Origin of the sequence: Acinetobacter sp. BIGb0102 (genome assembly GCF_003815055.1) — a bacterium.
GTDB lineage: Bacteria > Pseudomonadota > Gammaproteobacteria > Pseudomonadales > Moraxellaceae > Acinetobacter > Acinetobacter vivianii.
In genome coordinates this window covers 1-57671 of sequence record NZ_RKQE01000004.1, presented here as the reverse complement: position 1 = coordinate 57671, position 57671 = coordinate 1, and the positions used below count along the sequence as shown (strand labels likewise).

Annotated in this window: 58 protein-coding genes (1 of these 58 running past the window's edge); 31 read left to right on the top strand and 27 right to left on the bottom strand. The window is 43.2% G+C overall.

Annotated elements, in window-relative coordinates; genetic code table 11:
- Positions 1–280 carry the beginning of a TetR/AcrR family transcriptional regulator gene (locus EC846_RS02185; RefSeq protein ID WP_004776413.1) on the bottom strand. 344 nt of this gene lie to the left of the window's left edge, so 280 of the gene's 624 nt are visible here — the first part of the coding sequence; it begins with the start codon at positions 278–280; the stop codon falls past the left edge of the window.
- Positions 281–431: 151 nt separating this feature from the next.
- Here EC846_RS02185 and EC846_RS02180 point away from each other — a divergent pair, with 151 nt between their 5' ends.
- The 6 genes from EC846_RS02180 (at position 432) to EC846_RS02155 (ending at position 8120) form a co-directional block, all read left to right on the top strand.
- Positions 432–1532: an efflux RND transporter periplasmic adaptor subunit gene (locus EC846_RS02180; RefSeq protein ID WP_123773974.1), complete on the top strand. Its 1101-nt coding sequence runs from the start codon at positions 432–434 to the stop codon at positions 1530–1532.
- Between the two features lie 2 nt (positions 1533–1534).
- Positions 1535–4654 (top strand): efflux RND transporter permease subunit, encoded by a 3120-nt coding sequence (locus tag EC846_RS02175; RefSeq protein ID WP_123773972.1) that lies wholly within the window; start codon positions 1535–1537, stop codon positions 4652–4654.
- 141 nt (positions 4655–4795) lie between these two features.
- Positions 4796–5173 carry a hypothetical protein gene (locus EC846_RS02170; RefSeq protein ID WP_004776408.1) on the top strand — a complete coding sequence of 126 codons (378 nt, stop codon included), beginning with the start codon at positions 4796–4798 and terminating at the stop codon, positions 5171–5173.
- 146 nt (positions 5174–5319) lie between these two features.
- Positions 5320–6435, top strand: coding sequence for a molecular chaperone DnaJ (gene dnaJ, locus EC846_RS02165; RefSeq protein WP_005260301.1), 1116 nt, complete (start codon positions 5320–5322; stop codon positions 6433–6435).
- Positions 6436–6551: 116 nt separating this feature from the next.
- Complete coding sequence (gene dapB / locus EC846_RS02160) at positions 6552–7373, top strand: 4-hydroxy-tetrahydrodipicolinate reductase (protein ID WP_123773970.1); 822 nt, start codon at positions 6552–6554, stop codon at positions 7371–7373.
- 96 nt (positions 7374–7469) lie between these two features.
- Entirely contained in the window at positions 7470–8120 is a 651-nt protein-coding gene (locus EC846_RS02155) for an START domain-containing protein (protein WP_005260300.1), read from the top strand.
- A 38-nt stretch (positions 8121–8158) separates the two neighbouring features.
- Here EC846_RS02155 and EC846_RS02150 read toward each other — a convergent pair whose 3' ends face one another.
- Both EC846_RS02150 and dkgB read right to left on the bottom strand, forming a co-directional pair.
- On the bottom strand, positions 8159–9346 hold the full coding sequence (locus EC846_RS02150) for an MFS transporter (protein ID WP_123773968.1): 1188 nt from the start codon (positions 9344–9346) through the stop codon (positions 8159–8161).
- 1 nt (position 9347) lies between these two features.
- Entirely contained in the window at positions 9348–10154 is an 807-nt protein-coding gene (dkgB, locus tag EC846_RS02145) for a 2,5-didehydrogluconate reductase DkgB (RefSeq protein ID WP_123773966.1), read from the bottom strand.
- A gap of 136 nt (positions 10155–10290) precedes the next feature.
- On the opposite strand from dkgB, the gene EC846_RS02140 reads away from it, so the two are divergent.
- On the top strand, positions 10291–11193 hold the full coding sequence (locus tag EC846_RS02140; protein ID WP_004776401.1) for a LysR substrate-binding domain-containing protein: 903 nt from the start codon (positions 10291–10293) through the stop codon (positions 11191–11193).
- Here the strand turns inward: EC846_RS02140 and EC846_RS02135 are convergent.
- Positions 11141–11551: a hypothetical protein gene (locus EC846_RS02135; protein ID WP_123773964.1), complete on the bottom strand. Its 411-nt coding sequence runs from the start codon at positions 11549–11551 to the stop codon at positions 11141–11143. The two genes, EC846_RS02140 and EC846_RS02135, sit on opposite strands and share 53 nt — an antisense overlap.
- A gap of 90 nt (positions 11552–11641) precedes the next feature.
- Here EC846_RS02135 and EC846_RS02130 point away from each other — a divergent pair, with 90 nt between their 5' ends.
- On the top strand, positions 11642–13057 hold the full coding sequence (locus EC846_RS02130) for a PLP-dependent aminotransferase family protein (protein WP_069577580.1): 1416 nt from the start codon (positions 11642–11644) through the stop codon (positions 13055–13057).
- On the opposite strand, the gene ahr is transcribed toward EC846_RS02130, so the two are convergent.
- The 7 genes from ahr to EC846_RS02095 form a co-directional block, all read right to left on the bottom strand.
- Positions 13054–14079 (bottom strand): NADPH-dependent aldehyde reductase Ahr, encoded by a 1026-nt coding sequence (gene ahr, locus EC846_RS02125; protein ID WP_005260296.1) that lies wholly within the window; start codon positions 14077–14079, stop codon positions 13054–13056. The genes EC846_RS02130 and ahr overlap by 4 nt on opposite strands.
- A gap of 39 nt (positions 14080–14118) precedes the next feature.
- Entirely contained in the window at positions 14119–14673 is a 555-nt protein-coding gene (locus EC846_RS02120) for a DNA-3-methyladenine glycosylase I (RefSeq protein WP_123773963.1), read from the bottom strand.
- 35 nt (positions 14674–14708) lie between these two features.
- Positions 14709–14954 (bottom strand): hypothetical protein, encoded by a 246-nt coding sequence (locus EC846_RS02115; RefSeq protein WP_004776396.1) that lies wholly within the window; start codon positions 14952–14954, stop codon positions 14709–14711.
- A gap of 9 nt (positions 14955–14963) precedes the next feature.
- Positions 14964–15500: a M23 family metallopeptidase gene (locus EC846_RS02110; protein ID WP_123773961.1), complete on the bottom strand. Its 537-nt coding sequence runs from the start codon at positions 15498–15500 to the stop codon at positions 14964–14966.
- A 39-nt stretch (positions 15501–15539) separates the two neighbouring features.
- On the bottom strand, positions 15540–16577 hold the full coding sequence (gene mutY, locus EC846_RS02105) for an A/G-specific adenine glycosylase (protein WP_123773959.1): 1038 nt from the start codon (positions 16575–16577) through the stop codon (positions 15540–15542).
- A 227-nt stretch (positions 16578–16804) separates the two neighbouring features.
- On the bottom strand, positions 16805–17542 hold the full coding sequence (locus tag EC846_RS02100; RefSeq protein ID WP_123773957.1) for a dienelactone hydrolase family protein: 738 nt from the start codon (positions 17540–17542) through the stop codon (positions 16805–16807).
- A gap of 162 nt (positions 17543–17704) precedes the next feature.
- On the bottom strand, positions 17705–17863 hold the full coding sequence (locus tag EC846_RS02095; protein ID WP_004776391.1) for a DUF1328 domain-containing protein: 159 nt from the start codon (positions 17861–17863) through the stop codon (positions 17705–17707).
- A 185-nt stretch (positions 17864–18048) separates the two neighbouring features.
- Between EC846_RS02095 and EC846_RS02090 the strand changes: the two genes are divergently transcribed.
- The 7 genes from EC846_RS02090 (at position 18049) to EC846_RS02060 (ending at position 27892) form a co-directional block, all read left to right on the top strand.
- On the top strand, positions 18049–18501 hold the full coding sequence (locus EC846_RS02090; protein ID WP_123773955.1) for a YcgN family cysteine cluster protein: 453 nt from the start codon (positions 18049–18051) through the stop codon (positions 18499–18501).
- A 110-nt stretch (positions 18502–18611) separates the two neighbouring features.
- Complete coding sequence (locus EC846_RS02085) at positions 18612–19775, top strand: PQQ-dependent sugar dehydrogenase (RefSeq protein WP_123773954.1); 1164 nt, start codon at positions 18612–18614, stop codon at positions 19773–19775.
- A gap of 25 nt (positions 19776–19800) precedes the next feature.
- On the top strand, positions 19801–20988 hold the full coding sequence (ampC, locus tag EC846_RS02080) for a class C beta-lactamase (protein WP_123773952.1): 1188 nt from the start codon (positions 19801–19803) through the stop codon (positions 20986–20988).
- Between the two features lie 83 nt (positions 20989–21071).
- Positions 21072–22343 (top strand): replication-associated recombination protein A, encoded by a 1272-nt coding sequence (locus EC846_RS02075; RefSeq protein WP_123774000.1) that lies wholly within the window; start codon positions 21072–21074, stop codon positions 22341–22343.
- 147 nt (positions 22344–22490) lie between these two features.
- The gene (locus EC846_RS02070) at positions 22491–24749 is read left to right on the top strand and encodes an ATP-binding cassette domain-containing protein (RefSeq protein ID WP_123773951.1); all 2259 of its coding nucleotides are present in this window, start codon (positions 22491–22493) and stop codon (positions 24747–24749) included.
- A gap of 143 nt (positions 24750–24892) precedes the next feature.
- Positions 24893–26011, top strand: a complete 1119-nt coding sequence (locus tag EC846_RS02065) for an acyltransferase family protein (RefSeq protein WP_123773949.1) — start codon at positions 24893–24895, stop codon at positions 26009–26011.
- Positions 26012–26152: 141 nt separating this feature from the next.
- Positions 26153–27892, top strand: a complete 1740-nt coding sequence (locus tag EC846_RS02060; RefSeq protein WP_123773948.1) for an amidohydrolase — start codon at positions 26153–26155, stop codon at positions 27890–27892.
- Between the two features lie 55 nt (positions 27893–27947).
- On the opposite strand, the gene purC is transcribed toward EC846_RS02060, so the two are convergent.
- From purC to dapA, 3 genes are read right to left on the bottom strand one after another with little or no spacing between them, the layout of a single operon-like run.
- A complete protein-coding gene (gene purC, locus EC846_RS02055; protein WP_005260273.1) occupies positions 27948–28667 on the bottom strand; it encodes a phosphoribosylaminoimidazolesuccinocarboxamide synthase in 720 nt (239 codons plus the stop codon).
- Positions 28668–28702: 35 nt separating this feature from the next.
- Positions 28703–29305: a lipoprotein-34 precursor (NlpB) gene (locus tag EC846_RS02050; protein ID WP_123773998.1), complete on the bottom strand. Its 603-nt coding sequence runs from the start codon at positions 29303–29305 to the stop codon at positions 28703–28705.
- Positions 29306–29320: 15 nt separating this feature from the next.
- Entirely contained in the window at positions 29321–30214 is an 894-nt protein-coding gene (gene dapA / locus EC846_RS02045; protein ID WP_123773947.1) for a 4-hydroxy-tetrahydrodipicolinate synthase, read from the bottom strand.
- Between the two features lie 292 nt (positions 30215–30506).
- Here dapA and pncA point away from each other — a divergent pair, with 292 nt between their 5' ends.
- From pncA to EC846_RS02030, 3 genes are all read left to right on the top strand, one after another.
- On the top strand, positions 30507–31139 hold the full coding sequence (gene pncA / locus EC846_RS02040; protein ID WP_123773996.1) for a bifunctional nicotinamidase/pyrazinamidase: 633 nt from the start codon (positions 30507–30509) through the stop codon (positions 31137–31139).
- Positions 31140–31230: 91 nt separating this feature from the next.
- A complete protein-coding gene (locus EC846_RS02035; RefSeq protein WP_004776369.1) occupies positions 31231–31695 on the top strand; it encodes an Lrp/AsnC family transcriptional regulator in 465 nt (154 codons plus the stop codon).
- Positions 31696–31908: 213 nt separating this feature from the next.
- A complete protein-coding gene (locus tag EC846_RS02030; RefSeq protein WP_004776366.1) occupies positions 31909–32547 on the top strand; it encodes a YitT family protein in 639 nt (212 codons plus the stop codon).
- Between the two features lie 83 nt (positions 32548–32630).
- Here EC846_RS02030 and glmS read toward each other — a convergent pair whose 3' ends face one another.
- From glmS to EC846_RS01990, 8 genes are all read right to left on the bottom strand, one after another.
- The gene (gene glmS, locus EC846_RS02025) at positions 32631–34469 is read right to left on the bottom strand and encodes a glutamine--fructose-6-phosphate transaminase (isomerizing) (RefSeq protein ID WP_123773946.1); all 1839 of its coding nucleotides are present in this window, start codon (positions 34467–34469) and stop codon (positions 32631–32633) included.
- 12 nt (positions 34470–34481) lie between these two features.
- Positions 34482–35846 (bottom strand): bifunctional UDP-N-acetylglucosamine diphosphorylase/glucosamine-1-phosphate N-acetyltransferase GlmU, encoded by a 1365-nt coding sequence (glmU, locus tag EC846_RS02020; RefSeq protein WP_123773944.1) that lies wholly within the window; start codon positions 35844–35846, stop codon positions 34482–34484.
- A 20-nt stretch (positions 35847–35866) separates the two neighbouring features.
- Entirely contained in the window at positions 35867–36388 is a 522-nt protein-coding gene (locus EC846_RS02015; RefSeq protein WP_069577635.1) for a phosphatidylglycerophosphatase A, read from the bottom strand.
- Positions 36366–37283, bottom strand: a complete 918-nt coding sequence (gene thiL / locus EC846_RS02010; protein ID WP_123773942.1) for a thiamine-phosphate kinase — start codon at positions 37281–37283, stop codon at positions 36366–36368. The genes EC846_RS02015 and thiL overlap by 23 nt, the downstream gene beginning before the upstream one ends.
- 15 nt (positions 37284–37298) lie before the next feature.
- Positions 37299–37748, bottom strand: coding sequence for a transcription antitermination factor NusB (gene nusB, locus EC846_RS02005; protein WP_004657014.1), 450 nt, complete (start codon positions 37746–37748; stop codon positions 37299–37301).
- A gap of 3 nt (positions 37749–37751) precedes the next feature.
- Positions 37752–38222: a 6,7-dimethyl-8-ribityllumazine synthase gene (gene ribE, locus EC846_RS02000; protein WP_004659764.1), complete on the bottom strand. Its 471-nt coding sequence runs from the start codon at positions 38220–38222 to the stop codon at positions 37752–37754.
- Positions 38223–38233: 11 nt separating this feature from the next.
- Positions 38234–39355 (bottom strand): bifunctional 3,4-dihydroxy-2-butanone-4-phosphate synthase/GTP cyclohydrolase II, encoded by a 1122-nt coding sequence (gene ribBA / locus EC846_RS01995; RefSeq protein ID WP_123773940.1) that lies wholly within the window; start codon positions 39353–39355, stop codon positions 38234–38236.
- A gap of 249 nt (positions 39356–39604) precedes the next feature.
- The gene (locus tag EC846_RS01990) at positions 39605–40897 is read right to left on the bottom strand and encodes a hypothetical protein (protein WP_171258949.1); all 1293 of its coding nucleotides are present in this window, start codon (positions 40895–40897) and stop codon (positions 39605–39607) included.
- A 68-nt stretch (positions 40898–40965) separates the two neighbouring features.
- On the opposite strand from EC846_RS01990, the gene serB reads away from it, so the two are divergent.
- The 3 genes from serB (at position 40966) to EC846_RS01975 (ending at position 43556) form a co-directional block, all read left to right on the top strand.
- A complete protein-coding gene (gene serB / locus EC846_RS01985; protein WP_047429908.1) occupies positions 40966–42186 on the top strand; it encodes a phosphoserine phosphatase SerB in 1221 nt (406 codons plus the stop codon).
- A gap of 406 nt (positions 42187–42592) precedes the next feature.
- Positions 42593–42928, top strand: a complete 336-nt coding sequence (aciT, locus tag EC846_RS01980; RefSeq protein WP_004776351.1) for a ciprofloxacin tolerance protein AciT — start codon at positions 42593–42595, stop codon at positions 42926–42928.
- A gap of 148 nt (positions 42929–43076) precedes the next feature.
- Positions 43077–43556 carry a hypothetical protein gene (locus EC846_RS01975; protein ID WP_004776350.1) on the top strand — a complete coding sequence of 160 codons (480 nt, stop codon included), beginning with the start codon at positions 43077–43079 and terminating at the stop codon, positions 43554–43556.
- Between the two features lie 49 nt (positions 43557–43605).
- Here the strand turns inward: EC846_RS01975 and dtd are convergent, their stop codons facing one another.
- The gene (gene dtd, locus EC846_RS01970; RefSeq protein ID WP_123773938.1) at positions 43606–44046 is read right to left on the bottom strand and encodes a D-aminoacyl-tRNA deacylase; all 441 of its coding nucleotides are present in this window, start codon (positions 44044–44046) and stop codon (positions 43606–43608) included.
- A gap of 197 nt (positions 44047–44243) precedes the next feature.
- Here dtd and EC846_RS01965 point away from each other — a divergent pair, with 197 nt between their 5' ends.
- The 5 genes from EC846_RS01965 to asd all read left to right on the top strand — a co-directional run bounded on the left by EC846_RS01965 (position 44244) and on the right by asd (position 49810).
- Complete coding sequence (locus EC846_RS01965) at positions 44244–45767, top strand: catalase (RefSeq protein ID WP_123773936.1); 1524 nt, start codon at positions 44244–44246, stop codon at positions 45765–45767.
- 127 nt (positions 45768–45894) lie between these two features.
- Positions 45895–46380 carry an ankyrin repeat domain-containing protein gene (locus EC846_RS01960; RefSeq protein WP_123773934.1) on the top strand — a complete coding sequence of 162 codons (486 nt, stop codon included), beginning with the start codon at positions 45895–45897 and terminating at the stop codon, positions 46378–46380.
- A gap of 140 nt (positions 46381–46520) precedes the next feature.
- Complete coding sequence (gene pncB, locus EC846_RS01955) at positions 46521–47732, top strand: nicotinate phosphoribosyltransferase (RefSeq protein WP_123773932.1); 1212 nt, start codon at positions 46521–46523, stop codon at positions 47730–47732.
- Between the two features lie 381 nt (positions 47733–48113).
- Positions 48114–48962, top strand: coding sequence for a sulfurtransferase (locus EC846_RS01945; RefSeq protein WP_123773930.1), 849 nt, complete (start codon positions 48114–48116; stop codon positions 48960–48962).
- Positions 48959–49810, top strand: a complete 852-nt coding sequence (asd, locus tag EC846_RS01940) for an archaetidylserine decarboxylase (protein WP_123773928.1) — start codon at positions 48959–48961, stop codon at positions 49808–49810. Before EC846_RS01945 ends, asd begins: the two co-directional genes overlap by 4 nt.
- 84 nt (positions 49811–49894) lie before the next feature.
- On the opposite strand, the gene EC846_RS01935 is transcribed toward asd, so the two are convergent.
- The gene (locus EC846_RS01935) at positions 49895–50656 is read right to left on the bottom strand and encodes an AraC family transcriptional regulator (protein ID WP_171409966.1); all 762 of its coding nucleotides are present in this window, start codon (positions 50654–50656) and stop codon (positions 49895–49897) included.
- Between the two features lie 95 nt (positions 50657–50751).
- On the opposite strand from EC846_RS01935, the gene EC846_RS01930 reads away from it, so the two are divergent.
- Entirely contained in the window at positions 50752–51885 is a 1134-nt protein-coding gene (locus EC846_RS01930; protein ID WP_123773924.1) for a multidrug effflux MFS transporter, read from the top strand.
- A 58-nt stretch (positions 51886–51943) separates the two neighbouring features.
- Positions 51944–52840 (top strand): LysR family transcriptional regulator, encoded by an 897-nt coding sequence (locus tag EC846_RS01925; protein ID WP_123773922.1) that lies wholly within the window; start codon positions 51944–51946, stop codon positions 52838–52840.
- Here the strand turns inward: EC846_RS01925 and EC846_RS01920 are convergent.
- Positions 52821–53426, bottom strand: a complete 606-nt coding sequence (locus tag EC846_RS01920) for a LysE family translocator (RefSeq protein WP_123773920.1) — start codon at positions 53424–53426, stop codon at positions 52821–52823. The two genes, EC846_RS01925 and EC846_RS01920, sit on opposite strands and share 20 nt — an antisense overlap.
- Before the next feature lie 204 nt (positions 53427–53630).
- Here EC846_RS01920 and EC846_RS01915 point away from each other — a divergent pair, with 204 nt between their 5' ends.
- A complete protein-coding gene (locus tag EC846_RS01915; RefSeq protein WP_123773918.1) occupies positions 53631–54440 on the top strand; it encodes a PhzF family phenazine biosynthesis protein in 810 nt (269 codons plus the stop codon).
- Positions 54441–54686: 246 nt separating this feature from the next.
- Here the strand turns inward: EC846_RS01915 and EC846_RS01910 are convergent, their stop codons facing one another.
- Entirely contained in the window at positions 54687–55592 is a 906-nt protein-coding gene (locus EC846_RS01910) for a LysR family transcriptional regulator (RefSeq protein ID WP_123773917.1), read from the bottom strand.
- 93 nt (positions 55593–55685) lie between these two features.
- Here EC846_RS01910 and EC846_RS18540 point away from each other — a divergent pair, with 93 nt between their 5' ends.
- The gene (locus EC846_RS18540; RefSeq protein WP_265936685.1) at positions 55686–55814 is read left to right on the top strand and encodes a hypothetical protein; all 129 of its coding nucleotides are present in this window, start codon (positions 55686–55688) and stop codon (positions 55812–55814) included.
- A gap of 264 nt (positions 55815–56078) precedes the next feature.
- Here the strand turns inward: EC846_RS18540 and EC846_RS01905 are convergent, their stop codons facing one another.
- On the bottom strand, positions 56079–56972 hold the full coding sequence (locus EC846_RS01905) for a LysR family transcriptional regulator (RefSeq protein WP_047429945.1): 894 nt from the start codon (positions 56970–56972) through the stop codon (positions 56079–56081).
- 94 nt (positions 56973–57066) lie between these two features.
- Here EC846_RS01905 and EC846_RS01900 point away from each other — a divergent pair, with 94 nt between their 5' ends.
- A complete protein-coding gene (locus EC846_RS01900; protein ID WP_123773915.1) occupies positions 57067–57519 on the top strand; it encodes a PACE efflux transporter in 453 nt (150 codons plus the stop codon).
- Positions 57520–57671: the final 152 nt, after the last annotated feature.

The following is a 57671-nucleotide window of genomic DNA, read 5'->3' as shown; positions in this document are numbered from 1 at the left end:
GGCACATGAGAAGCAAGGCCTGTTTAAAATCAGAGTCCGCCGTCAGTTCAAACTGTTTGGCCCGAATCGATTCTTCGCAGCTTTCTTGAATCGCACACATGAACAGATTGTTTTTGTCTTGAAAGTGGTTGTACACCGTAAGTTTAGTGACGCCTGCTTCTTTGGCGATCTGATTCATGTTGGTGGCGTGGTAACCCATTTTTAAAAAAATAGATTTTGCGGCCTGTAAAATTTTGGCTCTTTTCTCTAAATCTTTAGGGCGACCACTATGGATTTGCACGTTATCTTTCTCTTTTAATCAATTTAAAAATCAGAAGGGTAGATTTATTTTTTAATTAATGTACCTATGAGTATATTAATTAAAAAATAAACAATCTATGATAATGCTCATATCACGCCTTAAAAATCAATTTGAATAAGAGCGCAAACAGATGAAGCAGATCAATCGTATCATATTGGGGTTCGTCATTGTCAGTAGTGTCGTCCTCAGCGCCTGCCAGAAAGAGGTGCCCAAGACTGAGGAAATTCCTTATGTCATGGTGGCTCAGCCGAGTGGCAACCATGTTGAGCAAAAAAGCTATGCAGGGGATGTGCAGGCGAAACAGCAAACAGCTTTGGCCTTCCGTGTCGGAGGACAGATCACCGAACGTTATGTCGATGTCGGGGATCGGGTCAAAGTTGGACAGGTGCTGGCGAAGCTGGATGTAAAAGATGCGCAATTGCAAATGAATGCGGCCAAGGCACAGTTACAAAGTGCGCAGGCTGCTGCAAAAATTGCCGCAGAAGAATATCAGCGTTATCAGCAGCTATTACCGGTCAATGCGGTCAGCCGTTCGCAATTTGATGCCGTCAAAAATCAGTATGAATCTGCACAGGCAAGCTTACAGCAAGCCCGTTCTAATTATGAAGTATCGTCCAATCAAACGGGTTATAACCAGCTTATCTCAAATAAGAATGGGGTGATTACCCAGCGTCAGATCGAGATTGGACAGGTGATTGCGACAGGACAGGCGGCTTACCAGCTAGCCATTGATGGTGAACGCGAAGTGGTGTTTGGTGTGCCTGAACAGGCGGTCAGCACCATTAAAGTAGGACAGCCAGCATGGGTTACCTTGTGGTCGCAACCTGAGGCACGTTTTGCTGCCAAAGTGCGTGAGGTTTCTCCAGCAGCGGATCAGTCTCGAACCTTTACAGTGAAGGTGTCTTTGCTGGAAGGGCAGTCCAGTATTCAATTGGGTCAAAGTGCTCGCGTCTTCTTCGTTGCACAAGACAATAATGTATTGAGTGTGCCTTTATCCAGTGTTACTGCCAATGATCAGCAAGCCTACGTCTGGGTGGTGAATGCCAATCAAACCATTCGTAAAGTGCCTGTGACTTTAGGGACTTATGGTCGTGACAGTGTACCCGTCCTTTCAGGCTTAAAAGCGACCGACTGGGTCGTGGTGGGTGGTGTGCATTTGTTACGGGACCAGCAAAAAATTCATCCCGTTGATCGTGATAATCGCGACATTCGTGTCAAAACGGGAGGTTAAACATGAAATTTAACCTCTCAGAATGGGCACTCAAAAATAAGGGCATTATCCTTTATTTTATGCTGCTGCTCGGCATCGTTGGGATAATGTCCTATTCCAAACTTTCGCAAAGTGAAGATCCGCCATTTACCTTTAAAGTGATGGTGGTACAGACCTATTGGCCGGGGGCAACCGCAAAAGAAGTCTCAACGCTGGTGACGGATCGAATTGAAAAGGAGTTGATGACCACAGGGCAGTATGACCGCATCATGGCCTATTCACGTCCAGGTGAGTCCTTGGTGACTTTTGTGGCTAAAGACAGTTTACCGTCCAGTGCCATTCCAGACGTCTGGTATAACGTGCGCAAAAAGGTCAATGATATCCGAACCCAATTGCCAAGCGGTGTACAAGGGCCTTTCTTTAATGATGAATTTGGAGATACTTTCGGCAACATCTATGTACTGACGGGCAAAGACTTTGACTATGCGGTAATGAAAGAATATGCCGACCGTTTGCAACTGCAATTGCAACGGGTCAAAGATGTCAGCAAGGTTAATCTGGTGGGACTACAAGACCAGAAAATCTGGATTGAATTGTCCAATACCAAGGCAGTGCAATTAGGTGTGCCTGTCACCGCGATACAGGAAGCTATTCAGAAGCAAAACGATATGGCGGGTGCGGGTTTCTTTGAAACAGGGACTGACCGTATTCAAATTCGGGTCAGTGGACATTTACATAGTGTCGATGACCTGAAAAAAATGCCGTTACTGGTCGGTGACAGAACCATTCAACTGGGTGATGTTGCCGAGGTCTATCGCGGTTTTAGCGAACCTGCACAGCCACGCATGCGTTTTATGGGTGAGAACGGGATTGGGATTGCGGTCTCGATGCGTAAAGGTGGTGACATCATTGCGCTAGGTAAAAATCTCGAAACCGAATTTAACCGTCTGCAAAAAAGCTTACCTTTGGGCATGAAACTGCAAAAAGTGTCAGATCAACCTGTGGCGGTACAACGCAGTATTCAGGAGTTTTTAAAAGTTCTCGCGGAAGCGGTGATTATCGTTTTATTGGTGAGCTTTTTCTCGCTGGGTTTCCGTACTGGCTTGGTGGTGGCACTTTCTATTCCACTGGTTTTAGCCATGACCTTTGCAGGCATGAACCTGTTCGATGTGGGACTTCATAAGATTTCACTGGGCGCATTGATTCTGGCGCTCGGGTTGCTGGTCGATGATGCGATTATCGCGGTTGAAATGATGGCGATTAAGATGGAGCAGGGCTACAGTCGACTCAAAGCAGCAGGTTTTGCATGGCAAACCACAGCCTTCCCGATGCTGACAGGTACCCTGATTACGGCAGCAGGTTTTTTGCCGATCGCAACTGCCCAATCTGGAACAGGGGAATATACCCGTTCTATTTTTCAGGTGGTGACCATTGCCTTAATCGTGTCATGGATTGCCGCAGTATTATTTGTCCCTTATCTGGGGGAAAAATTACTGCCTGATTTTACCAAACAGAAGCAGCAAGCCGCCTGGTATGTTCGATTATGGGCAAGATTGCGTAAGCAACCTGCGCCTATCGTGGAAGCGCATGGGCAACACCATGATCCTTACCAATCCAAGTTTTATCAGTCTTTCCGCCGTGTGGTCGAAATCTGTATCACCTATCGTAAAACCGTCATTGCCGTCACAGTCGGGATTTTTGTGTTGTCGGTGGCGATGTTTAAGCTGGTGCCGCAACAGTTCTTCCCGCCATCGAATCGTGCTGAAATTCTGGTGGATTTAAAACTGGAAGAAGGTGCATCTTTGACTGCGACGGAACAAGCCGTGCATAAGGTGGAACAATTCCTGTCGAAACAAAAAGGCATTGATAACTATGTGGCTTATGTCGGGACGGGTTCACCACGTTTCTACCTGCCTTTGGATCAGCAATTGCCACAAGCCAGCTTTGCCCAGTTTGTCGTGTTGGCATCATCTTTGGATGATCGGGATGAAATCCGTCGCTCTTTGGACAAGCAGATTAAGCAGCTATTACCTCAAGTGCGCACTCGGGTGTCATTACTGGAAAATGGCCCACCTGTGGGTTATCCATTGCAATATCGTGTTTCGGGTGAAGATCTCGGCACAGTACGTCAATGGGCACAGAAAGTGGCGAAAGTCCTGAGTGAAGATCCGAACACCACCAATGTACATCTGGATTGGGGCGAACCAAGCAAAATCATTGCAATTGAAATTGATCAGGATCGTGCCCGTCAGATGGGCGTTTCCAGTGTTGATCTGGCGAACTTCCTGAATGCCTCAGTCACTGGGTCGGTGATGAATCAATATCGTGAAAAACGTGAATTGATCGAAATCCGCTTACGTGGCGATAAGTCGGAACGGGTTGAAGTGGCTTCTTTAGCGAGTTTGGCGGTACCGACCAGCAAAGGCACCACAGTGCCGTTAGCGCAAATTGCAAAAATTGAATCCCGTTTTGAAGAGGGTTTAATCTGGCATCGTAATCGCCTGCCAACCATTACCGTTCGTGCGGATATCCGTACACACTTGCAACCTGCGACTGTGGTGCAACAGTTGGCAGAGCAGATGCAGACCTTACGTGCAGACCTGCCAAGTGGTTATTTACTAGAAGTGGGTGGCACCGTTGAGGAGTCCGCGAAGGGACAAAATTCGGTCAATGCAGGCATGCCATTGTTCCTGGCTGTGGTGATGACTTTATTAATGATCCAGCTGCGTAGCATGTCGCGGGCAACCATTGTGTTGCTGACAGCACCATTGGGCTTGATCGGGGTGGTGGCATTCCTACTGCTATTTAATAAACCTTTCGGTTTCGTGGCAATGCTCGGTACGATCGCACTGTCAGGCATGATTATGCGTAACTCGCTCATTTTGATTGATCAGATCGAGCAGGATATACAGGCGGGACATGTTCCGTGGGATGCAGTCATTGATGCAACCATGCGCCGTTTCCGCCCAATTGTCCTGACCGCACTGGCTGCAGTACTGGCGATGATCCCGTTATCACGCAGTATTTTCTTTGGTCCAATGGCCGTTGCGATTATGGGAGGATTGATTGTTGCGACCTTATTAACCCTGTTTTTCCTGCCTGCACTTTATACAGCATGGTTTAAGGTCAAAAAAACAACATAACTATCGTAATTATTTTGTGAATAAAGGTGCGAAATATTGAAAATTTCAATATAGTAGCACCTATATTTTAAGACCAAAAAATAATTGAATTTCATTGCATGACAAATTTTGCACAATGCTGTGAATGAGGTGATATAGAGCATGGGGCAAGACAATATTGAGCAGCATCGCCGCTATGTGGCGATTTCTTACGTGTTCATGTTTCTTGCATTATTTACAATCGTGTTTGCAGCGTTTGCGTACCTGTTAGCACGAAAAGTTGCGATTGTGGATAATGCTGAAGTATGGATACATGCGCATGCATTGTGGATTATGCGTAATGTGCTGTTATTTATCTTGATGGCCTTTTTTGCTGCCCTATGGTTTATTCCATTGTTCTTTTTTGCATGGGATAGCGCACTCTGGGTAACTGCAATGACCGTTGCAGGTGTGGTATTCAGTTCGATTGCCTGGTTATTTTTATTGAATGCATGGCTAAAAGGCATTGCTAAATACTTTAAAAATAAAGCAGTTTTTTAATTTTACTGCTTTTTTATTGAATTAGACCTTGTAAATTTATCGTACAGCCCCTATTAAGGCTCTGTTGACTTTAGAAATAAAAAAAGTCAGCAGAGCCTATTTGTTTTTTTAGATTTGAATAAATTCCGTGAGGAGCATCGCCAACCATGGCTAAACGTGATTATTATGAGGTTTTAGGCGTTTCGAAAACCGCAAGTGATGATGAGATCAAGAAAGCCTATCGTAAGTTGGCGATGAAGTATCATCCAGACCGTAACCCTGACAACGCAGAAGCTGAAGAAAAGTTCAAAGAAGCGGCAGAAGCTTATGAAGTGCTTTCTGACGAAGAAAAGCGCAGCATGTATGACCGTGCTGGGCATAGTGCCTTTGAAGGTGGCTTCGGTGGTGCAGGTGGCGGCTTCGGTGGCTTTAGTGCAGAAGATATCTTTAGCCAGTTCGGCGATATTTTCGGTGGTGCGTTCGGTGGCGGTGGCCGTCAGCAACAACGTCAGCGCCGTGGTTCAGACCTTCGTTATGTGATGGAATTGACGCTCGAAGAAGCCGTCAAAGGTGTGAAAAAGACCATTACGTTTACTGCGCCAGCGCCATGTGAAACCTGTGATGGTAAAGGTTCTCAAAATCCGAATGATGTCGAAACCTGCCGTACCTGTCATGGTGCAGGCCAAGTGCGTATGCAACAAGGTTTCTTCTCGGTTCAGCAAACCTGTAGCACCTGTCGTGGTCAAGGTAAAATCATCAAGAACCCATGTAAGAGCTGTCATGGTTCAGGCGTTGCTGACCGTCAGCAAACACTTGAAGTTACCATTCCTGCTGGTGTGGACAATGGCGACCGCGTACGCTTGACGGGTAAAGGTGAAGCGATCCGTGATGGTCAGGCTGGTGATTTATACGTTGAAGTCGTGGTACGTGAACACGAAATCTTCCAACGTGATGGTGCTGACCTATATATGGACGTGCCTGTTAGCATTGCAGATGCTGCATTAGGTAAAGAAATTGAAATCCCGACCCTGGAAGGGCGCGTGAGTTTGAAAATTCCTGAAGGCACACAAACAGGTAAACTTTTCCGCTTACGTGGTAAGGGTGTTCGCCCTGTACGTAGCAGCATGGTCGGTGATTTACTCTGCCGTATTGTGGTCGAAACGCCTGTCAATTTAAACAGTCGCCAACGTGAATTGTTGAAAGAGCTACAAGCTTCTTTTGATGGGGATGGTCATGCTTCATCTCCAAAGAAAAAATCATTCTTTGATCGCCTGTTTGACTAATTGGCCTTCATAAAAAAAACCTGCTTCGGCAGGTTTTTTTTATGGGAAATTTTTAGCGCGAGCACAGAGTTTTGCTATAGTAGCTGAATTGTTTAAATAAAAGACTGGGAAAAATTATGTCAACTTCTCCACGCATTGGGATCTTGGGTGCAGGCGGACGCATGGGACGCATTTTGATTCAAGCGGTACAACAGGCAGGCTACCAGCTTGCAGCCGCAGTTGAACGTCCAGAAAGCAGTTTGGTGGGTGCAGATGCAGGGGAACTTGCAGGTATTGGCAACATCGGCGTCAAGATCGTGGGAAGTTTGAGTGAAGTACTGAAGGATTGTGATGTAGTGATTGACTTCACTGCACCTGTTGCCACTGAACAGCATTTGAAGCTTTGCCGTGAAGCGGGTGTGGCAATGGTGATTGGTACCACGGGGATGTCAGATGAACAAAAGGCATACCTTGAAGAAACAGCAACGCATACACCCGTCGTGTACGCTGCCAATTATTCAGTAGGGGTCAATGTTTCGATTAAATTATTGGAACTCGCTGCAAAAGTATTTGGCGATACTGTAGATATCGAAATCATTGAAGCACACCATCGTCATAAAGTCGATGCACCATCAGGTACTGCATTCATGATGGGTGAGGCGATTGCAGATACCTTAGGTCGTAACCTGAAAGAAGTTGCGGTGTATGGACGTGAAGGTTATACCGGCCCGCGTGACCGTCAAACCATTGGCTTTGAGACTATTCGTGGTGGCGATATCGTTGGTGAACATACCGTGATGTTTATTGGTGAAGGTGAACGTGTTGAAGTCACCCATAAAGCGACCAACCGTATGAACTTCGCTTCAGGTGCAGTGCGTGCAGCAGCATGGGTGGTTGGCCGTGAAGCACGTAAATACGATATGAAAGATGTTTTAGGCTTTAACGAGATTGAAGTATAAAACGTTCCTTTTTTGTACTATAAAAGAGCTTGTTGAGCTTTCTTTCCAGTAGAAGTGAAGCAGGCTCTTGCCATCATTAAAACAATTGAGCATGACATGAATAAAAAACATATCGTCCTTGCTACACTACTCAGTATCAGCAGTTTTGCGGTGACTGCTGCATCAGATACTGCCAAATTGAGTTTGCATCGTAATAATATTAAGGTCTGGACCTACCAGACAGAAAATAATCCAATTATTCAATATAAAGCCGAAACGATTTATGATGTGCCGCTGGAACGTGCCGTTGCAGTAGTCCTCGATGTCGAGCGTACGCCACAATGGGTGCCGTATGTGGGGAAGGCGCAAATGCTATCTCGCGATGACAAGAAAGGCGAGTTTACCTTGTATATGGTGCTGGATTTTCCATTTCCTTTAAAAGACCGCGATGTGGTGATTAAAGGCAAAATGACCAAAAATGCGGATGGCAGCATTAGCATTAAAAACAATGCCATTCAGAACAATTATCCTGAGCAACCTGATGTGGTGCGTTTAAGCAAATATGCGGGTGACTGGACTTTCCAGAAATTACCGAATAATCGGGTAAAAGTGACCACCAGCGGATATGCCGATCCAGCGGGTTCGATTCCATTGAGCTTTGTGAATATGTTTGTGCAACAGCAACCGTATCAGATGCTCATGAAAATGAAAAAAGAAGTACTCAACCCGATCTATGCGCAACCAAAGTTGCCAGATTTATTGAAATAATAAAAAAGCCTGATTGAATTCAGGCTTTTTTATTACCATCAGGCTTGTGGGCATTGTTGTAGCTGAGTGGCTGGTTTGGCTGCTAGTTTCATTTGAATGAAAACCAGAATTAAACCAATGCCTGCCAGTGCAGCGCCGATCATTGAGACCGCAGTGTAATTCAGACCAAGACTTAATACTGCGCCACCCGCTGCGGCTCCAATCGCATTGCCCAAGTTAAAGGCACCAATATTCACGGAAGAAGCAAGGCCCGAGGCTTCATGTGCCACTGACATCACACGCATTTGTAATGGCGGTACGATAGCAAAGGCGGCTGCACCCCAGATCACCAAACCCAGTGCTGCACCTACTTGGGTTTGAGCAAGGATTGGGAAAATCAGCATCAATCCGATCAATAAACCTAAGAAACCAATCAAAGTCTTGTTGATAGACAGGTCTGCAAACTTGCCACCGAAATGGTTACCGATTGAGAAACCAATCCCGATCAAGACCAGCATCATGGTGATAAAGGTCGGTGAGGCATGGGTAAACTCAACCAGACTTGGCGCGATATAGGTATAGAGCGTAAACATCGCTGATGCTCCAAACACCGTAGTCAGCAACGCCAATACCACAGGTAAACGGGTCAGAACTTTCAGCTCCATTTTTACATTTGGTTTTTGTCCAACTGATCCTACAGGCAGCGCTTTCCAGAGGGAGAGCATCGTAATCACACCAAGTGCTGAAATCGCAAGGAAAGACATGCGCCAGCCGATGTTTTGTCCGACCCAAGTTGCAAGCGGGACACCACCAATATTGGCAATGGTCAGGCCCATGAACATGGTGGCTACAGCACTGGCCTGTTTATTGGCAGGAACCACGCTGGCAGCGACCACAGAGCCAATTCCGAAGAAAGCGCCGTGGTTCAGGCTGGTAATCAGTCGAGCGCCCATTAAGCTCATATAGTTCGGTGCAAATGCTGCGATCAGATTACCGACAGTAAAAATTGCCATCAGCAAAATCAATGCATTACGACGTGCAAAACCACCAAACCATAAGGTCATGATCGGTGCACCCAGCATTACGCCCAATGCATAACCCATAATCAGCATACCCGCACTGGGGATCGATACCCCTAGATCATTGGCGATATTGGGCAATAGCCCCATGGGTGAGAACTCGGTGGTGCCGATGGCAAAGGCGCCAATCGCCAAAGCCAGCAAGGGCAGGTTAATGCGGCTGCTCATGTTATTTGTCCCATTCAGGCGCAAATGGTTCTGGACTCACTTCTCGACCATTACGTTCCAGTTGGGCAATCAACTGCATTTCCTCTGCAGTTAAAGTTAAGTCTTGTGCTTTTAGGTTGCTGATTAGGTTTTCACGTTTGGTCGATGACGGAATCACAGCAAAGCCATTTTGTAGTGCCCAAGCCAATGCCACTTGTGCGCTGGTCGCTTGATGTTGTGCTGCGATCTCAAGTAGGGTGGGATCATTTAAGACCTTGCCATAAGCCAAAGTCATGTAAGAGGTCACATCAATATTTTGCTCACGCAGGAAGTTGACCAAGGTGCGGTTCTGTAAATATGGACTGAGTTCAATCTGGTTGGTGGCAATGTGTTCTACACCAATACTGTCAATCGCTTGTTGGGTCAAGGCAATATTAAAATTCGAGATTCCAATTTGCTGAGTCAGACCTTGCTGTTTGGCTTCTAGAAGCAGTTGCATTACGGTTGGAATGGAGACACCCAGTTGTGGAGCAGGCCAGTGAATTAAAGTCAGGTCTACTGCATCGGTACGCAACTTTTGCAAGCTGTCTTTTAGGCTTGGAATAAACTTATCTTCCGTAAAATTGTCGACCCAGATTTTTGTGGTGAGGAAAATATCCTGACGTGCGATACCACTTTCAGCAATAGCCTGACCCACAGCCGCTTCATTTTCATAAACCTGTGCGGTATCGATGGCACGATAGCCGACGTCTAACGCTGTTTTAACCGAGTCAATCACGGCTTGATCTTTGAGACGGAAAGTACCTAAACCAAATTGAGGGATACGCATATTTTTCACCTGATTTTTTTCATGCTCTAAGGAGCGATTTTGTTGATGGCTGTCATTTTGCGATGATTATTGTTGCTAAAAAATAGATGAATTTGCAAAATACAGTTGACTAAATATCAATAATAGAGAGGCGGTGATGAAATCAACCGTAGAAGAACTTCTTGCCTTTATGACCATTGTCGATACTGGTTCTTTTATCGCTGCTGCTGAACGTCTGGGACAAACTGCATCGGGACTGAGCCGTTCACTGAGCCGTCTGGAATCCAAGCTTGAGGTGACGCTGTTAGAACGCACCACCCGCAAATTAAAATTGACGCAAGAAGGGCAGCAATTTCTTAATCATGCCCGCAAAATCCTAAGCGATCTCAATGCGGCAGAAGAAGCCCTGCAAAAATCCGATCAGGACACTTCAGGACTCATTCGGATTGACTCTGCGACGCCTTTTATTTTGCATGTGATTACGCCGCTGGTCCATAAATTCCGACGCTGCTATCCCAATATTGAAATTGAGTTGAACAGTAATGATCTGGTGATTGATTTACTGGAACATAAAACCGATGTCGCCTTCCGCTTTGGGGAACTGCATGATTCCAGTCTGCATGCCAAACTGGTGTGTAAGAGCCGTATTTATATCGTTGCCAGTCCCGATTATTTAAGCCGTAAAGGCATTCCTCAAAAGCCGAAAGATTTACTTGAACATGATGTCGTTGGCTTTACCCGACCAGCCTATATCAATAAATGGCCCCTGAAAATTGAAGGGGAATATTTTCAGGCGCAACCTAAAATCAAGGCATCAAGTGGAGAAACTGTTCGTCAACTTTGCCTGCGGGGGCAAGGTATTGCTCGTCTGTCAGAGTTTGAGATCTGGAAAGACTTGAATGAAGGGCATTTGGTCGCATTGTTTGAAGACCAGATCGAACATTCTTATCAACGCATCCATGCGGTGTATTATCAGCAAGAGCATTTGCCGAAACGTGTCCGTTTATTTATTGAATTTTTGACTGAGCAATTAAGTCAGGGCTTTTCGGTTTGCCAATAGCATCATTTTGCAGCTGTACATTCAGGACGGGTACTAACGCACCAGTGGCCTGAATGACCGACACCACAATATGCTGTTGTTGTAAGCGGCATTCCAGTTCCATGGTCGGTAAATACTGGCTTGGCAGCATTACACCATTTTCATTTGGCTTTTTATACGTCATTTTGATGATACGGGTCTGCTCTGGGGCATCGCGCTTTTCCATTCTCCATAACTCATAGGTGGTTTGATTTTGCATACGTAAGTAACCTTCTGAGAGAGACTTACAAACCTGTTGTTGTGGATAGCTGGCCTGAGCCGAGAAGTCGCAGCCCGTAAATAGAAGTGTACTGAGTATAAATAAGATTTTATTTTTCATGATGTTATCCTTTGGCTGTTGATTTTTATAGCTTAACGGTGTTGTATAAACCAATACAGATACAGAAATTTATAAAAAAGCAGTACAGAGATGACTTTCCAATATCAACGTTTAGCAGAACAACTGGCGCATAAGATTTATCAGCATGAATTACAACCTCAGCAGAAGTTAAGTTCCTTAAGGGAATTTGCTCGTCAGCAAAGTATTAGCCTGAGTACAGCACAGCAATGCTATGAATTACTGGAAGCCAAAGGGCTGATTTATGTCAAAGCCAAATCGGGTTATTTCGTCAGTTCAAGGCAATATCAAAGTCCTGTCCCAGATAGCCCACGTTTTGAATCGATGATTCGGCAAGTTTCAAATTTAGACCTGCAAAATCAGATTCAAACCGCTTCGATCCAGAACCATTTAACGCCTTTGGGCGCGATTCAATTGTCTCCACATTTGATTCCTGTGGATGGCTTACGCCGCTCCTTGCAACGTGCGCTGAAACACTGTCAGCCAGAAGATTTTCTATATTGCAATAAACAGGGACATCAACAGTTGCGGCAGGCCTTGTCGGATCATTGGCGCGAAGATGGTATCTATGTTGCGACGGACGATATTTTTATCAGCAATGGATGTATGCCTGCGTTGTCACTGTTGATTCAGCAGATCACCAAACAAGGCGATAGCATTCTGATTCCAACGCCCACCTTTAATGGTCAGTTGCAAATGTTGGCCAGCCTGAAACGCAAGATTATCGAAATTCCAGCCGACCATCGTGGCATTGATCTGGAGCGTTTGGAATTCTTTATGAAACAGGGCAGTGCCAAGCTGTGTTTGATGACTGCCAATTTTCAAAATCCTTTGGGCTATTGCCTGACGAATGAAGAAAAGCAGCACATCGCCAAGCTGGCTCAGCAGTATGAATGTTTTATTCTGGAAGATGATATTTATGGAGAATGCAGTTTCCAGAAGGAGCGACCTTTGCCGATACGCTATTGGGATCAGGAGGGCTATGTAATCTGGTGTGGATCGGTGTCTAAATCTTTATCGGCCGCTTATCGTGTTGGCTGGTTCTGTTTAGGACAGCAATTACAATATTTAAGACCGAAATTATTGGCGAATAATGTGGGGGTGAATACGCCTTTACAGTTGGGGCTGGCTGATTTTATTTATAGTCGTGGTTATCGGGAGCATCTCGATCATTTAAGACCTCAGCTTATGCAGCAGGTGGAGCAGTATCGAGCGTTTATCTTAGAGGTGTTTCAGGGGATTCCAATTGCCTTGAGTCAGTCACAGGGCGGTTATGCCTTATGGCTGCAACTTCCAGCGAGTATTACAGGTTTGGAGCTTTATTATCTGGCGCAAGAGCAGGGCATTAATATCGTGCCGGGGGAAGTTTTTGGAGAAGACCGACGCTATCAGCATTTTTTACGCTTAAATGCGGGACATGCCTTAACTGTAGAAATCCGCCAAGCCATACAGCAATTGGCGGACTGGACGCGAAAAAGTTTGAATTAATCGAAGTCTGCTTTTAGAACGATACGATAGCGCGCTTGGCCTGAATGCAGTCGTTCAATTGCCTCATTGAGTTGAGACATTGGGTATAGCTCAATCTGTGGGGCAATATTTTTACGCGCTGCGAACTGTAAAAGTTGGCGCAGTGCCAAAGGGGAACCTGTTGGAGAGGAGGTGACTGATTTAGCTCCATTCATGAGCGTTCCAACCGATACTGGAATTGGTTCTAAAGTCACGCCTAAGAAATGGAGACTGCCATTCGCTGCAAGCGTGCTGAGGTAGGCTTGCCAATTCAGCGTCACATTCACCGTACTGAGCAACAAATCAAATTTGCCGCGTTGTGCCTTGATGGCTTGTGCATCACGACTATTCACCACATGATCTGCACCCATGGCTTTCAATTCATCGGTCTTGTCTGGGCTAGAGCTAAATGCGGTCACTTCGCAACCCCATGCCTTGAGCAATTTAATCGCCATATGGCCGAGACCACCAATTCCAATCACCCCGACATGATGGGTAGCCTGAATTTTATGTTTCAGCAAAGGATCAAATACAGTAATACCGCCACAGAGTAGGGGGCCAGCACTTTCTGGATTTAACGCTTCTGGAAGCGGAATGACCCATTGCCAGCCTGCACGGACCTTATCGGCAAAACCACCTGCATGCCCGACAATGGTTGAAATCTTTTCACCCGTACAGAGCACCTGATTACCGCCAATACATGGATCACAGGCCTGACAGGTTTCAGCCGTCCAGCCGATACCAACACGTTGACCGATCTGAAGTCCTTTCGCTTCTGAACCGAGCGCAACGATGGTACCAATAATTTCATGTCCAGCGACCGCAGGGTAGACGGATGAATGCCAGTCATTATTAATGACCGACAGATCGGAATGGCATAGGCCACAATATTCGACTTTGACTTCAACCTGATGCGCCTGTAACTCGCCCGCATCAAATTGATAAGGAACTAACTGTTCACCAGCCTGCATTGCTGCATAAGCACGAATCTGGTTATTGCTCATTCAAGGAACTCCTGTAGAAGGAAAAGCGATGATTTTTGATTATTTAAAATGGCAATGATTTTCGTGGTCATTGACCATGCCAACGGCTTGCATAAACGCATAACAGGTGGTTGGGCCTACAAACTTAAAACCACGCTTTTTGAGTGTTTTAGATAATTTCTGGCTTATTTCTGTTTGGGCAGGGGCTTCGCGATAATTCACTACATCATTATTTTCGGTTTGATGATCCACAAAACTCCATAGCCAAGCAGGTACATCTGTGACTTCATCTTTGAGTTTGAGCCAAGCCAGCGCATTGTCTCGAATTGCTTTCAGTTTGCCAATGTGACGAATTAAACCTGCATCACTGAGCTTGAGTTCCAGTTGGTCATCTGTCAGTACAGCAATTTTTGTGATGGGATGGTCGAAGAAATGAGTGCGATAGTGTTCACGTTTTTTCAGAACCGTGATCCAAGAAAGTCCTGCTTGCTGACCTTCAAGACAGAGCATTTCAAATAAATGTGCTTCATCATGTTGTGGCTTGCCCCATTCCTGATCATGGTAGGCCATATAGAGCGGATCATCGGAGCACCAGCCACAGCGTTGAGTTGACATATTTGATGCTCCTTATTGTTATGTGTACATGATGACTAAATTTTGAATGCCACCCATTCATTTGGGCGAGTATCCCAATAATACAGTTCTGCGTTGTTTAAATCAGCAAATTTAAGCCAAAAGTCTTTCCCCGATTTATCGGCAAAACCCGTACTGATGAGCAAGGCATCTTCAGTAATTTCCATGATCCAGCCTTGATAGCTGGTGCCATTCAGGATGATTTTTTGCTGGTTGCCCGACTCTGCAAATACAACCAGCCGTTCAATCAATGCTTCAGACATTGTAGATTCCTAACGTAAATATGGGTATGGATTGACTGCACCACGCCCTTTGCCATTTAAATAAATTCCGTAATGTAAATGTGGAGAGGTATAACGCGCATTGCCCGTATTGCCCACATAACCGATCAGGTCGCCTTTGCGAACATAGTCCCCGACATTGAGACCACGCTTATGTCCGTTAAGATGGGCGTAATAATGCCACGAACCTGCTGGACCAATGATCCAGATCACCTTTCCACCTAAATTATTATTACGTAAATCAGCAACTAAGCCCTCGGTCGCACTATACACTTTCGTACCGCGCTCTGCCATGATATCAATGCCTTCATGGCTACGTCCCTGACTGCGGGCAGCGCCCCAAGTATCTCGTAATTCATTGCGGCTGACGCCTTTCACTGGAACTGGCAAGCGATTATCTAGGCGCATGCTTTTCAGCTTATTGACCTGTGCATTTGGCAAAGGTGCTGGTTTTTTCGGCGCTGTGGCACAAGCTGAAAGTAAAATAATGAACACACCAAGCAGCGTATAAGAAATTGGATGACGCACAAAAACTCCTTATATTTTGATCTACAGCAATAGGGAAGCTTAAGCTTTTTGCTTTGCTGTAATCAGTTTTTTCATAGCCGTGGGAATACCTTTGGCAATTGCTGTTTCTGGACTCAGCCATACGCCATTGAGTTCAATACTGAGCTGTTCTTTTTGATCATGTTCCACGTGGAACAGCTGTTCATTCAGTAGCCAGGTGAAGTGAGTGAAGCTATGGCTAATCTGCAAAGATGATACTTGAGCTTGCAGTTTAAAGTGCTGCTCAATCTGTTGTAATTCGGTTGCTTGTTCAATGATGGGAAGGCAATACAATCCGCCCCACAGACCGTGGGCTTCACGTTGTTGCCACAGCCATTCATCACCAGACCGGATCAGTAACACATTGGCTGTTTTGACTGGAACGGGTTTCTTGGCTTTTTTAAATGGAAGTTGCTGTTCCAGACCTTGCTGGTAGGCCTGACAATGCTGTTGCATTGGACAATATAAACACAGTGGTTTTTTCGGGGTACACACGGTCGCGCCTAAATCCATAATTGCTTGTGTGTAATCATGGTTGCGTTCATGCGGACAAAGCTCTTCTGCGATTTGCCAGAGCGCCCGTTCGTGCTGTGGTTTGGATAGGTCATCTTCGATGGCAAGAAAACGGGCCAAAACGCGTTTTACGTTGCCGTCCATAATCACGCCGTATTGGCGTAAGCCCAATGACATCAATGCTCCCGCAGTTGAACGACCAATGCCTGGGAGTTCTATCCACTCTTCTAGTGTTTCTGGGAATTTACCTTTTTGACTGACCATCCCCGCAGCTTTATGCAGGTTACGGGCGCGGGCGTAGTAGCCAAGTCCTGCCCAATAGGGAGCGACATCATCCCAACTGGCTTGTCCCAGACTTTCCACGGTTGGAAAGCGCTCGATAAAACGATCGAAATATTGCAGTACAGTTTTGACTTGGGTCTGTTGCAGCATGATTTCTGAGACCCATACCTTGTAAGGATCATCGGCGATTTGCCAAGGTAAGTCGTGGCGACCGTGTTGGTCGTACCAGCGAAGTAGTGCATCAGAAAATGAGAAATCAGACATGAATCAGGTCAATAAAAAGCAGGGCAGTAGTATAGCGGAAATAGGTCTTTCTGAGCTGTTAAAATTCTGTTGAAACATAAACAGTGTATAGATAGCAAAGTATTTCAAACTTTTATTAAATTTCAGTCGTTATTTGTTTTTGGGGCGGCATGAATGCCGCCTTTGCACTAACCTAAATATCATAATGATGTTGACGGGGATTTACATTTTGAAAAATCATTTACCGATTACTTCAAATGTTTATCTAATAGCTCATACATCGCTTCAAGCCCTTGGCGCTCTGCTTCTGCGTTATAGCCTAAGTCAACATTGTTGGCTTTGGCACGTTCATCAGCAAGCGGGTTACTAAAACCATGCTTGGCATCTTCAAAAATAATCACGTCGTGGTCGACTTCAGCATCATGCATTTCCTGACGGAAGCTCGCAACATCATCCAAAGTCACCATGCTATCTAGCTCGCCATGCAGAACTAAAATCTCAGCCTTTATCTTGCCTTTTTCAGCCGGTGATTTGGGACTTAAAACCGCATGGAATGTTGCAACAGCTTCGATCTGTGCACCTGAGCGCGCCAAATCCAGTACTACTTTTCCGCCATAACAGAAACCAATTGCCGCCAGTTTTTCAGTATTGACTTCTGGTTGGGCAGCCAAGGTTGAGAGACCTGCCTGAGCACGATCAACAATGGTCTCTGGCTGTTCAAAGGTCTGATTCATCCATGTTGAAGCTTGAGGTACAGCCGTTGTAACTTTCTTATCACCATACATATCAATTGCTAGTGCGGCAAAACCGTGCTCTGCCAACTCACGCGCGCGTTGTTCGGTATATTCATTACGACCCCACCATTCAGGTGCAACAATCACTCCAGCAACAGGTTGATCAGTGACGGGCGTTGCAAAATAACCAATCAGGCGTTGGCCATCTGGAGCGGTGTATTCAATTTCACGAGTATTGACTGTAAAGCTCATTCTATAATCCTGATCTGTATTTTTAGAATGCATTGATTAAAGCATAAAAAAAGAAAATTGAAGATATCGTCAAACAACAAATGCTGCCGTCTTACTCTTGCACAGGCATAAAAAAAGAAGAATACGGAGATTCTTCTTTTTTTATTGAGTTGGGTTAAATCCTTAGACTTTACCTCTGGATATGAAACCAACGATAGCTAAGATCACGGCGACAACCAGTAAGATCACAGCGAAATCTTTGGATAAACCCGCAACCCCACCAAAACCTAATAAACTGGCAATGAGTGCGATTACAGCAAAAATAATGGCCCAACGGAACATGTCGTGTCCTCCTAATTTTTCGTTATGAATCTAATATAGCGTGGGTTTTTTGAACAAAATGTGGTGTTTCTGTGGTTCAAATGTTTAATACTTAAAGAAATGTTAAGCTAGAAATGAGATTGAAAAGCAAGACATAGTGCAGCAATGCTATAATCAAACACTCGTTTGAAATAGAAACAACTGGTATGTCCCTCGAACTGCGTCCTGACTTCTGGAAACAATATTCGCTCGATCAGCTCAATGAGGCTGAATGGGAAGCATTGTGTGATGGCTGCGGTTTGTGTTGCCTAGTAAAACTGGAAGATGAGGAGACTGGCGAAGTTGCCTATACCAAAGTGTCGTGCAAATTGCTGGACTGTAAAACAGCGCGTTGTTCAGATTATCCTAACCGTCAGCAGCAAGTACCAGATTGCATCCAGCTCACATTAGAGCAGCTCACAACAATCTCATGGTTACCGCCGAGCTGTGCCTATCGTCGTTTGAGTGAAGGCAAGAACTTACCCTCATGGCATTATTTAAATACTGGTTCACGTCAGAGCGTGATTCGAGCCAAGAAATCTGCCGCAGGACGTTGTATCTCTGAAAGCGAGATTGATGAAGAGCAGATCGAAGACTATATCGTGCGTTGGGTCCGCTAACTGAAAATTTCACCAAATGTTTAAAACATGCTTTGCATAAAACAACATTTTTACAGTATTTTGATTTGCGTATCTCCGTAAGATGAGTCTTATAAAGAGGGAGATAAGCAATGAAGAAATTATTGATAACACCTTTGGTTTGTAGCAGTTTTTTATTTTTGTTGGCCTGTGGTCCGAACAATACCAATTCTAAAACCCCTGATCAAAATGCTGAGCAGCAAAACTCAACCAATACGGCTAAGCAGACCTATCGTACCGAGACGGTGGCTTCATTTGATGAGCCTTGGGCGGTGACAAGTCTGCCTGATCAGCGTTTGTTGATTACAGAACGCAAAGGACAATTAAAATTATTTGATACTCAAACCAAGACTAGCCTGAATGTTTCAGGTGTTCCTTCAGTAAGTTATGGTGGACAGGGCGGACTTGGCGATGTGGTTTTACATCCCGATTTTCAGCATAACCATTGGCTCTATTTGAGTTATGCCAGCAAAGGACAAGGTGGATACGGCGCGGTGATTTCACGTGCCAAGCTGGATTTATCCAACCCAGAGCAACCCAAATTGACCGATTTAAAAACCATCTGGCAGCAAGTGCCGAAGGTCTCTGGTCAGGGACATTACGGACATCGGATGCTGTTTGGTTCAGATGGAAAGTTATGGGTGAGTTCAGGAGAGCGCCAGAAGTTTGATCCAGCTCAGGATTTAAAAAGTAATCTCGGCAAAGTGTTGCGTTTGAATGATGATGGCACCCCTGTGGATGGCAATCCATTTCAGCAGCAAGGTGGTGTCACAGCTGAAATCTGGTCACTGGGTCATCGTAATCCACTCGGTATGGCATTTGATGAGAAAGGGCAGCTCTGGGTGGTCGAAATGGGACCTAAAGGTGGTGATGAGCTGAATCTGATCCTGAAAGGTGCCAACTACGGTTATCCGAAAGTCTCCAATGGTGATCATTATTCAGGTTTACCGATCCCAGATCACAGCACCCGTCCCGAGTTTAAAGCGCCTGAAATCGACTGGACCCCTGTAATTTCGCCTTCCAGCATGATCATTTATTCAGGTCAGCAGTTCCCTTTATGGCAACATAAAGCGCTCATCGGTGGCTTATCTTCCAAAGCCATTGTGGTGGTGGATTTAAAATCGCAACCTGTGAAAGAGATTCAGCGACTGGATATGAAACAGCGGATTCGTGGTTTACATCAGGCTCAAGATGGTTCGATCTGGGTCATTGAGGATGGTCCGCAAGCCAAATTACTCAAACTAACTGCTTCTTAATTATTAACTTAAAGTGAAATCATCCATGCCAAATTCAAAACGGTTCTCTATAGCTGCGAAACAATTATGTGTACTTGCAGGACTTCTGTCTTGCAGTGTACCGCTTTGGGCACAACAGCTCAGCGAGCAGCAAGTAAAAGCTATTGTTGACCAGCAATTTAAACCGCTTTTACAACAATACAAAATCCCGGGAATGGCGGTGGGGATCACTTTAAATGGACAGCATTATTTTGTGAATTATGGGATGGCTTCAAAACAGAGCCAACAGCCGATTCGCAACAATACCTTATTTGAACTTGGCTCGGTGAGTAAGACCTTTAATGCAACTTTAGCAGGCTATGCACAGGCACAAGGACGAATCTCCTTGTCTGACCATCCTGCCAAATATTTCCCTGAACTTAAAAACAGTGCGGTGAATCGTGCCACCCTATTGAATCTGGGTACCTACACCGCCGGCGGTTTTCCGTTGCAGTTCCCTGATGAGGTGGTTCAGCAACAGGATATGGTCAAGTATTTTCAGGCATGGCAGCCGAAGACAACCATCGGCGCTGCGCGTCAATATTCCAATCCAAGTATTGGCTTGATGGGCTATGTCACTGCATTGGCAATGAAAAAGCCTTATACCGAATTGTTAGAAAAAACACTTTTTCCTCAGTTAGGTCTCAAACAAAGTTTTATTCAAGTCCCTGAGCAGCAGATGCCAAACTATGCATGGGGCTATAAAGCGGATCAGGCCATGCGGGTATCGCCTGGGATGTTTGATGCTGAAGCCTATGGCGTGAAAAGTAGCAGCGCGGACATGCTGAAATTTCTGGATGCGCAAATCAATCCGCAACAGTTGAAACAACCACTACGTAAAGGCATTGAAAATACGCATGTGGGTTATTTTAAAGTAGGCGCAATGACACAGGGTTTAGGTTGGGAGCAATATGCTTATCCAACGAAATTGGAAACGCTATTACAGGGCAACTCCAGCAAAATGGCTTTAGAAAGCCATGCGGTGACGCCAATCGCGCAGCCAAAAATTGCTCCAGCAGCGACCTTCTTTAATAAAACCGGCGCGACCAATGGCTTTGGTGCTTATGCTGCTTTTATCCCGCAACAAAAGATTGGGATCGTGATGTTGGCCAATACCAATTTCCCCAATGAAGAACGGATTAAGGCCAGCTACAACGTGATACAGCAACTGATTCAGCAAAACAGTGCGCGATAGAATGACGCAGTGAGTGCAGATTCAAATTGTAGATTTGTGTCAGACACAATAGACTAGGATAAAACAGCATAAAGCCATTGATGATGTCAGATACGCATATTCCTTTACCTGAACGTTTACGTCCTCGTGATTTGTCAGAAATTATCGGGCAAGATCATTTACTGGGCGAAAACGCACCCTTACGTCAAATGATTGATCAGGGGCATTTGCCTTCGATTATCTTCTGGGGACCGCCAGGGGTAGGAAAAACCACGATCGCATTATTACTGGCCCAAGCGGTTGATCGCCCTTTTGTGAGCTTGTCAGCACTGAATACGGGCGTGAAAGAGCTTCGGGAAGTAATTGCTGAAAGCGGTGATCTGTTGACGCCTGTGGTGTTTATTGACGAAATTCATCGCTTCAACAAGTCGCAGCAAGATGCCTTACTCAATGCCGTTGAGAAAGGCAAAATCACCTTGATCGGTGCGACCACAGAGAATCCGTCCTTTGAGGTGAACAGTGCGTTGCTGTCTCGCTGTCAGGTGTATACCTTGAACAGTCTGGATGCAGATGCCATTCAAACCTTGCTGAATAAAGCGATTCAAACGGATAAGTTTTTAAAAGAACGTTTTATTCATATCGAAGAATATGATGCATTGATTCAATTTGCGGCAGGTGATGCACGTAAGGCACTGAATCTGATTGATCTGATCGCCAGTACCTTTGAGCCTGATGTTGAGAATATGGTCACCAATGCCATTGTCGTTAAAGTCGCGCAGCAAAATATTGCGCGTTACGACAAATCGGGTGAGCAGCATTACGATCTGGTTTCTGCATTTATCAAATCCATTCGTGGTAGTGATCCAGATGCAACATTGTACTGGATGGCACGTATGCTGAAAGGTGGTGAAGATCCAGTCTTTATCGCACGTCGTATGTTGATTGCTGCATCGGAAGATATTGGTAACTCTAACCCAAATGCCTTATTGCTGGCGGGGGAATGTTTCCGCTCAGTGCAGGCGGTGGGCATGCCTGAAGCACGGATTATTTTGGGTCAATGCGCGGTGTATTTAGCGACCAGTCCGAAAAGTAACAGTACTTATCTGGCGATTAACCGTGCCTTGGAACTGGCAGAAAAAACCGCGAACTTGCCTGTTCCTTTACATCTACGCAATGCACCCACCAAGTTGATGAAACAGCAAGGTTATGGTGTCGATTATCTCTACCCGCATAATTATCCTGAACATTTTGTATTACAGGAATATTTACCACCTGAATTGCGCGGCACCAAGCTCTATGAGCGCGCTCTGAATAAACGTGAAGTTGAAGGGGAGCGTTTACAACAGCGTCGTTGGCAGCAAGATCAGCAACAATAAATCACATTTGCTTCTATAGCGCTGGATATTCACGGCTTTGAATATCCAGCACTCAATTACATCTATTTCATTTATTCATAAAAACAGATACATATCTCACATTCTTTTTGGCTTATCGTGGTTTTAAAGAGAACAGCGAGACGGCAGATGAGCAGCAGAACAATAAATATTTATGGCGCGCGACAAAATAATCTTAAAAATATTTCATTGAAAATTCCGAAAAACAAAATCGTTGTATTCACGGGCGTTTCAGGTTCAGGTAAATCTTCACTGGTATTTGAAACGATTGGTGCCGAAGCGCAACGACAAATCAATGAAACACAGGATAGTTTTGTGCGTAACCGTTTACAGCATTTTGGTGTGGCGGATGTCGATAAAATTGAAAATCTGAATGTTCCCGTGATCATCAATCAGAAGCCTTTGACTGGAAATATCCGCTCAACTATCGCGACCATTACCGATATATATGCCAATTTAAGGTTATTGTTTTCACGAATGGGTGAGCCTTTTGTCGGGTACTCTCATGTTTTTTCATTTAATCACCCCAATGGCATGTGTCCACAATGTGATGGGATTGGTCTGGAACAGACCATTGATATCTATAAAATTCTGGATCTAGAGAAATCTCTAAATGAAGGGCCAATCGACTTTCCGACCTATCAGCCACATGCTTGGCGTTGGACCCGTTATGCCGACTCGGGCTATTTTGATCTGGATAAAAAGCTAAAGGATTATGATGCGGAAGAGTGGGAGCTTTTCTTAAATGCAGCGCAGCATAAACCGCGTCATCCTCGTAAAGACTGGAGAAAAACTGCTTTATATGAAGGCCTGATTCCACGTTTTGAGCGAAATTTCTTAAAAGGTGAAGCACAAGAGCGCAACCGTTATCGCAATATTCTGGACAAGGTTATTACTGTCGAAAAATGTAGTCTTTGTCAGGGGCAGCGTCTGAATCAGACTTCGCGGAGCTGCAAGATTCAAGGTAAAAATATCTCGGACTGCACTGCATTGTCGGTGGCTAAATTACTGAGCTTTATCGAATCGATCAAGAATGAAAAGCTGGAGACGGTATTACATGAAATTCGTAATAAACTTCATTATTTAAATCTGGTTGGACTTAGTTATCTGACTTTGGATCGGGTCAGTAACACCTTATCGGGTGGGGAGTCGCAACGCATAAAAATGGTCAAACATTTGGGCAATAGCCTGGTCGATCTGCTTTATATTTTCGATGAGCCCAGCATTGGACTTCACCCTAAAGACCTGGAAAATATCATCCAGATCATTCAAAAAATTAAGAACAAAGGCAATAGCGTGCTGTTGGTGGAACATGATCCAGACCTGATCAGGATTGCGGATCATGTGATTGATATGGGGCCTTTATCTGGACAAAAAGGCGGCGAAGTCATTTATCAGGGGAGTTTTGCTGATCTTAAAAGCTCCTCTGGTTTAACAGGGCAGTTTTTCCAGCGCCCCAATCAATATAAACAGGTGGCACGAAGCAGTCTGGAAAAAATGACCATAAAAAATGCGCGGCTCTTTAACCTGAAGAATATTAGTGTTGATATTCCCAAGAATTGTCTGACCGTGGTAACGGGTGTTGCTGGTTCAGGTAAAAGTACGCTGATGAGTAAAGTCTTACCGCAGCAATATCCTGAAGTGAAAATTATTGATCAATCTGCCATTACTGCAACGATCCGATCAAATCTACTCACTTATCTGGACTTACTGGACAGCATTCGCCAGTTATATGCGCAACAGAATAAGGTCAGCGCGAAACTGTTTAGTTTTAACAGTGAAGGGGCATGTCCGCAGTGTAAAGGTTCAGGTATTGAGAAAATTGAGCTGGCCTTTCTGGATGACGTGGAAATGGTGTGTGAGGTCTGTCATGGTTCAGGCTATGCAGAACAGGTACTCAACTATCTTTATAAAGATAAGAATATTGCCGATGCTTTAAAAATGACGGTTGCAGAGGCTTATGATTTTTTTGAAGTAGCTAAATTGAAGCAACAATTCAAGACCCTGATTGATTTAGGTCTGGACTATATTGCCATTGGTCAACGCCTGAATAGCTTTTCTGGGGGAGAACGACAACGCCTGAAACTCAGCCGTGAGCTTGATCAGACCAATAATATTTTCGTGCTGGATGAGCCAAGCTCAGGCTTGCATCCATCTGATACGGTTAAACTGATCCAGCTACTCAATACCATCGTTGAGCAGGGAAATACCGTCATTGTGATTGAGCATAATCTGGAAATCATGACACAGGCAGACTGGATTGTTGATATTGGACCATTGGCGGGTGAACAGGGCGGAGAACTGATGTTTGCAGGGCCAGTGAGCCAGTTATTAGAAAATAAGCAATCTTATACAGCGCATTATTTAAGAGATTATTTAAATCGCTAATAGCAAAAGAGGGTACGGCGTATCAGAAAGTCTGAGTCATGTCATGACTTGGTATCGAGCATGATATTTTTGTAAGTGACCACTAGACACTCTGGATAAAAGGTCGCATCATCCCCGCTTATCAAGGATGATAAAGCTCCACCATGACCACAAACAAAATTAATGCAGCGGAAAGTATCCGAGGCTTGGCATGTCTCGCCGTTGTGTTGTCACATTTATCGTTAACTTTCTTTCCCCAAATGCATAATTTTGGCTGGAGTAGCGTGCCTCAATATGAGGTTTTTGCACAATTACATCATTCTCCATTGGCCTTCTTTTATTCGGGCACGGGCGCAGTTTTTGTCTTCTTCGTTTTAAGTGGTTTTGTCCTGACCCTATCCAGTTTTAAAAAACAAAATACCGCCACACAGCTGAAAAAATCATTGATTAAACGCTATCCACGTTTGGCCATTCCCGCGTTTGTCTCTTGTATTGTGGCCTATCTGGTATGTTTTGTGCCCGTTGATGTTTCTCATGTTTCAGAATGGGGGGCTGCTTTGGCCAATCCTCATCCTCAACTGAAGACGGCCCTCTATGAGGGAAGTATTGGTGCATTTCTGTTTGGAGATTCAAGCTATAACTGGGTTTTGTGGACCATGCAAATTGAATTGCTTGGCTCATTGGTGATTTATCTGGCAAGTTATCTATATAGTAAATTGCCCATTTTATCTGCTCTCTTTTTGCTGGTGAGCGTTGCTGCGGCTTATATGATTTCGCAGACCGTATTACTTGGCATTCTCAGCTTTATATTGGGAATGGGGCTATTTCTGTATGCGGCAGAGCTAGGGACGGCTGTTTCTATACTCTTGTTCTTGTTCGGTCTGTATTTTTGCGGGGCACATAATAGCAGTTCGAGTTATCAGTTTTTTATATCATTTCTGGGCGAACAAACTTACGATTATCTGAATTTTCTTGGTGGCTTTCTGGTTGTGTATGCTGTGTTAAAAGGCAAATGGCTGGCCCAGTTTTTTGATCAACGTGTCTTGGTGTTTTTGGGTAAAGTATCTTTTTCAATTTATCTGATTCACTTGGCAATACTTTATGCCTTGGGTATTCCATTCTTCAATCTTTTGCATGTGCAGCTGGCGTTCTCTTATTTCAATGCAGGATTGCTGGTAAGCCTGTTTACGATGGTGGTGAGTATCATTTTGGCGCAGTTTTATAGCCGTTACATTGACGATGCCGCGATGAAAGTGTCGAATAAACTGGCTAAATTATTTTAGTCTTTAGGATGAGATCAGATTCTGTGCCATAGCCCTTAAAAAATTGAACAAACATTACAAAAATAATCAGTGAATGCTTTCTATTCAGCCCAGAATCAGTTTTAATCATAAAAGGCATAATAAAAATATGGGTTTAAAAATATGAACCGTAACCATCTGCAGCAATTTGCATGGGTCACTTCCTTTTCAATTGTTCTATCAGGCTGTGCAACTTCATCCATACCCGTCAGTTCCAGCGAGAAACTGTTTTATGGCGGCCCCATTTTAACCATGACGGGTGATACGCCAGAATATGCCGAGGCCTTGCTGGTCAAGAATGGCACCATCCGTTTTGTGGGCAGCAAACAGCAGGCGGAACAACTGGCTGATAAAACCGTTCAAGTCATCGATCTCAAAAACAAAATCTTGCTGCCAAGTTTTATCGATGCCCATAGCCATGTGAATATGGTGGGTTTTCACCAGATGGTCGCCAATCTATATCCGCAACCTGATGGACAGGTCTCGGATATTCATTCATTGGTTAATGTGCTGAATACATGGAAAAAGCAACATCCAGAAGTGATTCAGACCATGGGCGGCTGGATATTGGGCAATGGCTATGATGATGCACAACTCAATGAAAAAAGACACCCCACCGCAACTGATCTTGATCGCGTCTCAACAGATCAGCCTGTGATGATTTTGCATCAATCTGGACATCTGGCTTCCGTTAATCATAAAGCACTCGAATTGCTAAAAATTGATCAGAATACGCCGAATCCTGCGGGTGGCGTGATTCGCCGTGAAGCCAATTCCAACGTACCGAATGGTGTCCTTGAGGAGTCGGCACTGTTTACTGCAATCGGTTCGATTTTTAAAGATGTACCGCCCGCTGTCATGTTCCAGATCGCACAGAAAGGCATTGATGCTTACGTGAAAAATGGCTTCACTACGGTACAGGAAGGACGGGCAGATCAGGGCACGACTGAGATGTGGCGGAGCTTGGGCCAGCAAAATCAGTTGCCGATTGATATGGTGTCTTATCCAGATATTACCACCAGCAAGGACTATATGCTCAAATACGGTAGCAGTCGTCAGTATGATCACCATTTCCGCATTGGTGGGGTTAAAATCAGTCTGGATGGCTCACCTCAGGGCAAGACCGCTTGGTTGACACAACCGTATCTGGTGCCGCCTGAAGGCAAGGATAAAACCTACAAAGGCTATGCGGCGATCAGCAATGATCAAGAGGTGAAGGATTATATTAATTTAGCCTTCAAACAAGGCTGGCAAGTGCTTGCACATGCCAATGGCGATGCTGCAATTGATCAGTTTATTGCTGCGGTAAAAGACGCGACCCAAAAGCAGGGTCAAGCAGATCGTCGAAGTGTGCTGATTCATTCACAAACGATTCGTGATGATCAACTTGACCAACTCAAGGCACTGGATATTATTCCTTCCTTCTTCTCGCTGCATACTTTTTATTGGGGTGACTGGCATCGTCAACAGACACTGGGTGAGCAGCGTGCAGCACGTATTTCCCCTACAGCAACGGCGTTAAAGAAACATCTGATTTTTACCGAACATCATGATGCGCCTGTTGTACCGCCAAGTAGCATGATGATGCTTGATGCGACTGTGAATCGAACCACCCGTAGTAATTATGTCTTGGGCGCAAATGAACGGGTAAGTCCTTATCTGGCGTTAAAGTCGATGACGGACTGGGCTGCCTATCAATATTTTGAAGATCAACAGAAGGGAACTTTAGCTCAAGGCAAACTGGCAGATCTGGTGATTCTGGATCGGAACCCGCTGACTATTCCAAGCCGCGAGATTAAAAAGATCAAGGTGGTGGCGACTTATAAAGAAGGTAAGCTCATTTATCAGGATTCAAAAAATTAAAATTATAAAAAACCGAGCTATTTAGCTCGGTTTTTTTATGCGATCTAAGCTCAGCTTAGATATCGTCTAGGTTAATACCTAAACGTGCCGCAACTTCTTCATAGGCTTCAACCACACCACCTAAACCTTGGCGGAAACGGTCTTTATCAAGTTTTTTCTTGGTGTCTTTGTCCCATAAACGGCAACCGTCTGGAGAGAACTCATCACCTAGGACGATACGGTCATGGAATACACCAAATTCAAGTTTGAAATCTACCAGAATCATATTACCAGCGTCGAATAATGCTTTAAGTACATCATTTACTTGGTAAGTGAGTTCTTTCATTTTTTCAAGCTGTTCAGCAGTCGCCCAACCTAAAGCAATCGCTTGAGATTCATTCACCATTGGATCGCCAAGAGCATCATCTTTAAAGAATAATTCAAATGTTGGCGGTGTTAACTCTTTGCCTTCTTCAACGCCTAAACGACGGCAAAGTGAACCAGCAGCATAGTTACGAATGACACATTCAACAGGAATCATCTGAAGTTTTTTTACGAGAACTTCAGTTGGAGAAAGCAATTTTTCAAAATGGGTTTCGATGCCTGCTTCAGCCAGTTTATCCATGATGAAGGCGTTAAAACGGTTGTTGACCTTGCCCTTACGATCGAGTTGCTCGATTTTTTCGCCATTGAATGCCGAGGCATCATCGCGAAAGACTAAAATCAGGTGATCAGCGTTATCTGTTTCATATACAGATTTTGCTTTACCAGTATAGAGCAAGGTTTGTTTTAACATGAGGGAACCTTTTGAAAAAAATGCCTAGTAAACGACTAGGCTGGCCAGTTTTGGTAAATCTGGGCTAATACTTCCGTTGCAACCGCAGGGTCTGCAAAGGTTGTATCAAGTTTAAACAGTGCAATGGTATTGCTTGAGCCAACAGCGGTAAGCTTCAGTAGGTAGTTTTGCTCACCCACTTTAATAGTCGCTTCATAGCCATGATCTGCCTGAGAGATGACTTTATAGTTGAGGCTGCTGACAGTCGCAAAAGCATATTGCCAAGCAGTTGCAGTCGGGCCATCCACTTTAAGCAATGGGTTCTTATTCCCATCCATCACCAGTTGTGGACGACCTAAGCTGGTTGCTGTTGCTTCAGTTGTCGTGGTTGCAGTTTGCGCTGACTCTGGACGAGGTAACGCATAACGTTTGCCCGTCTTGTTCTCAAATGACGGTGCATGTTGAATCGCAAGTGGGTCAACCGTTGGTGCTGGATACAATGGCGTAAATGGTCTTACCGTTGCATTCTCAGGGAACTTGAGTGGTTCAAGCGCTTGCGCTTTTTTATAATCTAAAGAATGATTATTGAGGGCAAAACGACCACAACCAGCCAAACTTAAAGCTGAAATGACTAGGACAACACCAAGACGTAATTGCATCATAAATTGCTCGTATTAAATAATTCCCGCAGTTTTTAAATCTGTGCGGAGAGGTTCACGATATTGTTCTGCTAGAGCGGTTAATGGCAGGCGTAAACCTGTACTGATATATCCCATCTCATGCAACGCCCATTTCACAGGAATTGGGTTTGATTCGCAAAACAAAATATTGTGTAGATTTGCAATTTGCTGATTCAGACTTTGAGCCTTTGCTTGATCGCCTGCTAATGCAGCTTCACAAACTTCGCTCATTTGTTTTGGTGCAACATTGGCAGTAACCGAAATATTACCTTTCGCACCACGCAAGATCAGTTCCCAGGCAGTTTCATCATCACCTGAATATACGGCGATTTTACCTTCTAAACCTTCGATGAGGGCTTGACCACGTGGTACATCGCCTGTTGCATCTTTAATCCCAACAATGTTTTTAATTTCAGCAAGACGAATGACGGTTTCGTTTTGCATGTCTACACCAGTACGACCTGGAACATTATAAAGAATTTGTGGAATATCAACTGCTTCAGCAATCGCCTTATAGTGTTGATATAAGCCTTCTTGTGTTGGTTTATTATAATATGGCGTAACGAGCAGGGCTGCATCTGCACCGAGTTCTTTTGCTGCTTTGGTCAGCTCAATTGCTTCGCGTGTTGAATTTGCACCTGTACCCGCAATAATCGGGATGCGTTTATTGGCTACACGGATCACTTCTTTGATGACTTGTGTATGTTCTTCCATGCTTAATGTTGAGGCTTCGCCCGTTGTGCCAACAGCAACAATACTATGTGTACCTTGTTGGATGTGCCACTCAACGAGCTTCTCCAGGCTCTTCCAATCTACGCTACCATCTTCAAACATAGGGGTGACGAGTGCGACAATTGAGCCTTGAATATTCTGTGCTAGCTGAGTCATTTTAAAAAACTATCCTATTTTCCCATCCGAGATTGAATTAGTTGAAACGAAATATTGGATGGTTGCAGTATTTTGATTCGTCGTCCAATAATGAATTCGATTGAATGACAATTATGCAAATTATGACTGATCGGCGGCATAAGAACAATATGCTTTAGTCAAACAGCCGAAAACTTTAATTCAACTTTTACCTGAATAATTTTCATGTTAAGAAAAGTTCAGGTCGAAGTAGCCAGACGATAAAGAGCAGCGTATGGTAGAAAGGAGCGAGCAATCCAGAATGAAACACAATATGTATACACTTGCGAAACACAGCGCACTCATTGTTGTAGATGTACAAAACGGGTTTACTCCAGGTGGAAACTTGGCAGTCACTGATGCCGATCAGATTATTCCAGTGATTAATCAACTGGCCCGCCAGTTTGAAATGGTGGTGCTTACCCAAGACTGGCATCCAGAACAACATATTTCCTTTGCCGATAATCATCAGAATAAAGCGCCTTTTGAAACCATTGAGCTGCCTTATGGAACCCAAGTCTTGTGGCCTAAGCATTGCGTGCAGGGGACACAGGATGCCGAGTTTCATCCAGCCCTTGATATTCCAACAGCCCAATTGATTATCCGTAAAGGTTTTCATCCTGATATCGATAGTTATTCTGCTTTTATGGAAGCAGATCGTAAAACACCGACAGGCTTGAAGGGCTATTTAACAGAACATCAAATTGATACGGTTTATATCGTGGGGATAGCCACAGATTTTTGTGTGGCATGGACTGCCTTGGATGCGGCACAAATGGGATTTAAAACCTATGTTATCGAAGATGCATGCAAGGCAATTGATCTAAATGGGTCATTGCAAAGTGCATGGCAAAGCATGCAGGCAGAGGGTATTCAACGCATTCAGGCGAGTGCAATTTTGCCATAAGCTTGAGCTGCCAGAGCGAAAGGCGTTAAACTTTGAAAACTGATGAATCCACATCAGTCAAACCGTGACTTAAAGCAGAATTGAGCGTTTTATGACAGTCGAACTTGATGATTTTGATCAGAAAATTATCCATCATTTACAAATGAATGGACGTTTGGCCAATCAGGAACTCGCTGAATTGGTGGGGTTGTCGACTTCCCAGTGTTCACGCCGTCGAGTGAATCTCGAACAGAAAAAGATTATCACCGGCTATTATGCACAAATTGCGCTGAGTGCTGATCCAGCGCCGATCATGGGCATTATTGAAGTGAAATTACAGAATTATCATGATGCCACGCATGATCGTTTTGTTGAGTTCCTTCTCAATGAGCCAGCGGTTAAGGATATTCATAAATTGACGGGGAGCTATGATTTTGCCTTGAAAGTTGCGGTTAAAAATCTTGATGAAATGGTCAAGTTGATCGGCATCCTGTCTTCCCAGACTTTTGGTGTTAGCAACCTGAATACATCGATTGTTTTGGAAAAGCTCAAAGAAAATGGAATCGCAATTAAATAAAAATAGCTGATTTCTAATGAAAGATGGATCAGAAAGCCATGATTGACTGAAAATGAGCTGTTTATATTAAATGGCTTATTTTGAGTATAAATTGCATTTATGGTGAAAATATAAGAATAAATTGCGTATTTTCAATAAAAATGATCAAATATGCCGCCTTTTATTTGGAAGGCATCTCTCCCTTCTGCTGTTCTGTGATTGAGTTTTACCCTTATGAATACCGAGCAAAATGTATCTCTGGTCAGTCCAGTCGTGCCTATAATTGACCAACATTCCAAAGTTGAAGATGCATTGGCGCTGTTGACGGGTACATTTATCCTTTCTTTTGCCATGACCTTATTGCAGCAAGCGGGCATTATGACGGGAGGAACAGCAGGTCTGTCTTTACTCCTCCACTATATTACCGACATTAAATTTGGTGTTTTATTCTTCTTCATCAATATTCCATTCTATTATTTTGCTTATAAAAAAATGGGCATGGCCTTGGTGGTTAAAACTTTTATTGCGGTTGCTTTACTGGCAGGTTTTTCTGCAATCATTCCCCAATTTTTTCATCTTTCTGATGTCAATCCGATTTATGCAGCCATTTTTGCCAATGTCTTGATGGGCGTCAGTTTCCTGATTTTATTTAGACATCGTTCAAGTCTAGGCGGGATCAATTTGCTTGCATTGTATTTACAAGAACGCTTCGATATTCCGGCAGGTAAAGTGCAGTTGGGCATTGATATGGCAATCTTGCTTACGTCATTGCTGTTTGTAGACTGGAAATTGATTCTGGTTTCAATTATGGGTGTCATTATTTTAAATTCGATTATTCTGCTGAATCATAAAACCACACGCTATATTGCGTAAATCTGTTCTGTTTTATTCTTAGTATTTGATAAATAAAATATAAAAGCAGAGAAGAAGGGCGAACCCCTCTTCTCTAGATCGCATTATTCTACCGTTACACTCTTGGCAAGGTTACGTGGCTGATCGACATCAGTTCCACGTAATACAGCGACATGATAAGACAATAATTGTACTGGTACGCTGTAAACGATTGGCGCTAACCATTCATTAACGGCTGGAATATGTACAACGTGTTGACGGTCTTTACCGTGAATACCACTGTTTTCATCCGCGAAAACAAATAACTCACCACCACGTGCTTGTACTTCTTCCATGTTCGATTTGAGTTTATCGAGCATTTCATCATGCGGAGCCAAAATCACCACAGGCATTTCGTTGTCGACTAAAGCAAGAGGGCCATGCTTCAATTCACCTGCGGCATAACCTTCAGCATGAATATATGAAATTTCTTTCAATTTCAATGCACCTTCAAGCGCGATTGGGAAATGTGTACCACGACCCAAGAACAGGCAGTGATTCTTTTCCACGAACAGCGCAGACAAGCGAAGAATTTCAGTATCACCTTGCAAGGTATCTAAAATGACTTTCGGGCAGTGCCATAAAGCAGTAGTAATTTCATTCAGTTGCCCATCAGAAAGACGTTGTTTCACCTGACCAATTTTCAGGATTAACAACATCAATGCCGCAAGCTGAGTGGTAAAGGCTTTGGTTGATGCCACACCAATTTCAGGGCCAGCCAGCGTCAGTAAATGGTGATCTGTTTCACGCACCATTGATGACGTTGCGACGTTACAAATCGTCATTGTCGTGATGTCAATGTTGTTAGCTTTGGCACGTTTTTGAGTTTCACGTAACGCAGCTAAGGTATCCGCAGTTTCACCTGATTGAGAAATACAGATATATAGCGTATTGGCAACGATGACAGGTGTGCGATAGCGGAATTCACTTGCGATTTCAACCTGACAAGGCACGCCAATCAATTGCTCGAACCAGTATTTGGCAATCATGCCCGCATGGTAGCTGGTACCACAGGCAATAATTTGAATTTGCTGGATTTTACTGAAATCGGCATCGGCATGATTTAAGAAATCTTCGCGTAAGCTATTGCCATTCAATGCTTGAGAAATGGTTTGCTGAATCGCTTCAGGTTGCTCATAAATTTCTTTGAGCATGAAGTGCTTATATTCGCCTTTAGAAGCATTACTAACAGTTGCATCTAATTCTTTGACTGGGCGTTCAACCGCTTCACCATTTGCAAAAACTTCAATGCTATTACGGGTTAAGCGTGCAATATCGCCTTCTTCTAAATAAACAAAGCGATTGGTCACAGGCAACAAAGCCAACTGGTCTGAACTGATAAAGTTCTCACCAATACCCACACCAATGACCAGTGGAGAGCCTTCACGCACGGTAATCAGCTCATCCGGATGTGCAGTATGCACAATACCCAGTGCATATGCACCTTTCAGGCGAGGTGTAATTTTTTGTACCGCTTCCAGCAGACTATCAGTTTGTTTTAGTGCTTCATTAACGAGATGCGCAACAACTTCTGTATCTGTTTGAGAGGTAAAGACATAACCTAAAGCTTGTAATTCATCTTTAAGTTCTTGGTAGTTCTCAATAATACCGTTATGTACAACGGCTACATTGCCAGAAACGTGTGGATGCGCATTGTTTTCAGTCGGTTTACCGTGTGTTGCCCAGCGTGTGTGTGCAATACCCACATTACCTGTTAACTGCTGTTCTGCTACGGCTTCAGCTAGATTAGCTACTTTACCTACGCGACGTTCACGCAGGATTTGCTGTTTATTGAGCAAGGCTAAACCTGCAGAGTCATAGCCACGATATTCCAGACGTTTTAGACCTTCGATCAGAATCTCGGTTACACAACGTTCAGCAACGCCACCAACAATACCACACATAATTTTATCCTCTTATTTTTTCAGTTTTTGGGGACGTTGATAATCCGCTTTTTCAAACTGCTTTGCTCGTTCCACAGCCAAACTACGCTCAGCCACATCTCGTGTTAAGGTAGATCCCGCACCTGTGGTCGCACCCTGACCGATTTTGATTGGTGCAACCAATGAGTTATTGGTTCCAATAAATACATTGTCTTCAATAATGGTACGGTGCTTGTTGGCGCCATCATAGTTACAGGTAATCGTGCCTGCACCAATGTTACAGCCTGCACCGATATCCGCATCACCTAGATAAGTGAAGTGGTTGGCTTTAGAACCAAGACCAATATTTGAATTCTTTACTTCAACAAAGTTGCCGATATGCACGTCATTGGCAAGATTAGCACCTGGGCGTAAACGCGCGAATGGCCCAATCTGGGTATTTTCCCCAACTACCGCGTTTTCAAAAATACTATAGGCCTGAACCTTGGTACCTGCAGCAATACGGGTATTCTTTAAGATACAGCCAGCGCCGAGGTGGACGTTATCGCCAAGTTCGCAGTCACCTTCAATGATGACATTGACATCAATTTGTACGTCTTGACCGCACTTGAGACTGCCACGCAAATCAAAACGATTTGGGTCAATCAGATGAACACCTTGTTGCATCAATTCTTTGGCTTGCTGTTGCTGGAATTGGCGTTCTAAGGTTGCCAGTTGTAGACGGTCATTGACGCCTTCAACCTCGAATTCTAGCTCAGGCTGAATAGATGCAATCTCTAAGCCATCTTCAACTGCCATTGCGACAATATCAGTCAGGTAATATTCACCCTGAACGTTATTGTTAGAGAGCTTTGGTAACCATTGATGCAGTTTGGCATTGCTGACGCAGTAAATACCTGTATTAATTTCCTGAATCTGGCGCTGTTCTTCATTGGCATCTTTATGTTCAACAATGGCTTGAATTTTGCCAGCTTGACGAACGATACGACCATAACCTGTTGGATTTTCAACATTCAGGGTGATCATGCCGATACCAGATTGACTCGAAGCTTCTAATAGTTGTTCAAGCGTACTTTGACGAACGAGTGGCACATCACCATAGAGAATTAAGGAAATACCATCTTGCGGTAGTACTGGTAAAGTCATTTGAACCGCATGGCCTGTGCCTAACTGTTCAGCCTGCTCAACCCATTCGATCTGTTCGGCAACGAAGCTTTGTTTAACCAGCTCACCGCCATGACCATAAATGGTAATAATATTTTGCGCATTCAGTTTTTTTGCCGTCTGGATCACATGACCCAGCAGTGGACGACCTGCCAATGGTTGTAATACTTTTGGTAGTTGTGAACGCATTCGCGTTCCTTTCCCTGCTGCAAGAATAATAACAGTTGTTGACATAACTAACTCTAATTTATGGCTTAAGTCAAAATATAAAAATGAATAATAAGAATACAGAGTGCTGCCCAAAGTCCCGCAATGATATCGTCGAGCATTATTCCGAAGCCGCCAGAAACTTTCTGATCTGCCCAGCTGATCGGGAATGGTTTCCAGACATCAAATATACGGAATAATACGAATCCAACAATGACCCATAACCAGTTCACTTGTTGCAAATAAAGCAAAGGGAGCAGGGTAATGGATTGTCCTGCAAACTCGTCCCACACAATACGTCCATCGTCGTGGACATTGATCACTTTTGCTGTATGGCCACAGATATAAATGCCAATCAAAGACATGAATATGACCACAACGATGCTGGCAGACAGACCGAGATATACCCATAGTGGCATAAACAGGAGTGCAAAGGCCGAACCAAATGTACCCGGTGCTTTAGGTGCTAAACCAGAGCCGAAACCGACACCGCAAAAAACGATGAAACGGTCAAACCAAGACATTTGGTTAAAGTGAATGGGAGGTTTATGCAAAGTGTTGGTATCCATGAACATGTAACGGGCATGTTTCGCCCATATACTCAAATAACAATCCAGTTTGTTGGGTAATTTCGCCAATTATTGTAATCGGAACATCTAATTGTTGTCGCGACAGTTCCTTAAAGTTTTGCGGTGATATTGTAAAGCATAATTCGTAATCATCACCGCCTGCAAGTGCATAATGCCAAGCCTGTTGCAGATCGAGTTGTTTTAGTGATGGATCTAACGGAAGTTGATCAAGCTGTAATTTTGCACCGACATCGGAAGCTTTCAGAATATGACCCAGATCCTGAGCCAAGCCATCTGACACATCAATCATGCTGGATGCCAGACCTTTCAGCTGTTGGCCAAGTTGACAGCGTGGCGTTGGGTAGTCCAGACGTTGTTGCAGGGCATGACCAAGATGCTGCAATCCAAAGGCTGCGTCTCCAACTTGCCCACTGACACAAATATAATCACCAACCTGAGCGCCTGCACGAGTAATGGCCTGACCGTGTTCAATCCAGCCCAACGCCGTCACGCTAATCGTGAGTTGAGTACTTTGAGTGGTATCGCCACCGATCAGGCTCACACCAAATTGATCACAGCAATCGAAAAGCCCCTGACTAAATCCAGCCAGCCAGTCGTGATCAACGGTCGGTAAGCTCAGTGCGAGTAAAATACTGTGGGATTTTGCACCCATTGCCGCCAGATCAGATAAATTGACAGCGACACTTTTCCAGCCAATAGCATGGGGAGCCGTATCTAGGGGGAAATGTCGACCAGCAACCAGTGTATCTGCACAGATCACCAATTGTTGTGAAGGAGGGGGGGTGACAATGGCTGAGTCATCACCGATGCCTAAACTTACATCTGCATTGGATGTACGCTTAAAGTAGCGCTCAATAATGGAAAACTCAGCCATACAACATCAAGCCTATTATTTTGCTTGTTGTTTTTCAGCTTCACGAAGTTTTGATGAAAGACGGTCTAATACACCATTGATGTATTTATGGCTGTCTGCACCACCAAAGTGTTTCGCTAACTCAATTGCTTCATCAAGTACAACACGATACGGAACTTCGAGGTGATCTCGTAGTTCATAAGCGCCTAAACGCAAAGTTGCAAGCTCTACACCATCAAGGGCATTTAGCTCACGGTCAAGTACCGGGATGAGTAACTCATCTAAGGCTTCATGTTGAGCAACCACTTGAGTGAGCAATTCATGGTAATAGTTAAGGTCAACTTTGTGCATCGCATTTTCAACACGGGTACGTGCTTCAATTTCATGTACAGGGTTATGACTCATTTGCCATTCATAAATCCCTTGTACAGCAAAACGACGTGCTTTGCGTTTCGCTGCATAAGCGGCCTGAAGTGTTTGCGACATGCTTTAAATTGCCTTTAATAAGTTAACCATTTCGATTGCAGTCAATGCAGCTTCGCTACCTTTGTTTCCTGCTTTCGTACCAGAACGTTCAATTGCTTGTTCAATGCTGTCTGTCGTCAAGACACCATTGATCACTGGCATTGTGCTTTCAAGTGCAACCACACCTAAACCTTTCGCACATTCGCCTGCAACAAAATCAAAATGTGGTGTGCTACCACGAATCACTGCACCTAATGCAATGATGGCATCAAATTTATTTGAAGCCGCTAATTTTTTCGCAACGATTGGCAGTTCCCATGCACCTGGCGCATGAATAACCGTAATCGCATCTTCTGAAACGCCATGACGTTTTAAAGTGTCGATTGCGCCTTCAAGTAAATGTTCAACCACGAAGCTGTTGAAACGACCCACTAAGATCGCATAACGACCTTCGCTTGCGAGATGTAATAAACCTTCAATACGGCGAATTGCCATAGCAACCTCGATTATTTTGCTGTGATTTGATCGGCAGTGATGTATTCCACTACCTCTAAATTAAATCCTGACAGGGCATTGAAACGAAGTGGAGAACTCAACAACTTCATTTTCTCAACACCCAAGTCACGTAAAATCTGTGCACCAACACCAATGGTCTGGTATTGGTGAGAAAGCGCGGCATTGGATTTCAGCGGTTTTGGCTGATTCAAACTATTTAAAGCTGGGCCTAAATCTTCTAAATGATTCTGACCAATCCAGACCAGTACACCACGATCACTTGCAGCAATGTTTTTCATTGCAAGATCAAGATTCCATGCGGGTGAACCGTCTGCTTTATTCAGCTTTAACAAGTCACGAATTGGACTGAAACCATGTACACGAACTGTCGTAACACCCTGTTTCGGTTCACCTTTGACCAAGGCAACGTGAATATCAGGGTTACCAATTTCACGGTATTTATACAGCTCAAAAGTACCATATTCAGTTTCAATGGTCTCTTGAGACAAACGTTCAACGGTTTGCTCATTGGTCATGCGGTAATGAATCAGATCCGCAATGGTCCCAATTTTTAAGCCATGCTTTTCTGCAAATACTTCCAGATCAGGGCGACGTGCCATAGTACCGTCATCATTGATGATTTCACAAATCACTGATGCAGGTTCAAGGCCAGCCAAACGGGTTAAATCACAGCCGGCTTCGGTATGACCCGCGCGGTGTAATACACCACCTGGTTGTGCCATCAATGGAAAAATATGCCCGGGCTGTACGATATCGCTTGGCTTGGCATGTGCAGCAACCGCAGTACGAATGGTATGTGCACGTTCAGCTGCTGAAATACCTGTGCTAATGCCTTCCGCTGCTTCAATCGATAGCGTGAAGTTGGTCGCGTGCTGTGCGCCGTTCTGATCAACCATTAATGGTAGGTTGAGCTGCTTACAACGCTCACGGCTTAAAGTCAGGCAGACCAAACCACGTGCATGGGTAATCATGAAGTTAATATCTTCAGGGCGAACATGCGTTGCAGCGATGACTAAGTCACCTTCATTTTCACGATCTTCATCATCCATCAGGATGACCATTTTGCCTGCACGAATATCTGCGACAAGCTCTTCAACACGACTCAGCGGCATTCGCTTTCACCTTTGATGTTGCCTTTTAAGGCTCTAGTATTCGATAAATCTGGCATAGTTTACCGCATTTTAAAAAATTTCGCCTGTGCTTCTTGATCAATTCAAATATGCCATCTGCAAAAGCAGATATTGGCCTGATCTGGAGCTGCTATTATGAACTTTCTAGGCTCATTTTGTGAGGCGTTTGAGCAGGGAAAAAATAAGGCTTTGTCGTGAAACAAAGCCTTATTTTAAGATCTAGCGCTTGAATCAGGATTCAGTGGCTGCTTTCGCTTTTTTGCCCATCAAGATTTCAGTACGCAGTGTTTGTGCTACAGTTGCACAGGCTTCATTCATGCCATTAATCATGAACGCATGGCGAGTCATGATATTGCTTGGATTCGGCATCGCCACCAATTCATAATTATTTTGAATGGTCTTAAGCTGATCATGATTGAGGTGTAAAGCCGCTTCTTTGGCATGTAGATGCTGAGTCAAGCGTTTCGCTGCTTCAACCGCATCCAGTTGCATAGCATCGACCGCGCCAGCAACCGCACCACGCGTTTGCAAGGCAAAACGTTTATCTTCACGGTAACGTTTATACAATACATCAGACAACAACTGGAACACGGCACCGACCATCATCAGGCATTCTAGCGCTTGTGGCTGTTCCGTGTTGGTGGTTAAAGTTGCACCTTCGCTATCAAATTCTTGGGTGACATGAATCTTAGCGGCATCAATTTCATAATGCTTGGCACAGAGGTCGATACTTTTATCCAAGAATAGCTGGCAAAGTTTAAAATATGGCACCGAAACAGACTGATTGACACTATTCAGAAGTTGCTTCGGATCATAGAACTGAATGTTCAAAGCCAATGCCTGATCATCCAGTTGAACCGCTTCTGCTGGACGCTTCTCGACGCGAGCCTTGCTCTGCGCTTTGGCCTGTTGTTGAGCCTGAGCAACCAGTGTCACCGTATTTTGTTTTTCGAGCGCCAATGCCTGAGTTAAACGTTGAATTTCATGCTTAAGATGATTTTCTTGGTTAATGCGAGCCAGATATTCACTACGTGTTGGACGGGCAATGGCACGATAGGCCAGCCAGATCAAGGCATGAATAAATAAGGAAACTAAAATCGCTAACCATTGGGTACGTAAGATTTCACCGATACTTGGCTGGATGAGGGTGATTTCAACCGTTCCAACTTTTTTCTCATTTTGCAATGCATCACGAACAAACACTTCGCCTTGGCGAGTTTTCGACATCCCACTGGTGGCAAGGACTTGCTTATTGGCATCCAAGATACGAATCGAAGCAACACTTGGATTGGTAGCATAACGATTCGCCACCAGAGCCAATGAAACGGTGTTGGCAGGTTCCAGCTCGGAAAGCGTATCTGCCACTAACTGACTTGTCATCAGTTGACCTTGGCTGGCGCGGTTTTCATTGAGTTGATGTGTCGTTGCAATCACCAATAAAAAGGTATGCAATGCAAAACTTACGATCAGTAGGCTAGCAAATAGCCCTTGGCGAGGCGCATTCAAGTTAAACTTCCAAGGCAAATAGATTTAGGTTCGGTTATGTTATGATTCTTACATACAATAGTTGTCGCTCAACCACGAGTCAATTCATGCGAGAAATCATTCTTATATCCTTTCTAGGACCAGATCAACCGAATCAGTTTACTCGATTAATGCAGGTACTATCCGTACATTCTTTGCAAATACTTGATGTAGGTCAGGCCGTTATCCACAATCAACTCACCCTCGGGATCGTTGTTGCATCGGATAATGAGACTGCTACTGCATTGGCAATGAAAGAGATTCTGATTTTAGCACATGATATTGGCCTAACAGTGCGATTTAAACCAATCTCCAACGCAGAATATGATCAATGGGTGAGTGAAGGTGGCCGAACACGCTATATCGTGACGGCACTTGCCCCAGAACTCACGGCTGCGCATTTGCAAGCGGTCACAAAAATTGTGTCGAGTCAGGGTTTTAATATCGAAACCGTCACGCGCTTATCTGGCCGTTTAGAGCTGGATACTGAGAGTCCTTTCCCGCGTCGGGCCTGTGTACAATTTGGATTGAGTGGGCAGATGTTAGATGCACAAGCCATGCGTGCAGCCTGCCTGAGCTTGTCAGGTGAGTTGAATATTGATGTCGCAGTACAAGAAGACAATGCGTATCGCCGCAATCGTCGTCTGGTGTGCTTCGATATGGATTCAACCCTCATCGAGCAAGAAGTAATTGATGAGTTGGCCTTAGAAGCTGGTGTTGGTGAACAGGTGGCTGAAATTACAGAGCGCGCCATGCTTGGGGAATTGGATTTCCAGCAAAGTTTCCGTGCCCGTGTTGCTTTATTAAAAGGTCTGGATGCGTCAGTTTTACCTAAAATTGCAGAACGTTTGACCGTGACTGAAGGGGCAGAGCGTCTGATTTCAACATTGAAAGCGCTAGGTTATAAGACCGCAATTCTATCAGGTGGTTTCCAGTACTTTGCTGAGTACTTGCAAGCAAAACTTGGGATTGATGAAGTGCATGCCAATATTCTTGATGTTGAAAATGGCATCGTGACAGGAGAAGTGAAAGGTGCGATTGTCGATGGTGCACGTAAAGCTGAGCTACTGCGTCAACTGGCTGAGAAAATGGGCATTTCCTTAGAACAGGCGATGGCTGTTGGAGATGGTGCTAACGATTTGCCAATGCTCTCGATCGCGGGGCTCGGTGTCGCATTCCGTGCCAAGCCTTTGGTTCGCCAAAATGCCAATCAAGCAATTTCCAGTGTGGGTTTAGATGGTGTTTTGTACTTGTTAGGTATGCATGATAAAGACCTGAATCGCGCTTAACACAGCGATTTTGGGTTTCAAATAAGGCCGCTTTTGAAGCGGCTTTATTCATTTTTAAGTCGTCACGATTCCGTCATATTTATGTCTAAATGTATAGAAAAACAACGATAAAAAATTTCTGAAAAAAGTTTTTTTAAGCCCGAAAACATCGATAGTTTTTTGTAATGACACGCCGCAATTGATGCTATATGGAGATTCGGGACTTTTGTAATTTTAAAAAATGTAATTACAAAAGCATATTGCGACAGCTTATGTCGTAAGGTTAATTTCAGGCTCTTTTTTTCTAAAAAAAACACTCCATAATGCATAAAGACGTTAATGCAACACCAAGTACTGTTTGAGATTACAGAACAATATAGAGGTCTGGACACAATTGCAGACCATCCTTTTTAAGACGGAGGTTTCTATGGAAGCAGCGAATTTCACCATGTTGGTTGGATTTGGCTTAATCGCTGTCGCAATTATTGCTGTTTTCTTTTCTCCTTATCGTCGTTGGTTAGGTTTTATGTTGGCAGGTATGCTCTGCTGGGGACTGTTAGAAGTGGTACGCTTTGGTGCGCAAACCATATTCGAGATGTCAGTCGCCTATAGCTATCTCACCGCATTGAGCTTCGCGATGATTACGGTTACATTTATTTTGTTACGTGAAGATAAACAAGCACAAAAACAACTGGCAAATCGTCAGTATATTGAACATACACCTGTTTATAAGGATGATCAGCAACAATGTTCTAGCAGATAAATTATAATAATTTTAACAACATCAAAGGCATGCTCAGCATGCCTTTTTTGCACTAACTTTCTGCAACAAAGCTTTTTCCGACTTTTCTACAATTGTGCTAGGATACAGTTGTCTTAATTTTCATCATAATACTGTAGGCATAAATGTCATGAAGCTTTCTTCTTTACCTGTGGTTAAGTTACCTATCGTTGATGTAAGCACTGATCCACTTGATCTATTAGTGGCAGGTTTGGCGTTACGTATGAAGCAATTGGCACGCACTAGCCCGAAGTTTATTGAATTGGTTCATGACCGTGAGTTCCGTATTCAGATTGGTACGGATTTAGGTTTTGCGCGTCAAATTATTGTGAACCGCGGCAAAATTGATACAGTGGCAGGTAACCCAGAACAAGCTGATTTTATTTTGCAATTTGCTTCAAGTGAGCAAGGCGTAAAAACTTTACTGAAAGGCGACCCAACTGCATTTATGACAGGGATGCAGGACGGCAGCATTAAAATGGAAGGGGACTTTAGCTTATTGGTGTGGTTTAACCAAGCTGCAAAACTGATTCCACCTAAAGTACCAAAACCAGTAAAAGAAAAAATCCGTCAGGCACGTGCATTTATTAAAGAAAAAACAGGCAAATAAAAATGTCATAAAAAAACTCCCAAATCGGGAGTTTTTTTATGTGCTTGAATTATTCAATGTCCAGATTAAAGGTCACTGGCCCATCATTAATTAAATGAATTTTCATATCTGCTGCAAAAATTCCTGTTTGCACATTATTGAATTGTTGGCGGGCATATTCCACTAGCTGTTCATAAAGTGCTTTGGCTTCGGCTGGTGGCATCGCTGGACCAAAGTCTGGGCGTAAGCCTTTTTGCGTTTGTGCCATCAAGGTAAATTGAGAGACCAATAAGATCCCGCCATTTGCTTGGCTGACATTCCAGCCCATTTTGCCTTGTTCATCATCAAAAATTCGGTATTTCAGAATTTTATCAATCAGCTTCTGGCCTTTCTCTAAAGTATCTTCTTTACCCAGACCTAAAAATACCAGTAAGCCGTGTTGAATCTCACCTGTAGTTTCGCCCTCAACCACCACTTTCGCTTCGAGGACGCGTTGAATTAGTGCGCGCATAAGAATTAAAGATTAAATGTTCAGTCAGTTGTGCAGTCTAGCAGATTTAGTGACCGTACAGCGGGGTGCAAAATAGAGCCTCCGAATGCTTGATCTTATTTTTCGATTTGTTTTATTAAAATTATCTTTTTTATCTATTGTTAAAATCTTTGTATAGTCCCCGTGCAGGAAAGGTATTTGATTTGGGATTTAATAGTATGTTTAAACGAACGTTTTTATTCACAATAATGGCAGCAACGTTAGGTACCGCGTATGCAGCTCCTCTAACAAAAGACAATGGTGCACCTGTCGGTGACAACCAGAACTCAACCACAGCTGGCGCAAATGGTGCAACCTTATTGCAAGATGTGCAGCTTATTCAAAAATTACAGCGTTTTGGCCGTGAGCGTATTCCTGAACGTGTGGTACATGCACGTGGTACAGGCGTATACGGTGATTTCGTCGCAACAAAAGATTTGTCTGATTTAACCGTCGCTTCTATGTTTAAGGCAGGTACGACTACACCTGTATTTGTTCGTTTTTCTACGGTGATTCATCCGAAAGGTTCACCTGAAACTGCACGTGATCCACATGGCTTTGCTGTGAAGTTTTATACCCAGCAAGGGAACTGGGATCTGGTCGGGAATAACTTGCCTGTATTCTTTATCCGAGACGCGATCAAGTTTCCTGACTTTGTACATGCGATGAAGCCTGACCCTGTGACCAATGTTCAGGATCCGAACCGCATTTTTGATTTCTTAAAAAGCCAGCCGTGGTCGATCAATATGTTGACCTATGTCTATTCAAACTTGGGCACACCTGAAAGCTACCGTACATTGGATGGCTTTGGCGTGCATGCATTCAAGTTATACAACGACAAGGGTGAATATAAGTACGTCAAATTTAACTGGCGTTCTAAGCAAGGGGTAAAAGGTCTGAATCTAGATCAGGTACGAGAAGTACAGGGCCGTGACTGGAGCCACTTGACCAATGATATGTATAAAAATGTCTATGCTGGAAACTATCCGAAATGGGACTTATACATTCAGGTACTTGATCCAAAAGACTTAGATAAATTTGATTTCAATCCATTAGATGCAACCAAAATCTGGCCGAATGAGCTAGTCCCTGAAATGAAAGTCGGGACCTTGACGCTGAATCGTATGCCGAAGAATTTCTTCCAGGAAACAGAACAGTCAGCATTTGCGCCTGGCAATCTAATTCCAGGTATTGAGCCATCGGAAGACCGTTTATTACAAGGTCGTATTTTCTCTTATTCAGATACACAGTTGTATCGTTTGGGCGCCAATCACCAGCAAATTCCAGTGAACCGTCCGCGTGTGGCGGTGAACAACAATAATCAGGAAGGCTTCATGAATATGGGACAAACGGAGTCTCATGTGAATTATGAACCAAGTACGATTGAGCCGAAGCCATCAACTGAGATTGCGCGTGCAGTAGCAACGCCGTTGCAAGGTAGCGTCATGCAACAGGCGATTCAGAAACAGCAGCCATTTAAACAAGCTGGTGATGTATATCGCAGTTATTCAGCATTGGAAAAGAATGACCTGATTCGTAACCTTGCCGCTGATTTAGGCCAAGTTAAAGATGTAGAAACCAAAACCATTATGGTCTCTTACTTCTATAAGGCGGATGCCGATTATGGAACGCGTCTGGCCAAGGCTGTGGGCGTAAATCTTAAAAATGTACAGAACAAAGCAGCTCAGTTGAAAGACGAATAAACGCTTTATTGATGTGGTAACAGGTGCCTGAATGTTACCCCCAGAAAGTCCTGTAACCTCAATAGCCTTTCCTGCACCTAGGGCGAGTGTTACAGGCACTCCTTGTTCAGATTTTTGAGGAATGCTCATGATCCATTTACGTTCGATCTTGTTTGCTGCGTGCTTGCTTTGCAGCAGTGTGGGGACTTCGGTCTTTGCCGCAGTGCCATCTTCACAGGACAATGGTTCAGCAGAAGTCATTGAGCTGTTTTTCTCGGCGGCTAAAGTGGGAAATATTGAAGTCCTGCAAGAGTTTTTAAAGCATGGTTTTCCGATTGATATTCAGGATCAATCTGGCTATAGCGCTTTAATGATGGCGAGTTATTACGGTCAGAAAGATGCCGTCAAACTGTTGCTGCAACAAGGTGCCAATCGTTGTCTCCGAGACAAACGAGGGCATACCGCACTGATGGGTGCAATCGTGAAAGCCGAGTGGAGTATTGCCAAGCAGTTGCGTCAGGTGGATTGTGATGTCAATGCTGCCAAAACAGGTCAACTCACGGCAGAACAATTTGCGCTACAATTTGGTCAGCAACAACGTTTAAAAGAAATCCAGCCATTATCAGAAAAATAGTATCTGGTTTAGCTAACACATTGAATTTAAAAAGCTGCCAATGGTTTATTTTCGTGAAAAATCATCCATTGCAATCGACAGACTCATTTCTGTGCAAAAGTGTGCTTTAATGCTTGAACGAGAATAGATCTTAGTCAGTCATGTCTACACCAATTATTCAATCTTTACTTGATACCGACTTATATAAATTCACCATGTTGCAGGTGGTGTTACATCAGTTTCCACAAACGCATAGTGTGTATCTATTCCGTTGTCGAAACCTCGAAGATACAGTTTATCCGCTCGTTGAAATTCTGGATGACTTGAATCAGCAGCTCGACTGGCTATGTGAATTGCGCTTTGCTGAAGATGAGCTGCAATATCTGCGTTCGTTACGCTTTATTAAAAGTGATTTTGTTGATTATCTAGAACTCTTCCAGTTAAAACGTCGTTTTATTCAAGCCAGTATTGATGAGGCGGGTCGTCTCGATATTCGCATTGAAGGGCCAATGGTTCAGGCGATGATGTTTGAGATCTTTGTCCTGGCGATTGTCAATGAACTGTATTTCCGCCGTATTCGTAGTGATGAGGTTCTGGCAGAAGGCGAACGTCGTTTACAGCAAAAACTGGTGCAACTACAACATTACGCACAAGAACAACAAGAGAATGAACCTCCATTTTTAGTGTCTGATTTTGGGACACGCCGTCGCTATAGCTTTGAATGGCAAAAACATGTAGTGCAAGCATTTCATACTGCGGCACCAAAGGTATTTCGTGGTACCAGTAATGTGCTGTTGGCGAAACAGTTGGGGATTAGCCCGATTGGAACCATGGCACATGAATTCCTGCAAGCTTTTCAGGCCCTTGATGTACGTTTGCGTAATTTCCAGAAGGCTGCTTTAGAAGCTTGGGTACAAGAATATCGGGGTGACCTCGGGATTGCCTTGACTGACGTGGTCGGCATGGATGCATTCTTACGCGATTTTGATTTGTATTTTGCCAAGCTGTTTGATGGTTTACGTCATGACAGTGGTGACCCGTATGAGTGGGGAGATAAGGCGGCTGAGCATTATCGTAAACTCAAGATTGATACCAAAACCAAGATGTTGACCTTTAGTGATGGGCTGAATCTGGAAAAAGCATGGTTATTGCATCAATATTTTAAAGACCGTTTTCAGGTGAGCTTTGGTATTGGCACCAATTTGACCAATGATATGGGGCAGAAGCCTTTGAATATTGTGTTGAAGCTGGTGGAGTGTAATCGTCAGTCGGTGGCGAAGATTTCGGATAGTCCAGGAAAAACGATGACTGATAATGATACGTTCTTAGCGTATTTGCGTCAGGTATTTGAGATTGAAGAAAATGAAAGTTAGTCTTTAAGCAAACTGATTTAGAGAGTAGTGATCACGGTATCTTACCGAGCATTATTGAAATATCTGGATAAACCTTCGGTTCGACCTACTTTTCTTTCGGGAAAAGTAGGCAAAACCATTGTCATCCACAAAACCTGTTCATTTCCTTCTACTATTTTATCTTTCGCAGAAACAATATCTTGTAAATATTGCGCAGGTTGTGGATGACGTTTTCGAGTATCCCATTACATGCGATAGGTCATATTAAATTTGACGCGTTTTATGGACATTCATTTATCTGTATATCTCCTTTTCTGCTAAATGAATGCAAAAAATCAGACAAAGATAAAAAGTCGGCTATGCTAAAATTATTCATAAGGCGGATGACAAAACAGCATAACAATGACTGATGTAGATTTTAAACTGGGTTTACTGATTGAACCTGAACAACTCGTACCCTATTTAGGACATGAGCGAATTCGTATTGTCGATTTAAGCCGGGCATCGGTTTATGAACAACTGCATATTCCCCATGCGATTCATTTACAACCGAAATATCTGGTTGCACAACAAGAACAAGCCAGTGGCGTGTTACCTGATCTAGAAGGATTACAGGCTTTAATTGAGAAGCTAAATATTTCACCGCAACATCATGTGGTGGTGTATGACGATGAAGGTGGTGCTTGGGCTGGGCGATTAATCTGGAATTTACATTGTCTGGGTTTTCATCATACCAGTCTGATTAATGGTGGGATTCATGGCTGGTTGGGCGCGGGATTGCCGACGACGGCTGAAGTCGATCCAGTGAAACCCATTACGGATCTGTTGCAGATTGATTTAGACACCGTTCAGCAATATCGGGTCGAATATCAGGAATTGTTGAAGCAAGTCGAAGAACAGAATATTCAACTGTGGGACTGCCGCAGTAATGATGAATATACAGGTCTACGTTTAGCTGCGCGACGCGGCGGTCACATCCCAAATGCGTTACATTTTGAGTGGAGTACTGCCCTTAATCGTGAAAATCATCTAAAATTACACCCGCTTGAACGCACACAACAACGTTTAGAACAATTAGGCTTTAATTTACAACAACCTGTGGTGGTGTACTGTCAGTCTCACCATCGTTCGGGCTTGGCGTATATTTTGGCAAGATTGCTGAACTGGCAAGTTAAAGCCTATGATGGTGCGTGGAGCGAATGGGGCAATCGCCTCGATAGTCCTATTATTTCAGGAGAGTCACCGTTGTGAGTTTTGCAGCAGATTTAAAAAAACAATTATTTATCAAAGCACAAAATCTTGTGCCGCAACATCAACTCAGCCGTGTGATTGGCAAGGTTGCCGCAAGTGAAAATCTCTTGGTAAAAACTGCTGTTATTCAGGCATTTAAAGCAAAATATGGGATTGATATGAGTATTGCGGAACAAAGCAATGCGCAACATTATAAATCTTTTAATGAATTTTTTACCCGTGCACTCAAAGAAGGTATACGCGGTATTGATGAACAAGCGGATAGTATTGTTTGTCCTGCGGATGGTGCGATTTCACAGCTTGGTAAAATTGAAGCGGGTGATATTTTTCAGGCCAAAGGCCAAAGTTTTTCAGTGGAAAAATTGATTGGTGATCCGCAGTTGGCGAAGCCTTTCCATGAAGGGCAATTTGCTACGGTTTATTTATCACCTAAAGATTATCACCGTGTGCATATGCCTTTGGCCGGTACATTGACCGAAACTTTATATATTCCAGGCGAATTATTCTCGGTCAATCAAGTGACTGCTGAGAATGTACCGGGCTTGTTTGCGCGTAATGAGCGTATGGTCTGCTTATTTGATACCGAACTTGGTCGTATGGCGGTGGTTCTGGTGGGTGCAATGATTGTTGCTGGTATTGAAACAGTCGCAACGGGTAAGGTCAAACCGACGGGTCGTGTTGAATTGCAACATCATCAAATGCAATTGGATAAAGGCGCGGAATTAGGTCGCTTCTATCTTGGCTCAACCGCTGTAATTTTATTTGAAAAAGATAAAATGGTCTGGGAAGAGCAATTCAAGGCCAATTCAACTGTGGTGATGGGTGAGCGTTTAGGTCATTCGGTTTAAGTTGTTTTGTGCTCAAAAATAAAAAGCCTCTCAAAGCAATTTGAGGGGCTTTTTATTTGTTGGATCATTCAGTTTGTGGCTTTGTTATGAGGTATAGCAGGTGGGTGTCACGCCCGTATGTTGACGGAAAAAAGCGATAAATGCACTGTCACTGCTAAATTCTAGCGCTTGAGCAATCTCACTGATACTTTCATTTTCAGCTAACCTTTCGATGGCTTTCAATAGTCGCCATTGCTGACGCCAGTTTTGATAATTCATCCCTGTTTCTTTTATAAATATTCGGCTAATGGTGCGTTCACAAGCACCAGCTTGTTGCGCAAATATATTTAACCGTAAGGGCAATTCACCTTGACGAATACGCTCTATCCAGATCGATAAGCGACGATCTTGCGGAAATAATAATCCCCAGTTTTCTTTTGGTGCCGTGTTTAATTCTTCCATAAATACGGTCAAAAGACTGTTTTGAGATTTCGCAGACATATCCCAAGGCCAAAATGCCATTCGTTCAATCACTTCAAACAAAAGTGGATTAACCGCAAAAATCTGTAGTGGAATTTGTTTCAGGGGTAAATCCATTGAGAAGTATAAAGAGCGATAGGCAATCACCCCGCGCATTATTGCACGATGTAACACACCTGCTGGTATCCATGCTGCCCGTCCGGGAGGAAGTAAATAAATCTTTGTCTCCATTTCGATCGTAATACAGCCTGCTGCAGAAAACAGGAGTTGATGTCGTTCATGACTGTGCTGTCCCGAGTCATGTACAGGCATATCTGCAGCGATACCCACCACAGGGAGATGAAAATGATCGGCATTAAAGCAGGTTGTGGGGCTGATTTTCGCCATCTTGTCCATTTTTTTATATTTTGAGTCTGAATTATTGTAATCAGACGAATTCATTTTCACAACAATAGGCGGAACTCAGTCAGTAGTCAAAAATTGTGCAAATTAAGAAACAGCCACCGTTATGGTTATTAATTTTATTAATCATGTTTCCACAACTGGTAGAAACGATTTATAGCCCTGCTTTACCGAGTATTGCCTCGTCATTTCATGTGAGTCATGAACAAAGCTCTCAAACGCTTTCCGTATATTTCTTTGCTTTTGCCATCGGTGTCGTATTATGGGGCTGGTTAAGCGATTGGATCGGCCGCCGCCCAGCAATGCTTTTGGGATTAGTCTGTTATGCATGCGGTGCAGTGCTGGCAATATTTACAACTGATTTTAATATCCTGTTGCTGGCTCGTATGGTTGCAGCCTTAGGTGCTGCTGCTGGATCAGTTGTAGTGCAAACGATCTTACGCGATAGCTATGAGTCAAATGCTTTGGCACGTGTATTTTCTGTATTGGGAGCTGCACTCGCCATCAGTCCGGTCTTTGGTTTAATGAGTGGTGGCTGGATCGTTTCTTTTTATGGACATATTGGTGTTTTTATTGGATTGGCAATCTTAGCTATATGCTTATTTATACTTACAGTGGTGGTGCTACCCGAAACTCGTCCACAAACAATGGCGAAGCCAGCGCTATTTAAACTGGGTTCCGTTATGTTAAAGGATTTAGGAATCTGGAAAAGTGCTGTGTTAATTTCATTGTTCAACACAATGATTTTTAGCTATTACAGTCTTGCTCCATTTCTGTTTGAGCGATTGGGTTGGGGCGCACGTGAATTTGGCTGGACAGGAGGAGTGTTGGCTATTTCTTGTTTATTGGGGAGTTTTCTCAATCGCAGGATGTTAATGAAAGGCTGGAAGATTGAAGGGTTAATTCGATATACGTGTCTGCTCGCCTTATTATCTAGTATGTTAGTCTTTATTTTACAGGACTCTATCTGGTTTTTAGCCCCGATGATGGGGATTGTGATTGCTTATAGTATTGTTATTCCAAATGTACTTAGTACTGCATTAACTGATTATCGGCAATATGCAGGAACAGCTGGCGCAATATTGGGATTGACCTACTATTTATTACTGGGTGTGATGTTGGCTATAGCAGGTTTTGTTCAGAACTTAGGTCTTGTTTTAGCTGTTTGTGCACTTATTGCTGGGTTTTTGATAGTGAGAAAAAAGTCATTTTGAAATCCTATGCATGTATGATTATATTTTGATCTTAGAAAATTATTCTCCGTAGATAAATATGATTGAAGATATAAGATATTTAATTATTTTTGCGAAAATTGCTGAGTTTGGATCAATTTCCAAAGGCGCTAAAGCCTTAGGATTATCTGTTGCGACTGTGAGTTTACATCTAACAAAACTAGAAAAAAATTTAGAGTGTGCTTTATTTTATAGAAATACAAGGAAAATGACCTTAACACATGATGGTCAGAAGCTTCTAGATACGGCTCAGGCCATGTTAGTAACATATGAATCAGGAATTTTAGATTTTAAGCAACGCTCTATTATTAAAAAAACACAGCTTCATATCTCGATCCCTGCAGTCTTTATTCATGGAGATTTTATGCAATGTATTACAACATTTTGTGAAGCGTATAAGGATTTAACCTTGTATATCACTTGCGATGATAGCCGGACAGATCTCATTGCTGATAATGTTGATATTGCTTTTCGAATTGGTGAATTACCAGATAGCTCATTTAAAGCGAAATATCTATTTCCTTTAGCTCGCAGTATTGTTGCAAGCCCTGATTTTTTAAAACGATATCCAAGTATTAATCATCCTAAAGACTTGATGAATATGAAGTGGATAGGGTTGAGCATGAGAAAAAATAATAGAATTTTAAGGAATGTAGATACTCAAGAAGAAATAGAAATTTCATATCAGCCCAATATTTATGTAAATAATGTTGAGGCTTCCTATCAATTGGTAAAATTGAATGCAGGATTGGCTGCACCACCTGATTACTTGACTCAGTTAGACATTGAGCAACAGAAAGTTGTACAAGTTTTACCAGCGTGGAAGCTTGAACCTTTAAGTGTCTATGCGGTTTGGCCCGCCAATATTCCGATGAATGGAATTGCCCATGCTTTAATTAAAAAAATATATGAATCATTTAATCCAAAAATATCTTAAGTAACATATAAATTGCAAAAAGGATGAGAGATCCACCCATTAAAAAATTTAAAATTTTGATATTGGAGGTGTTAGTGAATATTTTGGATAATTGGTGGCCAGAAATGCCCCACAGAATTAAAGAAATATAGCAAATAAAGAAATAAATAAGAATAAATAGAATAAGGGGGGAATAACTGATTGGTGAGGAAAATAAAGATATACCTGAAAGACATGCAATCCATGCTTTAGGGTTGAGCCACTGTAATAGAAAACCATCTGTAAAACTGGCAACAGAGATATTTTTTACAACTTCAATCTCTGGTTTAGAAAACATAATTTTCTGACCAATATAAAAAATAAATAAAGCACCTGTACATTCTAGTATTTTGAAAAAAATAGGATGATGACTAATCGTTTGACTAAAACCAAAGCCTAAAATTATCAATAGTAAGGTAAAGCCGAGCGTTGCGCCTGAGATAAAGGGGAGCGTTTTCTTAAAACCGTGAATTAAGCTGGTTGAAAGAATTGTAATATTAATTGGCCCAGGTGAAATGGACATGCTTAACGAAAAGATAAACATACTGACAAGAATCGAAAATTGCATTTTAGCTGTCTTTTTAATCAAATCTTGAACGGAGATGATACAGCGATGAGAAAATAAGATTAGCCAGTTTTTATCTAAAGCAGATTTTGATTTTTTATAGCTTTAAATCCAAAAATCTTAAATGAGCAATTTTTGCATATCAAAAATATACGTTATTACTCGTAATGAAGAGTATCTTATTGGAAAAATTTATAGTTGTTTAGAATGAAAATTTATCAAGTTGATGCATTTAGTGATCAGTTGTTTAAAGGAAATCCTGCTGCGGTTGTTCTTTTGGAAGAGTGGCTGGATGAATGTTTAATGCAGAATATAGCATTAGAAAATAATTTATCTGAGACCAGTTTTGCTAGGAAAATTGATGATCAAAACTATGAAATTAAATGGTTTTCACCGGTACAAGAAGTGCAGTTTTGTGGTTATGGCACTTTAGCAACCAGTTTTATTATTTTTAAAAATCAACCTGAAATTGAATCGTTGGTATTTCATGTGGTGAACTTGGGTGAGTTTTTCATCACTCGCGGTGCAAATGGCAGGATCAAAATGAACTTTCCTGTACAGATCCCAAGTCGAATGGAACAGATTCCTCAAGCATTAAAAGAGAGCTTGTCCCAAGACATTGCCGAGGTATATATCAATCCACAGGCTTATATCGTGATCTATCAAAATACAGAGGCTGTTTTAAATGAATACCCTAATTTTGATTTAATCAAAACTCTGGGTGGGCGACGTGTTGCAATTACTGCTTTAAATGATGCCACAGAGGGAAAAATGAGTGGGTTTGATATCGTTTCCCGTTATTTCACGCCTTCTATGGGAATAGATGAGGATCCTGTAACAGGTTCGTTGCATACCTCGTTAATACCACTTTGGCAGTCGCGACTTAAAAAGGAAGATATTATTGCCTATCAAGCATCAAAACGAGGTGGAGTACTGTATTGCAAGTTACTTGAGAATGACCGCATAGAGATCGCGGGAGAGTGTCACATATATCTAGAAGGTGAAATTTTCATTTAATGAATAACATAAAAACTATGTACGCTTTTGCTTACATCCACTAACGGCAATGTCCCATTTTCAACCTAAACCAAATTACCTAATATGAACTCATCAGGAACAGGAAGTTCCAAAACATAAAACAAGAATGATAAGTTTGAGCATCAGGACGTGAGGTACAACAGGAGTTGCACCTAGTAACGAAATACGAAAAAGCCCGACAGGATGTCGGGCTTTTTTCATTTGAGCTGAAACACCGTCAGTCGTTTAGTTCATTTGCTTGGTGCTGTAATAAGCATGGATCGCATCAGCACAGCTATTCACGATCAGATCATTGTCCTTTTTCCAAATCAGTTTGACCTCACTCAGCGTATTTTCATCTTGAATTGGGATAAGCCTGACATTGCTGGGCAGAATCACTTTAAACTCTTCAGGCACAATACAAATTCCAAAGCCATTGGCAACCAGCTCAAGTTGAGATCTTTTTCTTGAATAAATTCTACTTCGTTTTGGCGTAAATCCATTGACCAGACATAAATTGGCAGCCAAATAACTTAAGCCACCACGCGCTTTATGGGGCACAGAAACAAAATCCAATGACGCTAATTCCCGTATCGAAATCCGTTCTTTTTCACTTAAAAATGGGTCTGAAATATGTGCAGCAACATATAAAGGGGCGGTATATAAACTGATGGCATTCACGTCATTTAAGTTGTGGTAAATCGGTGGGCGGATAAAGCCCAGATCAATGCTGCCATTCAATAAATATTCGAGTTGTAACTCGGATGATAAGGTATTCATCTCAATATCAATGTTATGGGTATCACAGAGCTGCTTGAAGATTTCGAGTTTATTGTGGTCAAGTACGATACTGCTGGAATGGGCAATTTTAATAATTCTGCCTTCACCCCGACTGATACTTTGGGCGCTAACAATTGAACTTTTTAAATGATCAATATTGGTTTTTAAACTTTTATACAGTGCTTCTCCCGCAGTGGTCAGTTTAATTTTTTTCTCGGACCGATCAAAAATTTCAAAGCCTAGTTCTTCTTCTAAATTTTTAATTTGCCTGCTGAGGGCAGATTGGGCAATAAACAGCTTTTCTGAGGCGGCAATGAAACCGCCCGTTTCTACAATCGTGATTAGATAGTTAAATTGTTTTAATGTCCACATATCTCAAAATTAGATCAGTGCTGGTTTTTTCTATATTAGATGAGATGGGAAAAATCTTATACCTTTTTCATAGATGCTTGAATGAGGGAGCAAATGATGAGAATGAAAAAGCAGATTTTGACCTTAGTTGCCTTTGTGATGATTTGTCTATTGGCGCAAAGTTATGACAGCTATATGGGAGTGCAGGTGATATCGCAGCAGGCTGATTTGGCAGGAGATTAGAGAAGTATTTGCATCATCTTTTATATTATGACTAATTGAAAAAATGAGATGCGAGCAAGCAGATGTACGTTATTGCTTACGCTGATTAGAGGAAATGTCCCATTTTCAACCTAGGCTGAATTGCCTAATATGAACTCATCAGGAACAGGAAGTTCCAGAACATAAAACAAAAATGATAAGTTCAGGCATCAGGACGTGAGGTATGACAGGAGTTGTACCTAGTGAAAGGAATACGAAAAAGCCCGACAGGATGTCGGGCTTTTTTTATTCGATATTGATTTCTTTTGTCCAGAGTTCGATGAGCATCTGAGTCGTTTGACTTAAAGGTTTGTGGCTCGGCCAGATTGCATGGATCGGCATATCCAGTCGATTGGTGGTGTCACGAAATTCCAGTCGAATCAAACTGCCTTTTGCAAAATGCTCTTGCACGATCGAGAGCGGAAAATTGCCCCATCCGAAACCTTGTTCCACCATATTAATCGCCATAAATAAACTATCGGTATACCAGCAGGAATCAGAAACCAGAACGCGACTATCTGGAAGGGGATAGTGTTTGCTTGCCACAATAATCTGTCTGAGTTCAGAGAGCATGGTGAGTTCATTTTTATTATTGTCCTTAAGCTGTTGTGCATCTTTCGGGGAAACCGCCGCGACAAATTTTTCAGTTCCGAGCAGTCGGAATCGTTCATTCAGGTCGAGTTCGGATGAGCTATAGGCAATATAAAGATCAATTTCATTTTGATGTAAACGTGCTTTTAATTCTTGTTGGGGCGCACTGACCATTTCAATATCCAGAAGTGGATAACGCTGCATCAGACGCTCAATACCAGCCAAGAGCAGCTTCTGGTTGATGTCCGCTGCGATCCCAATCGCAATACGGGTTTCCAGTCCTGTTGAAAGTTCAGTTAAATGCATTTCCAGCTGGCGCAATTTAGTCACAATCAATCGGGCATGGGGTTCGATGGACAAAGCAATTTCAGTGGGAGCAAGATGGTTTTTACTGCGTTCAAATAATTTTAAATTTAATTCTGCCTCTAAATTGGCAATCGCCATACTGACTGCGGAAGGAACCCGATTCAGTGCTCGGGCAGCCGCCGAAAAATTACCACGATCAATAATTTCAAGAATCAGTTCAAGTTGTTCACTGGTCAATTTCATTTTAATTCACTTGTCAGCTGCACTGATAACGATTGACTTTTTTTATCAAAATTAAGGCGTAAAATCCACTCATTATTTATTTCAAGGTGTTGTAATGCAAGGAACCAAGAGAAGAGTCACATACGTCTTTTTCTATGAAGTTTTTAGCTTTTTTATCTGTGCAATGGTGCTGGCAGTACTTTCAGGTACCACCATTAGCCATACAGGGCCTTTGTCGATTTTAATTGCGGTCATCGCCGTAACAGTGAACTTTTTTTATAACTACGTGTTTGAGATGTGGGAAAAAACTCAAACGTCGAAAAAGCGTACCGTGTTGAGACGTGTTGCGCATGCGATTGGATTCCAGATTGTGCTGGTCATGATTTTGATTCCATTGATCGCATGGTGGATGCAAATCAGTTTAGTCAAAGCATTCTTGCTGGACTTTAGTTTGATGGTACTGATCCCATGTTATACCTTTGTTTATAATTACTTTTTTGACCATATCTTTGGCTTGCCGAGTCATTTGGTTGAATCATCAGAACTTAATGCGAAAGCAAGTAGCTGATTGGAATGATCCAGAATTAAAAAAGCCGATCGAGAAGGATCGGCTTTTTTATTGAAGTTGTCTCGTCCTAGATAAGGTTGACACTTTCTAAACTTAAATTTGGAGAGTGTAATGAAAACAATAGTTAAAAGAACACAACGAGATTACAGCCT

Excerpts from the sequence above, each read along its gene's own strand:
- EC846_RS02180 (WP_123773974.1), top strand. The coding sequence starts at position 432 with ATGAAGCAGATCAATCGTATCATATTGGGGTTCGTCATTGTCAGTAGT.
- EC846_RS02175 (WP_123773972.1), top strand. The coding sequence starts at position 1,535 with ATGAAATTTAACCTCTCAGAATGGGCACTCAAAAATAAGGGCATTATC.
- EC846_RS02170 (WP_004776408.1), top strand. The coding sequence starts at position 4,796 with ATGGGGCAAGACAATATTGAGCAGCATCGCCGCTATGTGGCGATTTCT.
- dnaJ (WP_005260301.1), top strand. The coding sequence starts at position 5,320 with ATGGCTAAACGTGATTATTATGAGGTTTTAGGCGTTTCGAAAACCGCA.
- dapB (WP_123773970.1), top strand. The coding sequence starts at position 6,552 with ATGTCAACTTCTCCACGCATTGGGATCTTGGGTGCAGGCGGACGCATG.
- EC846_RS02155 (WP_005260300.1), top strand. The coding sequence starts at position 7,470 with ATGAATAAAAAACATATCGTCCTTGCTACACTACTCAGTATCAGCAGT.
- EC846_RS02150 (WP_123773968.1), bottom strand. The coding sequence starts at position 9,346 with ATGAGCAGCCGCATTAACCTGCCCTTGCTGGCTTTGGCGATTGGCGCC.
- dkgB (WP_123773966.1), bottom strand. The coding sequence starts at position 10,154 with ATGCGTATCCCTCAATTTGGTTTAGGTACTTTCCGTCTCAAAGATCAA.
- EC846_RS02140 (WP_004776401.1), top strand. The coding sequence starts at position 10,291 with ATGAAATCAACCGTAGAAGAACTTCTTGCCTTTATGACCATTGTCGAT.
- EC846_RS02135 (WP_123773964.1), bottom strand. The coding sequence starts at position 11,551 with ATGAAAAATAAAATCTTATTTATACTCAGTACACTTCTATTTACGGGC.
- EC846_RS02130 (WP_069577580.1), top strand. The coding sequence starts at position 11,642 with ATGACTTTCCAATATCAACGTTTAGCAGAACAACTGGCGCATAAGATT.
- ahr (WP_005260296.1), bottom strand. The coding sequence starts at position 14,079 with ATGAGCAATAACCAGATTCGTGCTTATGCAGCAATGCAGGCTGGTGAA.
- EC846_RS02120 (WP_123773963.1), bottom strand. The coding sequence starts at position 14,673 with ATGTCAACTCAACGCTGTGGCTGGTGCTCCGATGATCCGCTCTATATG.
- EC846_RS02115 (WP_004776396.1), bottom strand. The coding sequence starts at position 14,954 with ATGTCTGAAGCATTGATTGAACGGCTGGTTGTATTTGCAGAGTCGGGC.
- mutY (WP_123773959.1), bottom strand. The coding sequence starts at position 16,577 with ATGTCTGATTTCTCATTTTCTGATGCACTACTTCGCTGGTACGACCAA.
- EC846_RS02100 (WP_123773957.1), bottom strand. The coding sequence starts at position 17,542 with ATGAGCTTTACAGTCAATACTCGTGAAATTGAATACACCGCTCCAGAT.
- EC846_RS02095 (WP_004776391.1), bottom strand. The coding sequence starts at position 17,863 with ATGTTCCGTTGGGCCATTATTTTTGCTGTAATCGCACTCATTGCCAGT.
- EC846_RS02090 (WP_123773955.1), top strand. The coding sequence starts at position 18,049 with ATGTCCCTCGAACTGCGTCCTGACTTCTGGAAACAATATTCGCTCGAT.
- EC846_RS02085 (WP_123773954.1), top strand. The coding sequence starts at position 18,612 with ATGAAGAAATTATTGATAACACCTTTGGTTTGTAGCAGTTTTTTATTT.
- ampC (WP_123773952.1), top strand. The coding sequence starts at position 19,801 with ATGCCAAATTCAAAACGGTTCTCTATAGCTGCGAAACAATTATGTGTA.
- EC846_RS02075 (WP_123774000.1), top strand. The coding sequence starts at position 21,072 with ATGTCAGATACGCATATTCCTTTACCTGAACGTTTACGTCCTCGTGAT.
- EC846_RS02070 (WP_123773951.1), top strand. The coding sequence starts at position 22,491 with ATGAGCAGCAGAACAATAAATATTTATGGCGCGCGACAAAATAATCTT.
- EC846_RS02065 (WP_123773949.1), top strand. The coding sequence starts at position 24,893 with ATGACCACAAACAAAATTAATGCAGCGGAAAGTATCCGAGGCTTGGCA.
- EC846_RS02060 (WP_123773948.1), top strand. The coding sequence starts at position 26,153 with ATGAACCGTAACCATCTGCAGCAATTTGCATGGGTCACTTCCTTTTCA.
- purC (WP_005260273.1), bottom strand. The coding sequence starts at position 28,667 with ATGTTAAAACAAACCTTGCTCTATACTGGTAAAGCAAAATCTGTATAT.
- EC846_RS02050 (WP_123773998.1), bottom strand. The coding sequence starts at position 29,305 with ATGCAATTACGTCTTGGTGTTGTCCTAGTCATTTCAGCTTTAAGTTTG.
- dapA (WP_123773947.1), bottom strand. The coding sequence starts at position 30,214 with ATGACTCAGCTAGCACAGAATATTCAAGGCTCAATTGTCGCACTCGTC.
- pncA (WP_123773996.1), top strand. The coding sequence starts at position 30,507 with ATGTATACACTTGCGAAACACAGCGCACTCATTGTTGTAGATGTACAA.
- EC846_RS02035 (WP_004776369.1), top strand. The coding sequence starts at position 31,231 with ATGACAGTCGAACTTGATGATTTTGATCAGAAAATTATCCATCATTTA.
- EC846_RS02030 (WP_004776366.1), top strand. The coding sequence starts at position 31,909 with ATGAATACCGAGCAAAATGTATCTCTGGTCAGTCCAGTCGTGCCTATA.
- glmS (WP_123773946.1), bottom strand. The coding sequence starts at position 34,469 with ATGTGTGGTATTGTTGGTGGCGTTGCTGAACGTTGTGTAACCGAGATT.
- glmU (WP_123773944.1), bottom strand. The coding sequence starts at position 35,846 with ATGTCAACAACTGTTATTATTCTTGCAGCAGGGAAAGGAACGCGAATG.
- EC846_RS02015 (WP_069577635.1), bottom strand. The coding sequence starts at position 36,388 with ATGGATACCAACACTTTGCATAAACCTCCCATTCACTTTAACCAAATG.
- thiL (WP_123773942.1), bottom strand. The coding sequence starts at position 37,283 with ATGGCTGAGTTTTCCATTATTGAGCGCTACTTTAAGCGTACATCCAAT.
- nusB (WP_004657014.1), bottom strand. The coding sequence starts at position 37,748 with ATGTCGCAAACACTTCAGGCCGCTTATGCAGCGAAACGCAAAGCACGT.
- ribE (WP_004659764.1), bottom strand. The coding sequence starts at position 38,222 with ATGGCAATTCGCCGTATTGAAGGTTTATTACATCTCGCAAGCGAAGGT.
- ribBA (WP_123773940.1), bottom strand. The coding sequence starts at position 39,355 with ATGCCGCTGAGTCGTGTTGAAGAGCTTGTCGCAGATATTCGTGCAGGC.
- serB (WP_047429908.1), top strand. The coding sequence starts at position 40,966 with ATGCGAGAAATCATTCTTATATCCTTTCTAGGACCAGATCAACCGAAT.
- aciT (WP_004776351.1), top strand. The coding sequence starts at position 42,593 with ATGGAAGCAGCGAATTTCACCATGTTGGTTGGATTTGGCTTAATCGCT.
- EC846_RS01975 (WP_004776350.1), top strand. The coding sequence starts at position 43,077 with ATGAAGCTTTCTTCTTTACCTGTGGTTAAGTTACCTATCGTTGATGTA.
- dtd (WP_123773938.1), bottom strand. The coding sequence starts at position 44,046 with ATGCGCGCACTAATTCAACGCGTCCTCGAAGCGAAAGTGGTGGTTGAG.
- EC846_RS01965 (WP_123773936.1), top strand. The coding sequence starts at position 44,244 with ATGTTTAAACGAACGTTTTTATTCACAATAATGGCAGCAACGTTAGGT.
- EC846_RS01960 (WP_123773934.1), top strand. The coding sequence starts at position 45,895 with ATGATCCATTTACGTTCGATCTTGTTTGCTGCGTGCTTGCTTTGCAGC.
- pncB (WP_123773932.1), top strand. The coding sequence starts at position 46,521 with ATGTCTACACCAATTATTCAATCTTTACTTGATACCGACTTATATAAA.
- EC846_RS01945 (WP_123773930.1), top strand. The coding sequence starts at position 48,114 with ATGACTGATGTAGATTTTAAACTGGGTTTACTGATTGAACCTGAACAA.
- EC846_RS01935 (WP_171409966.1), bottom strand. The coding sequence starts at position 50,656 with ATGGCGAAAATCAGCCCCACAACCTGCTTTAATGCCGATCATTTTCAT.
- EC846_RS01925 (WP_123773922.1), top strand. The coding sequence starts at position 51,944 with ATGATTGAAGATATAAGATATTTAATTATTTTTGCGAAAATTGCTGAG.
- EC846_RS01920 (WP_123773920.1), bottom strand. The coding sequence starts at position 53,426 with ATGCAATTTTCGATTCTTGTCAGTATGTTTATCTTTTCGTTAAGCATG.
- EC846_RS01915 (WP_123773918.1), top strand. The coding sequence starts at position 53,631 with ATGAAAATTTATCAAGTTGATGCATTTAGTGATCAGTTGTTTAAAGGA.
- EC846_RS01910 (WP_123773917.1), bottom strand. The coding sequence starts at position 55,592 with ATGTGGACATTAAAACAATTTAACTATCTAATCACGATTGTAGAAACG.
- EC846_RS18540 (WP_265936685.1), top strand. The coding sequence starts at position 55,686 with ATGATGAGAATGAAAAAGCAGATTTTGACCTTAGTTGCCTTTGTGATG.
- EC846_RS01905 (WP_047429945.1), bottom strand. The coding sequence starts at position 56,972 with ATGAAATTGACCAGTGAACAACTTGAACTGATTCTTGAAATTATTGAT.
- EC846_RS01900 (WP_123773915.1), top strand. The coding sequence starts at position 57,067 with ATGCAAGGAACCAAGAGAAGAGTCACATACGTCTTTTTCTATGAAGTT.